The following is a 57,671-nucleotide window of genomic DNA, read 5'->3' as shown; positions in this document are numbered from 1 at the left end:
TCGGCCGTGACAGATCAGGCGTGGCCCTGGCCGGCCGGCGCGGCGACCGGTATCGGTTCGCTGCCCGGCACCGACATCGCCGAGGCCCAGCGGGTCGTCCTCGGTGAGCTTCCCGAGCTGCCGCACCTGCCCGAGCTGCCCGCACGTGGCCCCGGCGCCGACCTGATCGGCCGCAGCGCCGGGCTGCTGGTCGAGCTGCCCGTCGAGCTGTACACCGGGCGTTGGCGGGTCGCCCCCCGCCCCGGCCGCGACCTGCGCCGGGCCCGGGACCTGATGGAACGCGACCTGGACCAGCTCGCCGAGCAGGCCGAGGGGTACGCCGGCCCGATCAAGGTGCAGGCCGCCGGCCCGCTCACCCTGGCCGCCTCGCTGGAACTGCCGATCGGCGGCCGGCTGCTGCGTGACACCGGCGCGGTCCGCGACCTCACCGGCTCCCTCGCCGAAGGGCTGCGCGGGCACGTCGCGGCGGTCGCCCGACGGCTGCCCGGGGCGTCGGTGCTGCTGCAACTGGACGAGCCGTCGCTGCCGACCGTGCTGGCCGGTCGGGTGCCCACCGAGAGCGGGCTGGGCGCGTACCGGGCGGTGGAGTCAGCGAACGCGGCCGCTCTGCTGCGCACTGTCGTCGACGCGGTGGGCGTACCCACTGTGGTGCACTGCTGCGCCCCGCAGGTGCCGCTGGAGCTGATCCGTTCCACCGGCGCCGTCGCGGTCGCCCTCGACCTCGACCTGGTCACCGACCTGGACCCGCTGGGCGAGGCCATCGACGCGGGCCTCGGACTGCTGGCCGGCGCCGCACCGACCCGGCCGCCGTCGGCCGGTGGCGCACCGACGTCCGCGCAGGTCGCCGACCGGGTACGCCAGATCTGGGACCGCCTCGGCTTTCCCCGTCGGCAGCTCGCCGAGCAGGTGGTCGTCACCCCGGCGTGCGGCCTGGCCGGAGCCACCCCCCAGTACGCCCGGGCGGTGCTCGCGGCCTGCCGGGACGCCGGCCGCCGGTTCACCGAGGAGTGACGTTTTCCTGTCGTACCCCGTGGGCAGGATGACGGTCATGATTGGACAGCTACGTTCAGTGGTGATCGACTGCCCCGATCCGCGGGCGCTGGCCGCGTTCTACTCCGAGCTGCTCGGCATCGCCCTGTTCGAGGCCGAGGGCGAGCCCGATGACGAGTGGGTGGTGCTGGGCGGCCCGCCCGGGCACCAGCCCCGCCTGGCGTTCCAGCGGGCACTCAACCTGCGGCCGCCGGCCTGGCCGGACCCGGAGCGCCCCCAGCAGTTCCACCTGGATGTGACGGTGGACGACATCGAGAGCGCCGAGAAGGCGGCGCTCGCGCTCGGTGCTCGGCGGCTGCCCGGCGAGGGCGAGGGCTTCCGGGTCTACGCCGACCCGGCCGGCCACCCGTTCTGCCTCTGCTGGGACTGAACATGGCGTGGGTTGCGGCGGCCCGGCATCATGGCCGCCGTGATCCACTCCTCTCCGTCGCGCGCCTCCGGTTCGCTCTTCGGCCTCGCCTACGGCGACGCCCTGGGCAAGCCCACCGAGTTCCTGACCGTCGCCGAGATCCAACGCCGCTACGGCCCGACCGGCCCGCGTGAGCTGACCGGCGAGCCGGCGCTGGTCACCGACGACACCCAGATGGCGCTGGCGGTGGGTTGGGCGCTGCACGAGGCGCCGTCGCTCACTCCGCAGGCGGTGGAGCCGCTGCTGCGACAGCGTTTCGTGGCCTGGTCGGTCAGCCCCGACAACAACCGCGCCCCCGGGATGACCTGCCTACGCGCCTGCGCCGACCTGGGCCGAGGGCTGCCCTGGCAGGAGGCGACGATCGCCGACTCCAAGGGCTGCGGCGCCAACATGCGCGTGACGCCGGTAGGGATGCTGGACGCCGACCTCGACACACTGGCCGGACTGGCCCAGTTGCAGGCCGGCCTCACCCACGGCCACCCGACCGGGTTGGCCGCCAGCGACCTCACCGCGTACGCGGTCTTCGCCCTGCGTGGGGGCGTCACGCTCGCGGAGCTTCCCGCGACTCTCACCGAACGGGCGCGGTCCCAGCGCCGCGTCTACCACGGCGAGTGGCTGGGCGATCTCTGGCGGCGCCCCGGGGTCGACACGCCGGAGGACTTCATCGCTCGCGGCTGGGACGAGTGCCTGGCGGCGCTGCGCCGACTGACCGTCGCCCTCGCCGAGCCGGACGACGGCGGCGACCCGTGCCGGGCAACGGGGGAGGGCTGGGTGGCCGAGGAGGCACTGGCCACCGCGCTGTTCTGCGCCGTACGCCACGTTGACGACCCGGTCGCCGCGCTGGCCCGGGGCGCGACCACCGCCGGCGACTCCGATTCGATCGCCGCCCTGGCCGGCGCCTTCGTGGGCGCGGCCACCGGGATGGCGGCCTGGCCGCCCGGATGGGCCGACCGCATCGAGTACGCCGACCAACTCGCCACCCTCGGTGCGGCCTGGGACTGACCGACCGTCCCCGGGTCGGGGTGGGGTGATCGACTCGGGTTCCTTGAAGTCGGGGTGTTGCTGGCGAGCGGACACCCCGGGTTCCTGGAATCCGAGTCGATCATGGGTGCGGGGCCGGGGTGGCCTGCGGCCGGGGTGGCCGGTGGCCCGTGGCCCGGTGTCAGCTGGTGGGTAGGTGGCGCAGGCTGCGGACCTTGCGCCACAGGTCGGCGTCACAACGGCCGGCGCGGTCGGCGAAGTCGGCCGAGCCGATCCGGATCGGCTCGGTCAGGCTCAGGTAGCTGTCGTGCTCGGCGCCGGGATCCCAGTCCCGGGTGGGAATCCGGACGTGGTCGTCCCGGTCGCTCTTGTCCTGACTGGTGATCTTCAGAACATCGGCGCCCCGGGAGTCGGCACGCAGCACCAGGCAGGGCCGCACCTTCGAGCCGCTGCCGTCGACGTACGGCACGTCGGCCCACCAGATCTCGCCGGCCGCCGGAGTGCCGGCCGCCCGATCGGTGTCGCGGGAGCGCGGCGTGGTGGACGGCCGATCGGTGCCGCGTGGCCTCGGCGGCGCGGGACGACGACCACCCGTGCGGGTCGGGGCGCCGCGGCCAGGTCGGTCGGCCGAGCGTCGGCTGTTCGCCCGGTGCCGCCAACTGTTCCACGCCCAGCCGGCGGCCACCGCCAGCAGGATCGCCGCCGCCCAGAGCAACGCCCGGGTCATCGCCACCTCCGCGTCAGGGCGGCACGCCGGCCGCTTCGTTCGGCGATCCTCGCACGTCACCGCCCCTGCCGCCCGCCGACGACACCGCCGCCCGCGCCGGCCGGACCCTTCCCGCCTGCGGGCCTCCCGCCCGCGCCGGCCGGCCGGGCCCTCTCGACTGCGGGCCGACGGCCTGCGCCGCCCGTGATCCACTCCACATCGCCGAGGTGGGGGCATCAGGGCGCTCGGACACCCCCAGGTCGGCGACCTGGAGTCGATCAACGGCCGGCGAGTCCGGCGTCGATCGCCGTTCGGCGACGGGTGGGGCGTCGCCGCGCCCCGGGGGCGTGGCCGGGTTGGGCGGGGCGTCGCCGGGTTGGGCGTCGCCGGGCGGGGCGTCGCCGGGCCGCGGGGTGGTACCGGTGGCGCAGGTGGGCGTCGGATTGTCACCCCGGACCGATACCGTGCCTTAGTAGCGTGATCAGGGAGGTCGCAGGCGTGTCCGAAGGTGGCGGGGTGTCCGAGGAGCAGATCGGTCAACAGGTCAGCCCGGCTCAGGAGGCGGCGGCCGGCGCGGAGCCGACGCCGCAGGCGCGGGAGCGGCACGCCACGCTGAGCCGTGAGCTGACCGAGCATCAGTACCGCTACTACGTGCTGGACTCGCCGATCGTCACCGATGCCGAGTTCGACAAGCAGTTGCGTGAGCTGGAGGCGTTGGAGGAGGAGTTCCCGGCGCTGCGGACGCCGGATTCGCCGACCCAGCGGGTGGGCGGCACGTTCTCCACCGACTTCACGCCGGTCACGCACGCCGAGCGGATGCTCTCGCTCGACAACGCCTTCGCCGACGAGGAGTTGGCGGCCTGGGCCGAGCGGGTCGAGCGGGACGCGGGCGGGCCGGTTCCCTACCTCTGCGAGTTGAAGGTCGACGGTCTGGCGATCAACCTGACCTACGAGGCCGGTCGACTGGTCCGGGCGGCCACCCGTGGCGACGGCCGCACCGGCGAGGACGTCACCGCCAATGTGCGCAGCATTCGGGACGTGCCCAGCCAGCTCGCGCCGTCCGCCGAGTTCCCGACGGTGCCCGAGCTGCTGGAGGTCCGGGGCGAGATCTACTTCCCGGTGGCCGGGTTCGCCGACCTCAACGCGAGCCTGGTCGAGCAGGGGCGGGCGCCGTTCGCCAACCCGCGTAACGCCGCCGCCGGCAGTCTGCGGCAGAAGGACCCCCGGGTGACCGCCTCCCGACCGTTGCGTCTCGTCGTGCACGGCATCGGCGCCCGCCGAGGGTTCCAGCCCACCGCGCAGTCGGAGTCGTACGCGGCGCTGAAGGCGTGGGGGCTGCCGACGAGTGACCGGTGGCGGGTGGTCCCGGATCTGTCCGGCGTGGCGGAGTACATCGCCTACTACGCCGAGCACCGGCACGACGTCGAGCATGAGATCGACGGTGTGGTGGTCAAGGTCGACCCGGTTTCCATCCAGGGTCGCCTGGGCTCGACCAGCCGTGCACCCCGCTGGGCGATCGCCTTCAAGTACCCGCCGGAGGAGGTGACCACCAAGCTGCTCGACATCGACGTCAACGTGGGGCGCACGGGTCGGGTCACCCCGTTCGCCGTCCTCGAACCGGTGCGGGTGGCCGGTTCCACCGTCGCGCTCGCCACCCTGCACAACGCCCGCGAGGTCGAGCGCAAGGGTGTGCTGATCGGCGACACGGTGGTGCTGCGCAAGGCCGGCGACGTGATTCCCGAGGTGCTCGGCCCGGTGGTCGATCTGCGGCCCGCCGACGCCCGCCCGTTCGTCATGCCGACCACCTGCCCGGCCTGCGGCACCCCGCTCGCGCCGTCCAAGGAGGGCGACGTCGACATCCGGTGCCCGAACACCCGCAGTTGCCCGGCCCAGCTCCGCGAGCGGGTGTTCCACCTCGCCGGTCGTGGCGCGTTCGACATCGAGGTGCTGGGCTACAAGGGCGCGGCGGCGCTGCTGGACGCGGAGATCATCGCCGACGAGGGTGACCTCTTCCAGCTCGACGCCGACCAGCTGTCCCGGTCACCGTTCTTCGTCAACAAGGACGGCAGCCTCGGCAGCAACGCGGTCAAGCTGCTCGACAATCTGGCCGTCGCCCGGGAACGCGACCTGTGGCGGGTGCTGGTGGCGCTCTCCATCCGGCACGTCGGCCCCACCGCCGCCCAGGCGTTGGCCCGGCACTTCCGCTCGATGGAGGCCATCGACGCCGCCAGCGAGGAGGAGCTGTCCTCGGTCGACGGGGTCGGGCCGACCATCGCGGCCAGCATCCGGGAGTGGTTCGCCGTGGACTGGCACCGCGAGGTGGTCCGCAAGTGGGCCGAGGCGGGCGTACGGATGGCCGAGGAGGCCGTGGACGAGGGCCCGCGCCCGCTCGAAGGGTTGACGGTCGTGGTGACGGGCACCCTCGCGGGCTTCTCGCGCGACCAGGCCGCCGAGGCCGTGCAGACCAGGGGCGGCAAGGTCAGCGGGTCGGTCTCCAAGAAGACGAGCTTCGTCGTCGTGGGGGACAATCCGGGTTCCAAGGCCGACAAGGCGGCCAGCCTCAAGGTGCCGGTGCTCGACGAGGACGGGTTCCGGGTGCTGTTGGACGGCGGTCCGGACGCCGCGCGGGAGGTCGCCCGGGTGGAGGGCTGACCGCGGCGACCTGCCGACGCGGCGGCCCGTCGCGTATACCAACTTAATTACGACTACGACCGATTCGTGACTGTCATACCGGGAAACCCGGGGCCGAGGGCGTTTCATTGGTTCACGGCGTGCTCATCGGCACGTCGACAGTTCCTCGGGAGGTGTGATGGAGGTCGCCGACCCGCGCAACTCCGTCCCACCTGGGCGGGTGACGCCGTTCACCGCCTTCGTCGTCGGCATCCTGGTGGTCGCGGCGGTGACCGCCACGGGTCCACTGACGACGCTCCCCGACGAGCTGCCCCACCTACCTGTGGCGTTCTGGACGATGGCCGCCCTCGCGGTGGTCTGCGACGCGCGCCCGTTCGTCCCGCCGGGGCGACGGCAGACCTCGGCGGTCTTCCCGTCCACCTGTTTCACCTTCGCGATCCTGCTCGGTTGGGGGCTCGGCCCGGCGGTGGCGGTGCAGGCCGTGGGGGTGATCGTCTCTGGTTGGCGGATGCGCCACGCCGCGTGGCGGACCGCGTTCAACGTCGGCCAGTACGCTTGCGCCCTCGCCGCAGCGTACGGCGTCATCCACCTCGGGCCGGGCACCGTCTTCGACGGCGGTCGCCTGCACGGCACCGACGTGGCAGCCGTCGGCGGGGCGACGTTGGCCTGGTTCGTCGTGAACTACGGCCTGGTGAGCTGGGCGGTACGACTGCGCTTCGGCGGCCGCTGGTGGCCCACCGTCCGTCAGGGCGTCGGTTTCGAACTGCTCTCCACCGGCTCGCTGCTGCTGCTCGCCCCGGTGCTGGTCGCGGCCGCCCGTCTCAGCGCGGCGCTGATCCCGCTGGTCCTGGTGCCGCTCTTCGCCGTGTACCGGATGGCCCGGCTGACCGTCGAGCAGCAGCACCTCGCCGCCGCCGACCCGCTGACCGGCCTGCCCAACCGCAAGGCGTTGCTGGCCGAAGTGGCCGAGCAGGTGCACCTGCACGCCGAGCGGACCGCCCGCGGCGAGCCCGGCGGGCACCTGGCGCTGCTGCTCATCGACCTGGACCGCTTCAAGAACGTCAACGACGCGCTCGGGCACGCGGTGGGCGACCGGCTGCTGGTCGAGGTCAGCGCCCGGCTCACCGACGTGGAGCCTCGGCCGCAGATGATCGCCCGGCTGGGTGGGGACGAGTTCGCCATCGTGATGACCGGGCTGACCGACGCCAGCCAGGCGCGTGAGATGGCCGACCGGGTGGTCGGGGCGCTGGCCGAGCCGGTGCCGTTGGACGGGTTGCCGTTGGACGTCGGCGGCTCCATCGGGATCGCCCTCTTCCCGGAGCACGGCGAGGACTTCGCCACGCTGATGCGGCACGCCGACGTGGCGATGTACGACGCGAAGCACCGCAACGACACGGTCGCCGTGTACGCCCCGGAGTCGGACCACAACTCGGCCGAGCGGCTCGGTCTGCTCGCCGACCTCCGCCGGGTACTGGAATCCGGCCCGTCGGCACCCGAGCCGGGTGAGCCCGAGCGGACGGCAGACGTACCCCTCGCCGTGGAGGCCGAGGTGCGCGGCGGTGACGGTGCGGCGCTGCCCACCCCGGCGGCGGCCAAGGCCGCGCCGCATCCGGGCGGTGCGCCGGTGCTCGGCCCGGCGTCGCCGGCGGGCGTGCGCTGGTGGGGCCGCCGGCGACGGTCCGGCGCCGAGCTGCTGCACGACGACGAGCTGATCAACCGGATCGCCACCGCCGCCGACCCGATCCGGGGCCGCAACAGCCGCGCGACGATCCCCGGCACCCGTTCCGGCCCGTTCCGGGATCGGCACGCCGGTGGCCAGGGGCGGCGGTCGCCCAACGGCGGCGCGGTGCCACCGCCGGGCCGGGACCGTCGGGGGCGCGACGGCGGGTCGGCTCCCGAGGTGCAGGCGACCGAGTCGACCGGGTGGGTGCGCGACGGCGGCGAGCCGGTCGACGACGCCGGTGAGATCACCATGTACTACCAACCGCAGATCGCCATCGCGACCGGCGAGGTCGTCGGCGTCGAGGCCCTGCTGCGCTGGCGGCACCCGCGCCGGGGCATGGTCGACCCGGAGGAGCTGATCCGGGTCGCCGAGCAGAGCGCGGTGATGCGGCTGCTCACCCGGCGAGTGGTGGACGACGTGGTGGAGCAGCTCGCCAAGTGGTCGGCGGCCGGCATCGGGTTGCGTGCGGCGCTGAACGTCAGCGTGCGGGATCTGCACACCGGCGAGATCGCCGACCAGATCGCCGACCGGCTGGCCAGCTACGGGGTGCCCGCCGAGCGGCTGCAACTGGAGATCACCGAGGGTGCCCTGATGGCGGATCCGCGCCGGGTGTTGGCCACCATCTCCCGGCTGCACCGCATCGGGGTGGCCATCGCGCTGGACGACTTCGGCACCGGCTACTCGTCCCTGCAACATCTGCGCCGGCTTCCGCTGTCCGAGGTGAAGGTGGACCGGTCGTTCGTGCTCGGCATGGCCGAGGACGCCGACGACGCGGCGATCGTCCGGTCGATGATCGAGTTGGCGGGCGCGTTGGGGCTGCGGGTGGTCGCCGAGGGCGTGGAGGACGAGCGGACCTGGCGGATGTTGTACGCCGCCGGCTGCGACGCCGCCCAGGGCTGGTTCTACGCCCGGCCGATGCCCGCCGAGGAGCTGGTCACCTGGCTGGCCCGCTACCGGCCGGTCCGCCCGACGGGTGGCCCCGAGCCGGAGGCCGGCCGCCGGTCGACCCGCTGACCCACCCGAGCAGCCGGCGGAGGGGGCGGAACAATAGACTCGCTCCGGTCACCGCGCGTCACGCCGCACGCGTCGCGCGCCGGCACACCGCCCGACCAGCAGGACATCAGAAGGGGGCACGGATGGCCGCCATCTCCCGCGAGGAGGTCGCGCACCTGGCACGCCTGTCGCGGCTCGCCGTCACCGAGGAGGAGCTGGACACCTTCGCCGGCCAGCTCGACGTGATCCTCCAGGCGGTCGCCCAGGTCGGCGAGGTCGCCGCCGCGGACATCCCGCCGACCTCGCACTCGGTGCCGCTGACCAACATCTTCCGCGAGGACGTCGTCACGCCGTGCCTGACTCCGCAGGAGGCGCTGTCGGGTGCGCCGGACGTCGAGGACCAGCGGTTCCGCGTCCCGCGCATCCTGACCGAGGACGTGGCCTCATGAGCGGACGTGCACGGGCGACTGGCGTCGCGGAGCGAAGCGGAGGGACGGCATGAGCGACCTGACCAGAATGACCGCGACGGAGATCGCCGCGCTGGTCGCCGGCGGCGAGACCTCCGCCGTCGAGGTGACCCGGGCGCACCTGGACCGGATCGCCGCAGTCGACGAGCAGGTGCACGCCTTCCTGCACGTCGACACCGACGGCGCGCTCGCCGCGGCCCGCGACGTGGACGAGCGCCGCGCCGCCGGCGAGGTGCTGGGCACCCTGGCCGGAGTGCCGGTCGCGGTGAAGGACGTGCTCGCCACCCGTGGCGTGCCGACCACCGTGGGGTCGAAGATCCTGGAGGGCTGGCGCCCGCCGTACGACGCGACGATCGTCCAGCGGCTGCGCGAGGCCGGCACGGTGATGCTCGGCAAGACGAACATGGACGAGTTCGCCATGGGCTCCTCCACGGAGTACTCGGCGTACGGCCCGACGCACAACCCGTGGGACCTGAGCCGGATCCCGGGCGGCTCGGGCGGTGGCAGCGCTGCCGCGCTGGCCGCGTACGAGGCACCGCTGGCGATCGGCTCGGACACCGGCGGCTCGATCCGCCAGCCCGGCGCGGTCACCGGCACCGTCGGCGCGAAGCCCACCTACGGCGGCACCTCCCGCTACGGGCTGGTCGCGTTCTCGTCGTCGCTGGACACCCCCGGCCCGTGCGCCCGCAACGTGCTCGACGCGGCCCTGCTGCACCAGGTGATCGCCGGGCACGACCCGCGTGACTCGACCTCCATCCCGCAGCCGTTGCCGGACGTGGTGGCGGCGGCGAAGCTGGGCGCGACCGGCGACCTGACCGGTGTGCGGCTCGGCATCGTCAGCGAATTCATCGGCGAGGGCGCCGAGCCGGGCGTGATGGCGGCGTTCCGCGAGTCGGTGGACGCGCTGACCAAGATGGGCGCCGAGGTCGTCGAGGTCTCCTGCCCGACGTTCGCGTACGCGCTGCCGGCGTACTACCTGATCGCCCCGAGCGAGTGCTCCTCCAACCTGGCCCGGTTCGACGGCGTCCGGTTCGGCCTGCGGGTCGGCGACGACGGCAACCGGTCGCTGGAGGAGGTCATGTCGCTGACCCGGGAGGCCGGTTTCGGTCCCGAGGTCAAGCGCCGCATCATGGTCGGCACGTACGCGTTGTCGTCGGGCTACTACGACGCGTACTACGGGCAGGCGCAGAAGGTCCGTACGCTGATCACCAGGGACTTCACCGCCGCGTTCGAGCGGGTCGACGCGTTGATCTCGCCGACCACCCCGTTCACGGCCTTCCCGATCGGCGCCCGCACCGCCGACCCGTACCAGATGTACCTGGCCGACCTGTTCACCATCCCGACCAACCTGTACGGCGGGCCGGGCATCTCGGTGCCCTGCGGCCTCTCCGAGGGGCTGCCCGTCGGCCTGCAGGTGATGGCCCCGACGATGGCCGACGACCGGATGTACCGGGTCGCCGCCGCGCTGGAGTCCGCGGTCGGCACGTTCACCCCACCGGCACTGTGAGGCAGGAGCCCAGATGACGACGACGCTTCCCGCGTACGACGAGGTCGTCGCGCGCTACGAACCGGTGATCGGCCTGGAGACCCACGTCGAGTTGGGCACGAACACCAAGATGTGGTGCGGCTGCCCGACGGATTTTGGTGGCGAGCCGAACACCCGGGTCTGCCCGGTGTGCCTGGGTCTGCCGGGGTCGCTGCCGGTGGCCAACAAGGCGGCCATCGAGGCGATCATCCGGATCGGCCTGGCGTTGAACTGCTCGATCGCCGAGTGGTGCCGGTTCGCCCGCAAGAACTACTTCTACCCGGACATGCCGAAGAACTTCCAGATCAGCCAGTACGACGAGCCGATCTGCGTCGACGGCTACCTGGACGTCGAGGTGAACGGCGAGACGGTACGCATCGAGATCGAGCGGGTGCACCTGGAGGAGGACACCGGCAAGACGCTGCACGTCGGTGGCGCGACCGGCCGCATCCACGGTGCGACCGAGTCGCTCGTCGACTACAACCGGGCCGGCATCCCGCTGGTCGAGATCGTCACGAAGCCGGTGACGGGCACCGGTGCGCTCGCCCCCGAGGTGGCCAAGGCGTACGTCACCGAGCTGCGCGACGTGATCCGTACGCTCGGGGTGTCGGACGTGCGGATGGAGGAGGGTTCGCTGCGCTGTGACGTGAACACCTCGCTCAACCTGCCGGGCCAGGAGTGGGGCACCCGCACCGAGACCAAGAACGTGAACTCGCTGCGGTCGGTGGAGCGGGCGGTCCGTTCGGAGATGCTGCGGCAGGCGTCGGTGCTGGACGCGGGCGGCCGGATCACCCAGGAGACCCGGCACTTCCACGAGGACACCGGCGACACCACGCCGGGGCGCTCGAAGGAGACGGCCACCGACTACCGGTACTTCCCGGAGCCGGACCTGGTGCCTGTCGCACCGGACCCGGCCTGGGTCGCCGAGCTGAAGGCCGCCCTGCCGGAGCTGCCCCGGGTGCACCGGCGTCGGCTCCAGGAGCAGTGGGGCCTGTCCGACCTGGACATGCAGTCGGTGCTCAACGCCGGCGCGGTCGAGCTGATCGAGGCCACCGTGGCCGCCGGCACCACCCCGGCGGCGGCCCGCAAGTGGTGGCTGGGCGAGCTGTCCCGGCGGGCCAACGAGAGCGGCGTGGAGCTGGCCGACATCGGCGCCACCCCCGCTCAGGTCGCCGAGTTGCAGGGTCTGGTCGACGCGGGCAAGCTCAACGACAAGATGGCCCGTACGGTGCTGGAGGGCGTGGTCGACGGTGAGGGCTCGCCTACCGAGATCATGACCAGCCGTGGCCTGGAGGTCGTTTCGGACACCGGCGCGCTCACCGCCGCCGTGGACGAGGCGATCGCCGCGAACCCCGGCATCGCCGACAAGATCCGTAGCGGCAAGGTCGCGGCGGCCGGCGCCCTCGTCGGCGCGGTCATGAAGACCACCCGTGGTCAGGCCGACGCGAAGACCGTCCGTGAGTTGATCCTGGAGCGCCTCGGCGTCCAGGGCTGATCCGCAGGGACGAACACCGCTGGCGCAGTGAGCGCCGGCGGTGTTCGTCGTGCACCCCGCCACCCCTCGTGTGGGCGTCAACGGCGACGCCCGGATGGAGCCACCGTGAACCAGCACGACCTCGATGTCCTCGACGAGATCCAGCGGCGGGTGCTCTGGCTCGCCACCCGGATCGTGGACGCCGCCAACCACGACCGGGCCACCGGCGACGGGGTGAAGGTCGGCGGCCACCAGGCGTCCAGCGCGTCCCTCGTCACGGCGATGACCGCGCTGTGGTTCCAGCACCTGAACGCCGAGGACCGTGTCGCCGTCAAGCCGCACGCCTCGCCGGTGTTCCACGCGATCCAGTACCTGCTGGGCAACCTGGACCGCTCGTACCTGCCCCGGCTGCGGGCCCGGGGCGGCCTCCAGTCGTACCCGTCGCGCACCAAGGACCCCGACGAGGTGGACTTCTCCACCGGCTCGGTCGGCCTGGGCGCGGCGGCGCCGCTGTTCGCCGCCGCCACCCGCCGGTACGTCGACGCGCACTTCGGCGCCCGGCCGCACTCCCGGTTCGTGGCGCTGATCGGCGACGCCGAGCTGGACGAGGGCAACATCTGGGAGGCCGTCGCCGACCCGGCCACCACCGGGCTGGGCAACGTGATGTGGCTCGTCGACTTCAACAGGCAGTCGCTGGACCGGGTGGTGCCCGGCATCCGGATCAAGCAGTGGCGGGGTCAGTTCGAGGCGGCCGGCTGGCACGTCGTGGAGGTCAAGTACGGCCGCCGGCTCGCCGAGGCGTACGCCCGGCCGGGTGGCGGGGCGCTGCGCGACTGGATCGACGCGATGCCCAACGAGCAGTACCAGTCGCTGTTCGGGTTGACCGGCCCGGCCCTGCGCAAGCAGTTCCTGGACGGTGCGCCGGCCGAGGTGGGCGCGTTCGTGGCGGGCATCGACGACGAGGAGCTGCGCCCGCTCGTCACCGACCTGGGTGGGCACGACCTGTCCGCGATGCTCGACGCGTACGCCCAGTGCGACGCGGTCACCGACCGGCCCAGCGTCGTCTTCGCGTACACCGTGAAGGGTTGGGGGTTGCCCATCGCCGGCAATCCGCGCAACCACTCGGCGCTGCTCAGCACCGAGCAGGTCGACGCGCTGCGGGCCGCGCAGGGCCTGACCGCCGAGACCGAGTGGGACCGCCTCGACCCGGCGTCACCGGCCGGCATCCAGGCCGGCGCCCGCCGCGAGGCGCTGTCCCGCGCGCCGCGCGAGCGCGCGCTGGGGGTCACCGTTCCGGAGAGCACGGGAGTACGCGCCAACAAGCCGATCTCCACGCAGGAGGTCTTCGGTCGGGTGCTGGTGGACCTGGCGCGGGACCGGGAGGTCGGCCGCTACCTGGTGACCACCGCCCCGGACGTGGCCACCTCCACCAATCTTGCCGGGTTCATCAACAAGACCGGGGTGTTCGCCCCCACCGAGCAGCGTTCCTGGACCGAGGACCGGATGCTGCGCTGGACCGAGAGCCCGTCCGGGCAGCACATCGAGCTGGGCATCTCGGAGATGAACCTGTTCCTGCTGCTGGGTCAGCTCGGCCTGTCGTGGGACCTGTCGGGGCAGCCGCTGCTGCCGGTCGGCACCGTCTACGACCCGTTCGTGCTGCGCGGCCTGGACGCGTTCCTGTACGGCACGTACTCCGGTTCCCGGTTCGTGGTGGCCGGCACCCCGTCGGGCATCACCCTCGCCCCCGAGGGCGGCGCACACCAGTCCACCATCACCGCCTCCGTCGGCCTGGAACTGCCCGGGGTGACGTTCCTCGAACCGGCGTACGCGGGCAGCCTCGACTGGCTGCTCTGCGACGCGCTCGGGCAGATCGCCGGTGGGGTGACCCCGGCCGCGACCGCAGCGCCGACCGAGGACGGGGCGTACTACTTCCGGCTGAGCACCCGCCCACTGGACCAGGCGCCGTTCGAGGCGGCCCGGGCCCGGCTCGGCGACGCGGTGCTGCGCCGCCAGGTGGTCGCCGGGGCGTACCGGCTGGTCGACGCGCACCAGGCGTACCCGCACCTGGCCGACGCCCCGGTGGTGCAGCTGGCCGCCTCCGGCGCGGTGCTGCCGGAGGTGCTGGCCGCCGCCGCGGAGCTGGCCGAGGAGGGCGTCGCCGCGCACGTGGTCGACGTGACGAGTCTCGACCGGCTCTACCGGGCCTGGCAGCGCACCCTGCGTCAGGGCGTACGGACCGCGACCGTGCCCAGCGTGCCGGGCGCCCTGCGGTCCGCGTTCGCCGACCGGGTGCCGGTGGTGACCGTGCACGACGCGGCGTCGCACGCGATGGCCTGGCTCGGGTCGGCGCTCGGCGCCCCGGCGGTGCCGCTCGGGGTGGACGAGTTCGGCCAGTCCGGCAGTGTGGCCGACCTGTACGAGCTGCACGACCTGATGCCGGGCAGCATCGTCAACGCCGCCCTGGCCGCGCTCGCCCTCCGCTGACGCGCCCCGTCCGCCCCGGCCCGCGCTCAGCGGGTCGGGGTGGGGGTGACCGACGCGGGAGTGCCGGCGTTCGGGTCCTGCACGATGTGGCGTTCCAGGTTGACCTGGGCCTGGCCGGTGCCGCCGACGGTGATGTCGTCGTACGCCTGGAGCATCTTCTGCGGGTCGAAGTAGAGCACTGTCATGGACAGCGGGGTCGGCTTCTCACCCTCCAGCCCGCGCAGCCCGGCCCCGCCGGTCGAGCCCTCCACGAACAGGGTGGTGGGCTGCTGGCCGGGGGCCTGCGGCAGCTTGGAGACCTGCCGGGCGTGGGTGTGCCCGGCGAGCACCAGCGGGCAGGTGCCGGCGAGCGGCCCGGCGGACGCCGGGTCGTGCACCAGCGCGATGTTGACCGGCCGGGGCGAGCTGCGCACCGTCGCGGCGAGCTGCGTACCGACGCCGATCACCTGGTCGGCCACCTCCTGGGTCAGCCCGCTGCCGGCCGGTGAGGTGTTCTTGTCCGGGGTGAAGCGCGGGTCGCCGATACCGGCGATGGTCAGCCCGGCGACGGTGGTGGTGGAGTTGTTCAGCACTATCGCGTTCGGCTGGCGGGCCACCGCCGCGGCGGTCTTGCCCGAGTCGTGGTTGCCGCGGATGAACACGTACGGCTTCTTGAGCAGGCTGATCGAGCCGACGAAGGACGCCTCCGGCTCGCTGCCCCAGTCGGTGATGTCCCCGGTGTCGATGACCACGTCGATGCCGAACTGCTCCACCACCGTGCGGATCAGCTGCCAGCCGGTCGGGTTGAGGTGCATGTCGGAGACGTGCAGGACCCGGGTGGTGCCGGGCGCCGGCTCCAGCACCGGCAGCGCCGACACGGTCGTGTAGAGCTGGCTGACGTTGCCGACGATGCGTTGCAGCTGCTCGGCGTACTTGGTGTAGTCGTTGGCGATGCGGCGTGCGTCGCCGACGATGGCGGGGGCGTTGACCAGCAGGCCCTCGTAGCGCGGCTCCTCGATCGCCTGGGGGCGCAGGGTCGCCGCGGCCGTGCCGAGGCTGCCGGCGGTGACCAGCAGCGCCAATCCGCCCGCCCAGGCGGTACGCCGCACATCGCGGAAGATCAACCCGGCCAGGATGAGGGTGACCAGCACCGCCGAGGCGAGGGTCCGCAGGCCCAGCCGCATCACCCCCGAGCGGACGTCCTCCACGGCGCTCTGGCTGGCTCGGCTGATGCTCGCCGGGTCGTCGAGCAGCGCCTCGGTGCGTCCCTGGTCCAGCGCGCCCAGCCGCACGGTGAGGTGGGTCGGCCCGCTGTGGCTGTCCAGCAGCAGGGCGCCGAGCGGTGGCACGTCGATCGTCGTCCCGCCCTCGCTGGCCGGGGAGAGGGTGAGGTTGGCCCGGAACGGGCCGATGTCGGTGTTCACCCGCCCACCGGCCAGCACCCCGAGCACGGCGCCGGCCAGGGCCACCACGAGCACCGCGAGGATCACACCCGTGCGCCGCACCGGCCCGCCGGGCCTACCGATCCGCCGGCGCGACGGGCGCGACGGCTCGCCACCGGTCACCGGGTCACCCCGGCCCTCGGCGTCGTCGTGCTGCTCGTCGCGTTGCCCGTCCATGCTGAGATTCTGACCTGCCCGTCGGAAGATCTTGGCAAACCCGCGCGGAAGGTGACGCAGGTCAGCTGCGACCGCCGTCGCCGCCGGCGAAGACCACCCGCAGGAGGCGGTCGTCGTCGGCCGCCGGGTCACCCCGCCCGTCGTGGTTGGAGGTGCTCACCCAGAGCGAACCGTCCGGCGCGGCGGCCACCGCGCGCAGCCGACCGTACCGGTTGGTGAGCAGCTCGCTGGGCTGCCCGAGCAGCGTGCCGGTGTCGGTCAGCTCCATCACCCAGAGTCGCTTGCCGCGCAGGCAGCCGGTGACCAGCAGCCGGTCCGTCGCCGCGAGCCCGGAGCAGGACGCGTCGGCCGTCGCCCACTGCGTGATCGGGTCGGTGAACCGCTTGTCGCCGGCCCGCCCCTCGACGTCCGGCCACCCGTAGTTGCCGCCCTTGGTGATCTGGTTGATCTCGTCCCAGGTGTTCTGGCCGAACTCCACGGCGTACATCCGCTTGGCGTCGTCCCAGGCGAAGCCCTGCACGTTGCGGTGACCCAGCGACCAGACCGGGGAGCCGGGGTACGGGTTGCCCGGCGCGGGCTTGCCGTCGGCGGTGATCCGCAGGATCTTGCCGCCGAGGCTCTTCGTGTCCTGTGCGTTGGGGCGCTCGCCCGCGTCACCCGTGCTGACGTAGAGCTGCCCGTCCGGGCCGAAGCCCAACCCGCCACCGTTGTGCACGTTCGCCTTCGGGATGCCGGTGAGGATCGCTGTGGGTTGGCCGCCGAGTTGCAGGCGGGCGACCCGGTTGTCCTGCTCGGCGGTGTAGTAGACGAAGACCGTCCGGTCCCGGGCGTAGCCGGGGGAGACGGCGATGCCGAGCAGGCCACCCTCGCCCGCCGCCGCCACGTCGCTGATCGTCTGCACGACCCGCACCCGCAGCCCGTCCGGGCCGGACTCGGGACCGACCTGGAGGATCCGGCCGCTGTCCCGTTCGGTGACCAGCGCGCCGCCGTCGGGCAGGAACGCGATGGCCCACGGCACCCGCAGCCCCTTGGCCAGGACGGTTGTCACCGCCTGCTGGCCCGCGCCGCCGGCGCTCGCCGGCGCCGACGGGGTCGGCAGGTTGGGCGGCTCGCCCGCCGGGTCGGGCTCCGGCTCGCCGAAGCTGCAACCCGTGGCGAGCAGCAGCGCCGCGCAGGACGCCGCGAGGACCACCCGGAGGCGGCGGACGCGAGAATACGGGAGACGGGCTCTCACCCGGCCCAGGGTAGCCCGCCGGACGGCCCGGCCGGGCCCGACGGATGGGCCCCGGCTCGTGCCGCGACCGCTCAGCGGGCCCGCACGGCCAGCAGCGCCGTGTCGTCCTCGCGGTGCTGGATCGAGGCGAGGAGCAGGTCACACAGGTCGTCGAGGGGGACGGTGTCGGTGCCGGTCAACCGGTGCACCAGCTCGGCGAGCCCGTCGTCGATGGACCGGTCCCGACGCTCGATCAGCCCGTCGGTGTAGAGCAGCAGCGTGTCGCCGGTGGCCAGGCTTGTCGAGTGGCTGGTCCGCGGCGTCGGCCGGGCCAGGCCCAGCAACGGCTCCGGCGTCGCTTCGAGGACCTCCACCGCACCGCCGGCCCGCACCACCAGGGCCGGCGGGTGCCCGGCGTTGCACCAGGTCACCGCACGGACGCCGGAGCGCGGGTCACAGATGCGCACCAGCGTCGCGGTGGCCGCGATGGGCAGCCGCAGCCCCCGGATGGCGCTGTCCAGGTGGCTCATCAACGCCCCGACCGCGTCCGGCCGGCCGAACGCGTTGCCACGCACCAGGTTGCGCAGCTGGCCCATGGTCGCCGCCGCCTCGATGTCGTGCCCCGCCACGTCCCCGATCGCCGCGATCAGGTCACCGTCGGGTTGCACGAAGGCGTCGTACCAGTCGCCGCCCACCTCCACCCGGTCGGCCGCCGGCTGGTAGCGGGCCGCCAGCTCCAACTCCGTCACGACCGGCAGCCGCGGCAGCATGCTGTGTTGCAGCACCTCGGCGACGTGCCGCTGCTCGCCGTACATCGAGCTGTTGCCGACGGACTGCCCGGCCCGGCGGCCGATGTCCACGGCGGTGAGCAGGTCGCGGTCGTCGAACTGCTGACGGTCGGCGGCGTTGACCAGCGTGATCGCGCCCAGCACGGTGCCTCCGACGGCGCGCACCGGCACGCTGAGGTAGGAGGCGATGCCCAGCCGCTCGGCGATCGCCGACATCTCCGGATCGGTGGTGCCCCGCGCCACGTCGTCCAGCGACGCCACGCCGCCGAGCCGCGGCTGGCCGGTGCGCAGCACCGCCCGGATGATGGAATCCTGGCTCAGCCCCGTACGCAGCAGTTCGGCGAAGCGGTCGACGTCCGGCGCCCGGGCCGGATCACGGTGCACCGCGACCACCTCCCGGGGCTGTCCCGATGGCCCGACCAGCGTGAGCAGGCACCAGTCGGCGAGCAGCGGCACCATGGTGGCGGCGAGCCGGCGCAGCAACGTGCCCACGTCCAGCGTGCCGGCGAGCGTCTCGCTCACACCGGCCAGCAGCTCCAGCCGCTGGTGTGCCCGGACGACCCGCCGACGCGCCTCCTGCGCGCCGTCCAGCGCGATCCGCAGTCGCAGCTCCGACGAGCAGGCGGCGGCGAGGTCGGCGAGCGTCCGCAGCTGCCCGGCGGTCCACGCCCGGGGCTTGTTGTCGATGGCGCACAGCGAGCCGAGCACCCGGCCGGAGAGGTCGGTCAACGGCATCCCGGCGTACGCGACGACGCCGAGGTCGTCGATGGCCAGGTTGTCGCGTACGCGGGGGTAGAGCCGGGCGTCCGGCAACACCATCGGCACCTCGATGTCCACCACGTGCTGGCAGAACGAGTGGCTCAACGGGGTCTGCCGCCGCTGCGACCACGGCTCGGGCAGACCCACCGCGCCCGGGAAGAACTGTTGGTCGGCGGAGACCAGGGAGACCAGCGCGACCGGGACCTCCAGCAGGTCACTGACCAGTCGGGCGAACCTGTCGAACGCCTCGTCAGGTGCGGCCTCCAGACCGGTGTCGGCCAGCGCGCGCAGCCGCGCCGCGTCGCCGAGCGCCGGGGGTGGGGCGGTCGAACGTCGCGCGCTGGCGGGGGAGCCGTCGGTCATCGAGCACCTGTCTGCCGGGGCGGAGGCCGACCGGCCCTCCGATCCTTGGTTATACCTCGTCAGGGCCGGGACCGAACATCGGTGTGCCGAGTCTCGCCCGCGTCGACGCCGCGCGCCATCCCCCGGGACGCCGGATCACCGCCGTGCCCGCACCGGCCGTCGCGCCGGAGGCTATCGTCGGCGGACGTGAAGGTATGGATCCCGCATCAGGCCGGCCTGAACCTCGTCGGCGAGCTGCCCCCGGACGTGACTGTGGAGGTCGCCGAACACGCCGACCGGTTGCCGTCCGACCCGGCCGACGTCCGTTTCTGGGTGCCGCCGTTCCTGAGCGGGTCGGACGCGACCGCGCTGCTGCACGAACTCCCCGATCTGGAGGCGGTGCAGCTGCTCTCCGCCGGGGCGGACGCCTGGGTCGGCCGGATGCCCGAGGGGGTCACCCTCTGCGACGCCCGAGGGGTGCACGACCCGTCCACGGCCGAGTGGGTGGTCACCGCGATCCTCGCCCAGCTGCGGGCCTTCGGAGCCTTCGCCCGCGCGCAGGCGCAGCGGCGGTGGGCGTACGACGGCAACGCGCCGACCGACGAGCTGACCGGCAAGCGGGTGCTGATCATCGGGGCCGGCTCGATCGGCACGGCGGTGCGGGACCGGCTGGCGCCGTTCGAGGTGAGCTTCACCCTGGTCGCCCGGACGGCCCGGCCCGAGCAGGGCGTGCACGCCGTCGCGGAGCTGCCCCGGCTGCTGCCCGACGCCGACGTGGTGGTCGTGCTGGTGCCGCTCACCGACCAGACCCGTGGCCTGATCGACGAGGACTTCCTGGCGGCGATGCCGGACGGGGCGCTGCTCGTCAACGCGGCGCGCGGCCCGGTGGCCCGTACCGAGGCGCTCGTCGCCGAACTGGCCACCGGTCGGATCTCGGCCGCGCTGGACGTCACCGACCCGGAGCCGCTTCCCGCCGACTCCCCGCTGTGGACGATGCCGAACGTGCTGCTCACCCCGCACGTGGCGGGCTCGGTGCGCGGGCTGCTGCCGCGCGCGTACCGGCTGGTCGGCGACCAGGTACGGCGGTTCGCCGCCGGTCAGCCGCTGATCAACACGGTGGTCGACGGCTACTGATCGGGCCGCGCGGCAGGGGTCGGGCTCACGGGCCGGGTGTTTCAGCGGTCCCGTCCGGCAGCGTCTGGCCGGTGGCCGAGACCAGTCGGGGCAGGTCGGTGCCGCGGACTGCCGGTAGGAGGACCTGCTGGCCGTCGTCGAGGCGGGCGACGGCACGCCCGCGCGCGTCGGTGGCCAGCTCGACGACCCGGTCCCAGCCGATCCGACGTTGCCCGAACAGCGCCCGCAGGCGCAGTTCCCGGGCGTCGGCGTCGGTGCCGGCCCGCCAGGCCCACACGCCGACGGCGAGGGGGACGAGCAGCACCGGCAGCAGGTACGCCCGGGCGTTGGCCAGCGGCAGGGCGCCGACGAAGGCGATGACGGCGGCGGCCAGGACGGCTTGGTTGTAGCGGAAGCGGACCGTGTCGGGCGTACTCACCCCGCGATGATCCCACCCCTGGTCGGCGCGGGTCGCGGCGGGCGGCGCCACGGGGCCCGGAAGCCGTACAGTGACACAGGTCACTGCTTCGCGCCGGTGATCGACGCGTAACCAATCTGGTCGCCGGTCGTTTCCCACTGTTGGGCAGCGGACCCGCAACGTCCGCCGCCTCGCACCGCCGCACCGCCCCGTGCCCCCTCACGAAGGCGACCGCCGTGCTCCTCGCGTACCCGTTCCGTGTTCTCGTCCCCCGCCGGGCGGCCCCGGAGGTCGCCGTGTCCACGGCCGTGGCGCTGCTCGTCCTCGCCGGGGCCGCCGATCTGGTCCCGACCCCGGTGGTGATCGCGCTGTCCGGCGGCGCGGGCGCCACGCTCGCCGGCGTACGACTCTCCCGGCTCGCCGGCCACCGATCCGGCGACCCGCCGTCCACCGACCCCTCGTGGCGGACGGCAGCTGTGCTGCTCGACGCGGCGGTGGTGGCGGCCGGCTGCGTGGCCGCCGCGTTGCCGCTGGTCGACGCCGGGCACCGCGCTGCCGCGCTGCTCGGATCGCTGACCGTGGCGGTCCTGTCCGTGGCCGGGCTGCGTCGGCTCCCCGTCCGGCCGCCGCGCACGGCGCGGCTGCGAGGGCTGGTCGAGGCGACCGGCCCGACTGTCGGTCTGACCCTCGCCGGCTGGTTGCTGCTGCCCCCCGACACTCTGCCGGCGCCGGCCCGACTGGTGGCGGCGCTGGCGCTCGGAGTGCTGGGCATGGCCGCGCTTCACACGTTCACCGGGTCTTCTCGGCGCTCGGGCGACGCGATCTGCCGGGGCGGCGTCCTGCTCACCCTGGTCGGGCTGGCGCTGCTGACGGTCCTGCCACCCGCGCCGACGGGCCGGGCGGCGCTGCTCGCGGTGCCGCCGCTGGTGCTCGGGATGCTGCTGACCGCGCTGGGCGCGAGGTCCGCGGTGGCGACGGCCAGCGCGCAGCCGGTGACCGGGCCGCTCGCCGTGACCTGGCCACGGGTGGTGCTCCCGGCGTCGGTGCTGCTGCTCGCGGCGGGGCTGCACCTGGGATCCGGCCGCACTCCGGACCGGACGAGTGTGCTGCTCGCCCTGGCGGCGGTCCCACCACTGGTCCTGCGTGAGCTGCTGCGCGCCGGCGACGCGGGCGCCGGAGGGCGGCCCGCCGCACACCGCCGACGCCCCGATCGCACGGTCCGACAGCATCGGGCGGCGCAACCGCCCTGGCCGGGTACGACCGAGGGCGCGTCCACGCACGACCTGAGCCCCGACGCCACGCCGTGGTCGTCCGAGCCGGGCGCGACCGCCGGCGTCGACGGCGCCTGGCTTTCCGACGGTGGTGCCGCCGCGATGAACGGTGGTGCCGCCGCGACGAGCGGCGTCGACGAGGCGTGGCCCGACGTGGGTGTCGCCTGGTCGACGTTCGACCACCGGTCCGGTTCGGCCGGGGACCGGGCGGCGCTGCTGGACGCCCTCGCCGCCATCGGCGACGTGCCCGCGCCGACCGGCGCGCTGCTGCTGGTGGAGCTGCACGGCGTGGACGGGCTCGGCCTGGTCGCGCGGGAGGACGTGCTGGCCGAGGCGGTCCGGCGGGCTCGCGCGGTCGTCGGGCCCGACGACCTGGTGACCGGCTGCACCGGCACCGGCTTCGCGGTGGTCACCCCCGCCGGGCCGGTGCTGGCGTACGCGCTGGGCACCCGGCTGCTGACCGCGCTGACTCCGCCCTACCAACCGGCCGGGTCGGTGCTGCGCGTGCAGGCGAGCATCGGGCTGGCCGAGGTCGGTGGGGCGGGGCCTGCCGACGTGCTCCGTCAGGCCGAGCTGGCCCGGCGGCGTGCGGTGCAGCTCGGCCGGGACCGGGTCGAGTGGTACGACGCGTTCCTGGAGGAGCAGTTGGTGCGCCGGCTCGACCTGGAACGTGAGCTGCCCGGCGCGGTGGCGCGGGGGGAGCTGGACCTGGTCTACCAGCCGGTGCTCGACCTGACCGACCGGCAGCCGGTGGGCGCCGAGGCGCTTCTGCGCTGGCGCAGCCCGGTGCTGGGCACGGTGCTTCCGGCCGAGTTGCTGCCGGTCGCCGAGGATCTGGATCTGGTCGGTGAGTTCGAATGGTGGGTGCTGGACCGGGCCTGCCGACAGTTGGCCGACTGGTCGGCGGGCCCCCGTGAGCTGTGGATGGCGATCAACGTGACCACCCGGGAGTTGACCATTCCCGACTTCGTGCAGCGCACCGCCGCGGTGCTGGCCGCGTACGGGGTGTCGCCGGAGCGGTTGGTGGTGGAGGTGGCCGAGCCGCAGATCGGCGCCGACCTGTCGACAGTGGTGGCCCGGCTGGCGGGGCTCCGGTCGCTGGGTGTCCGCACCGCGCTCGACGACTTCCGGGCCGAGCACGCGTCACTGGCCCAGCTGCGCCGCCTGCCGATCGACCTGCTGAAGGTGGGCCCCGAGCTGGTGGGGGCACAGCCGGCGGGCCAGCCGCCGTTGATCGACGTGGTGGTCAGCGTGGGCGAGCGGTTGGGTGTGGAGATCGTCGCCGAGGAGTTGGAGTCACCGGCCCAGGTCGAGGGGGCGCGTCGGGCCGGCTGCCGCTACGGGCAGGGCTTCGCGCTGGCCCGTCCGGCCACCGCCGAGCGGGTCGAGGCGTACTTCGAGGAGTTCCCCTCGGCGTCCCGCTGAGGCACTGAACCGGTTCACTTGTCGCGCGGCGGTGCGGTGCTGCCGCGCGGGGTCAGCTGCGGACTCTCGTCCTGCACGCGCGTCGCCGGCTGCCCCCCGATGACGGCCAGCAGGTGGCGGGCGGCGTGCGCGCCGTACGCCGGGATGTCGCGGCCCAGCGCCGTCAGGGGCGGGTGCACCAGCCGGCACAGGGGCGAGTCGTCCCACGCCACGATGGACAGGTCGTCCGGCACGGTGAGGCCCATCTCCTGGGCGACCGAGAGCCCGGCGACGGCCATCACGTCGTTGTCGTAGATGACCGCCGTGGGCCGCGCGGCGGAGCTGAGCAGTCGGCGGGTGACCCGGCCACCCTCCTCACCTGTGTAGTCGGAGAAGACGGTGACCGCCTCGGTCAGGCCGAGGCGCTGGCACACCGCCGCGAAGGCGTCGGTACGGATCTCGGTGTGGCGCAGGTCGGGCAGGCCGCCGACCCGGGCGATGCGGCGGTGCCCGAGCGCCACCAGGTACTCCACCGCCTCGGTCAGCGCGACCGCGTCGTCGGACCAGAGGCTGGCCAGCTCGCCGGTGCCGCCGGGCCCGCCGATCACCACGGCCGGCAGTTGGAGCTGTTGCAGGGCGGCGATGCGGCGGTCGTCGGTGCGCAGGTCGCAGACGAGCACCCCGTCCACCCGGCGCTCGCCCCACCAGCGCCGGTACACCGCGATCTCGGCGTCGTGGTCGGCCACCACCTGGAGGGTCAGCGCGTACGAGCGGGCCGAGAGTTCGGCCTCCACACCACTGATCAGCGCCATGAAGAACGGCTCGACGCCCAGCGTCCGGGCGGGCCGGCACAGGGCCAGGCCGACGGCGCCGGCGGTGGCGGCGGAGAGCGCCCGCGCGGCGCTGCTCGGGCTGAACCCGATCTCGGTAGCGATGGCGAGAATGCGTGCCCGGGTGGCCGCCGAGACTCCGGGCTGCCCGTTCAGCGCGTACGACACGGCACCCTTGGACACGCCCGCGCGACGGGCGACGTCGGCGATTGTCGGCCGCTTCACCGGCGTGCTCCTCTACCGCTCGGGGCTCGTCAACCGGTCTTTGACAGCCCGGAAGTCGAATCGTACGGTGGCTGAGCTTATCCGGTTCAGTCCACGTTCTCTCGACCACGAAGGTCACGAAGGTGCGGTGAAGTCTTGAGTCGACAGGCACTCCACGACGGCTGGACCCTGCGGGCGGCACCCGGAGCGCAGGTGCCGGCGGAGATCGCCGGTCGGTCCGTGCCGGCGACCGTCCCCGGGTGCGTGCACACCGACCTGCTCGACGCCGGGCTGATCGCCGATCCGTACCTCGACGACAACGAGCTGTCCCTGGCCTGGATCGGGCGTACCGACTGGCACTACCGAACGACCTTCGGGGCTCCGGCCGGCGACCACGACCGGGTCGACCTGGTCTGCGCCGGCCTGGACACCGTCGCCACCATCAGCGTCAACGGGGTCGAGGTCGGCCGTACCGAGAACATGCACCGCGGTTACCGGTTCGACGTCTCCTCGCTGCTGCGCGACGGCGACAACGACCTGGCCGTCGCGTTCGGATCGGCCTACCGCTACGCCGAGGCGCAGCGCGACCGCCTCGGCGACCGCCCCAACGCGTATCCGGAGCCCTTCCAGTTCGTCCGCAAGATGGCCTGCAACTTCGGCTGGGACTGGGGGCCGACGCTGGTGACCGCCGGCATCTGGCAGGACATCGCCCTGCACGCCTGGTCAACGGCCCGGCTGGCAGGCGTCCGCCCGCTGGTCACCCTCGGCGGCGGCGACGGCCGGGTCGACGTGCACGTCGAGGTCGAGCGGGTCGCGGACGTCCCGCTGACCGTCCGCGCCACAGTCGCCGACGCCCATGCCGAGGTGGTCGTTCCGGCCGGGCAGCGCACGGCCGTGCTGACCCTCACCGTCCGCGAGCCCGCGCTGTGGTGGCCACGAGGGTACGGCGAACAGAGCCGTCACCTGCTGGAGGTGACCCTGCACGCGCCGGACGGGGACACCCTGGACGGCTGGTCGCGGCGGATCGGCTTCCGCTCGGTGCGGCTGGACACCACCCCCGACGAACACGGCACCCCGTTCGTGCTGTCGGTCAACGACGTTCCGGTCTTCGTCCGGGGAGTCAACTGGATCCCCGACGACGCGTTCCCCACCCGGATCACGCGCGATCGGCTGGCCGGGCGGTTCGACCAGGCGATCGGGGCCAACGTCAACCTGCTGCGCGTCTGGGGCGGCGGCCGGTACGAGTCGGAGGACTTCTACGAGCTCGCCGACGAACGCGGTCTGCTCGTCCAGCAGGACTTCCTCTTCGCCTGCGCCGCGTACCCCGAGGAGGAGCCGTTCGCCAGCGAGGTCGCCGCCGAGGCCGCCGAGCAGGTGACCCGGCTGACGCCGCACCCGTCGCTGGTCCTGTGGACCGGCAACAACGAGAACATCTGGGGCTGGCACGACTGGGACTGGCAGGAACCCCTCGCCGGCCGCACCTGGGGCCGGGGCTACTACCTCGACGTCCTGCCCCGCATCGTCGGCGAACTGGACCCGACCCGCCCGTACTGGCCGGGCAGCCCCTGGTCGGGCACCGACGCCGTCCACCCCAACGACCCGGCGCACGGCACCACCCACATCTGGGACGTGTGGAACACCGACGACTACACGAAATACCGGGAGTACGTCCCGCGCTTCGTCGCCGAGTTCGGCTACCAGGCCCCACCGGCGTACGCGACGCTGCGCCGGTCGATCTCCGACGAGCCGCTCGCGCATGACTCACCCGGGATGGCGCACCACCAGAAGGCCGCCAACGGCGACGCCAAGCTCCAGCGGGGCCTGGACGCGCACCTGCCCGCCCCGGCCGACTTCGACGACTGGCACTACCTGACGCAGCTCAACCAGGCGCGGGCCATCCAGCTCGGGGTGGAGCACTTCCGCTCCCACCGCGACGTCTGCGCCGGCACGATCGTCTGGCAGCTCAACGACTGCTGGCCGGTCACCTCCTGGTCGGCCGTCGACGGCGACGGTCGCCGCAAACCCCTGTGGTACGCGCTGCGCCACGCGTACGCCGACCGGCTGTTGACAGTGCAGCCCCGCGACGGTGGGCTGGCCCTGGTGGCGGTGAACGAGACAGCCGAGGCATGGACCGCGCCGGCCACGGTCACCCGCACCACCCTCGCCGGGGAGCCGAGGGCGAAGACCTCGGTCGACCTCGACGTCCCGGCGTACTCCTCGGTGGTGCTGTCGCTGCCGGCGGAGCTGGCGCGGCCGGACGAGAGCCGCCGTGAGCTGCTGGTCGCGGAGGCTGGCGACGCCGTGGAGCGGGCGCTGTGGTTCTTCGCCGAGGACCGGGACGTCGAATGGCCGGCGGCGGCGTGGGACGCGACCGTCGAGCCGGTCGAGGGCGGTCAGCGGGTCCGGGTGACGGCGCGCACGGTGCTGCGCGACCTGACCCTCTTCCCGGATCGGCTGGATGCCTTAGCCACAGTGGACAGCGCCCTGGTCACCCTGCTGCCCGGCGAGTCGACGACGTTCACGGTGAGCGCGGGCGCGTCACTGGACGGGGCGGCCCTGACCCGTCGGCCGGTGCTGCGCTGCGTGAACGACATCGAGCGGAGCTAGGAGACCGTTACCGGCCGACCGGCCCGGAGGCTGGTGCGGTGGTAAGCGTCATACCTGTGAGTCATATCTATGACTCACAGGTATGACGCTCGTCGGCGCGTGTGCCGTCCGGCCACCGCCTTGGCCGCTAGTTGAAGATTTCTTCAAGTGATAAAGTCTTCGTGTCGACCGGGGAGGGGTGTTCATGTCGGTGCCGCTGTACCAGGCGAAGGCCGAGCTCTTTCGCACCCTCGGGCATCCGGTGCGCATCCGGGTGCTGGAGCTGCTCCAGGACGGCCCGAAACCGGTCCGCGACCTGCTCGCCATGATCGAGGTCGAGGCATCGAATCTCTCCCAGCAGCTCGCCGTGCTGCGGCGGGCCGGAATGGTCACCTCACACCGCGACGGCCCTCTCGTCATGTACGAGCTCAGCACCCCCGACGTCGCCGACCTGCTGGCCGCCGGTCGACGCATCCTCGGCTCGGTCCTGACCGACCGGGACTCCCTCCTCGACGAGTTGCGCGCCACGAGCGGCGACCGGTGAGCGTCGCCATCCGGGCGACCCGTGAGCGGATCCTCGGGCTGCTGCCCGGCCGGGCCGACTGGGCGGCCGTCCACCGTTCACCGCGCCGCGACCTGCTGGCCGGGCTCACCGTGGCGGTGGTGGCGCTGCCACTGGCGTTGGCGTTCGGCGTCACCTCGGGGCTCGGCGCCCAGGCCGGTCTGATCACCGCCGTGATCGCCGGCGCGGTGGCCGCCGTCTTCGGCGGCTCCAACCTCCAGGTCTCCGGGCCGACCGGGGCGATGACCGTGGTGCTGGTGCCGGTGGTGCAGCAGTTCGGAGCCACCGGCGTGCTCATGGTCGGGGCGATGGCCGGCCTGGTGCTGATCGCGCTCGCCGTGGCCCGCCTGGGCCGGTACGTCCGCTACCTGCCCACCCCGGTGCTGGAGGGCTTCACCGCCGGCATCGCCGTGGTCATCGCCCTGCAACAGGTGCCCGCCGCGCTCGGCGTCACCGACGCGCACGGGGAGAAGGTCTGGGCCGTCGCCGCCGACGCGGTAGCCCGTTTCGTCGTACACCCGCGGCCGGCGGCGCTCGCGGTGGCCCTCGCCGTCGCGGCGCTGATGCTGCTGGGCGCCCGGTGGCGGCCCGGCCTGCCATTCTCCCTGCTCGGCGTGGCGGCCGCCACCGTCCTCGTCGAGGTCGCGCCGCTCGACCTGGTCCGGATCGGTGCGCTGCCGCAGGGCCTACCAGCGCCCTCACTCGGCTTCCTCGACCTCGGCGCGCTCGGCGTGCTGCTGCCCAGCGCGCTCGCCGTCGCCGCGCTCGCCGCCCTGGAGAGCCTGCTCTCCGCCACCGTCGCCGACGGCATGACCGTCGGCGAGCGGCACGACCCGGACCGGGAACTCTTCGGTCAGGGGCTGGCCAACCTCGCCGCCCCGCTCTTCGGCGGCATTCCGGCGACCGCCGCCATCGCCCGTACGGCGGTCAACGTCCGCGCCGGGGCGGCCTCGAAGCTGGCGGCCCTCACCCACGCCGTCGCCCTCGCCGCCATCGTGCTGGCCGCCGCGCCGTTGGTCGGCCGGATCCCGCTCGCCGCCCTGGCCGGGGTCCTGCTGGCCACCACGGTCCGCATGGTGGAGGCTGGTTCGTTGTGGGCGCTGGCCCGCGCCACCCGGGGCGACGCGATAGTGCTGGTACTCACCTTCGCCGTCACGGTGATCTGGGACCTCGTCACCGCCGTGGCGGTCGGCGTCGGCGTCGCCGTGGTGCTGGCCCTGCGCGCGGTAGCCCGCAGCGCCCGGCTGGAACAGGTGCCCCTCGACCCCGGTGAACACAGCGACGAGGAGTACGCGCTGCTCACCGAACACATCGTCGCGTACCGGCTGGACGGGCCGCTCTTCTTCGCCGCGGCCCACACCTTCCTGCTCGAACTCTCCGAGGTCGCCGACGTTCGCGTGGTCATCCTCCGGATGTCCCGCGTGACCACCATGGACGCCACCGGCGCGCACGTCCTCGGTGACGCGATCCGGCGGCTGCGCGGACGCGGCATCGCCGTCCTGCTCTCCGGCATCACACCCGCCCACGACCAGGTGCTCACCACCCTGGGGGTGGCTGACGAGCTGCGCCGCGAAGGGCTGGTCTTCACCGACACGCCGGCCGCGATCCGGCACGCCCGTGCGGCCGCGCTCTCCGTGGCGGGCGACCCGGCTGGCCGGGGGTAACTCGCACGAAGTGCGCCACCGGGCGGCCGTGTGATGATCTGGGCATGGTCAGCCGTTCGGAAACAGGACCCGCCGCAGGGAGTCTCACCCAACTCGCAGATCAGCTCCGGCGATTCGCCGAGGAGCGCGAGTGGCAGCAGTTCCACACGCCGAAGAACCTGGCGATGGCGCTGTCCGGCGAGGTCGGCGAAACCTCGATGTGCTGATCTGCGACGAGGCCCACCGCATCCGTAACAGGTCAAGCCGCCGCGGCGGGTTCACCGGGAGGTCCCGCAGGTCCACGAACTGATCGCGGTCGCCAAAGTTCCGGTGTTCCTGCTCGATGACGATCAGGTGGTTCGCCCAAACGAGGTGGGAAGCGTACGGATGATCCGCGAGGCGGCGGACAGCTTGTATCTCGAGGTGGACTACATCCATCTCGGCGCGCAGTTTCGTTGCGGCGGCAGCCCTCGGTACGAGCGTTGGGTGAGGCACCTTTTGGGGCTGGCCGACGGTTCCCCCTACCGGTGGCCGGCCGACGACGACTACCGCGTGGCGCTTGCCCCCTCACCGCAGGAGATGGAGGCTCTGCTACGGCCACGCAACGAAGCCGGCCAGTCGGCCCGGATCTCGGCCGGCTTCTGCTGGCCCTGGAACGAACTACCCCGCGGAGGCCGGCTTGTTCCGGATGTGTCCATAAACGGCTGGCGGAGGCCGTGGAACGCTGCCGGCGACCATCCACCGAGGGGCATCCCGTCTGGCTCCTACTGGGCTACCGATCCACGGGGCTTCGACCAGATCGGCTGCCTCTACACAGCCCAGGGCTTCGAATACGACTGGTCCGGTGTGATTTTGGGCCCGGACCTGGTGTTTCGTGACGGGCAGCTCCGCAGTGCGCCGACGAAATCCCATGACAGCGCGATATTCAAGAACGGGCGGGTCTCGCAGGGCGCTGACCGGCTGATCCGCAACGCCTACAAGGTCCTGCTGACGCGGGGCATGCGAGGGACGTTGATCCATTCGGTGGACCCGGAGACGCAGGATTTCCTTGCGGGCCTGGTGCCTCCACCGCGTAGGGCAAGGCCGCAGATCGCACCGGGCGTGGTAGGAGTCGCCCAAAACGACCCTCCGACCGCCGTTAAGCCTGATCGACCGGCGCACGCCCCGGCGACCGCAGGTGGTGAAGCCAACGGGCGCTGACCGCCGTTGTCGGACTCCGGACTTTGTTCGGCCTCGGCGCGAAGCCGTCCTGGGAAACGGATGTGCAGGTCGACGGCGGTTGTATCGGCCAATGGATCGGATGGACGGGAAGGCCGACCAATTCTGTCACCCTACGGAGGCTGGGCAGTGTCCGAAAGTGATGGGGAAGTACCTCTCATGACTACGTGGGTACACGATCCACAGGTACCTGTCGGCACCGAGAGCAACTTGCGGCGACACGTTCCCGGCCGACCAGCGTTGTGCGGTGAGGCCCCTTCGAATAGGCCATCTGGGGGTTCATGCTGCCTGGTACACCTCGTCGAGGTGCCACTCCAGGAACTCGCGATGCGGACGGTCACGAGTGGCGGCCGGGACGGTGATCGACGTGCCGGCTCGGGCGTAGAACTGTTCGCCGTTACCGAACTCGGCCCGCAGGCGCGGACTGACCATCAGCCGATGCTTGGGGTCGATGCCGAGATAGCCGTGGTCGAAGAGGGTGTGCACGTCGGACCGGAGCAGCATCCCGTTGTCCAGCCTGTGCTCACCTCCGGCAGGGAGAGGTTTGATGTGCGCCGCCTGAAGCACCGGCTGAATCCGGTCACCGGTGATAGCGCACCGCCGGCCGTAGGCGTCGAGCACCACGGCCTTGAACGATTGTTGCCCCAACCGGTTCGGCGTCAGGCGAGGGTCCCCGAATACCGGGCCGGGTCTGTGCCATGGCTCGCTGAAATCGACCTCAATGGGGGCGCTGAGCAGCCTGCTTATCAGCACCTCGAAGTAACCGGAGGGCGTCTCGTTCGCGAGGACGTATCCCTTGCCCTGAACGATGTTCGAGGCGAAGTCTGGCGGCGGTCCGGTGGGTTCGTCGGCGGGGAAGAAGACGGTGTCGCGGATCAGAACGCAACCGATCAGCGGATCCTCGGAGGCCGGGATGGGCCCCGACCGATATTTCCCAATGATCCGCCGCATCCCGGCGAGGTCCGAGACTCCGTTGCCTTCCTGGAACAGGTCCCAAGCCTCCGACACGCGCAACTGCGCAAAGCCACTGAAGAAGCCACCGCCCACCACGCGGTTGTGCGGGTGGTGGGTCTTGAAGAAGAAGGGCTCGCCGGGTGACAGGGCGCGGAAGGCCCGAGAGCCCGCGGGACGCCAGAAGTTGACCTCGGCGAGGTGCGGACGAGCCGCCAGAAACCGGAACCAGTCCCCATCGGTGACTCCGACATAGGCTCTCACGGGCCCATTCTGTCGCTCGGCAGCCATTCCGTCAGCCCTGGTCGATCAGCGCCGCCATGCCGAACCTGCTCAACGGGCACTTCGGCGTGGGAGCGAGTGCATGGCCGACCTTGTCGAATGGCTGGCTGGCAGTCAACGGAGCGCGGCGATGATCTGCCCGATGGAGGTGGACGGGTTGCCCTCCGGGGGCGGGTCGAGTCGATCAGCGCGCCGGCAGGCGTCCTCAATCCGGTCGCGGAAGTTACCGAAGTCGAGCCTGGTCTTGTCCCAGGAGGGGATGTGCTCCCGCAGCAGGTCGCGGGCTCGCTTGGCGTTCTCCACGAATCCTGATGGGGCCGCTTGGCTCGGCGGATCAAACTGAAGGCGTGCAGCGACCTACCTGGGGAGGCAAGGTGACTCAGCGCTCGCAGCACCAGCGGGGCCGGTGCCCTGTCTGTAAACGCGTGGTAGCCCTCACCGCTGACGGGAGAGTTGCGCGGCACAACGGCACCATTCGTGCCTACACCCCGCCCGAGGAGTGCCCCGGGAGTGAACAGCGAGCGGAAGCCGCAGGGCCATGAGCAAAAGCGCGGCCCTGCACGGATCCAAGTCAAACTGGACAGGTGCCACGCAGGTGCCAAATGCAGCCCCACGGTGCCAGGATCCTTCGGGACGGGACAGCTTCGATGGCGGCGCGAAGAGGCGCCCTGACCTCGCCAACGCTCATCGTGGTGGTCGATGCTCAGCCAAGGATGCTGATGTAGCGGCGTGCCGCCTCCGAGCTGCCTTGCACCAGGGCCATGGCTTCGGCAAGGCGCTGCTTGCTCTGCTCGCCTCGGGCGATAGCTTCGGCGATCGTCGGATGCCCGGTGCCAGCGGAGATTGCTCGCAGTCGGGCCAGCATCTGTTCAGTGTTCTCGGCGGCGGCCCGGATCTGGGTGATCGTGATGTTGCCCTGCTCGGCAGCCTGCATCAGCGCCGCCTTGACTTCCTCGATGCTGGCCATGTCGCCCTCCGTCTGACGATCGCGCAACGAGTTCACGTTTGCGTGGTCGGACGGACACTATAGGAGATGAAGGCGGCTCGCCGCCCTGCTGATCACAGGTATTCGGCTGCCGTGCGTTCCACGTCGGCGATGAACTCTTCGAGCTGCGTCTCGGTGGGATCGCGGTCCTGAAGCAGCTTGCCAAGGAACACGATCTGCATCTGAAGGGCGATCTCGGGGTTGAGATTGTCGATCAGCCCGACCTCTCCGAGGGCCGCACGGACCAGGCCTTCCATCTCCAGGGTGGGCAGCGACTCCGCGCCTGGGAACTGCCTCTGCGTCTCGGCGACGAAGCTTGCCACGTCGGTAGGGGAGTGAGCGGCGGCGAAGCGATCGTTGACCGCGATGGCGAACGCAGCGCCGATCACCTGGTTCCCGCCGCGCCATCCGGAGGTCTCCAACCCATCCAGGAGTTGGTCCACCGTTCCCCAGTCACGCCGTGCCATCGCGCGGATCAGGTCGCTGAACTCGGTCCGTACGCTCACGATCTCGTAACCTCGCTATTCCCTTGCGGATCGACTGGACGGAGCGGTGGACGGCGACGCTCGCTACCAGCGCCACCACGACAAGGTGCCCTGCCGCATCCGGTGCTTCGTTGAGGAGACGTTGCCCGACTGTAGGGCCGGCCGCCGGGGTTGTGGTGCCCGGTTGTTGAGCCCCTGACGGGCCTTGCGGGCCTCGGACGATCGTGAACGCTTCCCTGGCCGCTGCCACCGACTTCTGGGTGTTGTCCTGGACGTCCTCCACCTTCCTGGTCATCGTACTCAGGAAGGAGGCGACGTTCTTCCGTGCGGATTCGCGCTCCACCGTCTCGGCGAGTAGATCTTTGCCGGACGGGGTGGCCGAGTCGGTCGGCTGTTGAGTCGGGGCGGAGCCGGGGGCGACCACGTTGGAGTAGGTGCCGATGCGGTCGGCCGCCTCGGTGATCAGGCGGGCGAGTTTGCCGGCCTTCTCACCGGCAGTTCTGCTTTCGGTTACGGCGCCGGTGAGATCGGGATGACTGCTGCCTTGCGCTGCCTGGGCGTAGTACGACTTGGCTTCTTCTGCGTCAGCCTGGGCGCGTTGTGCGACAACCGCGGCGCTGTGCAGGGTGTCGATGGCTTTGCGCAACTGGGCAACGACATCGCCGAGGCTTCCGCTCATCCGAGGATGGCGAGGTAGGCGGCAGCATGATTCTTGGCCGCAGTGATTCGGCGAAGCACCAACTCGACTTCGTCCGCGGCCTCGCGGAGCGCCCTGCGGGACTCCTGCGCCTCGTCACGTTCACTGCCGTGCAGGGCGGCGATTGCAAGCGCGGACGCATCGGCGAGCCTGACGTTGGCCTTCTCGATGCTTATCCGGGCCTCGTCGAGCGCTTGATCGCCCATCCGGATCGTCACCTTGACATCGCCGATGGTCACTGCCGCACGTTAGCCGAACCCGGTCGTCGAGCGCAGCCCCGCCGACGGGCGGGTGTCCCAGGCGCCCCGAGACACCCGCCGAAGCATCAGCGGGAGGTGCGGGTGGTGCTCAGGAAGTTGGCCCAGGCGATAGGGGTGAAGGTGAGAGCCGGGCCGAGCGGGTCCTTGCTGTCGCGTACGGCGACGACGCCGGGCAGATTGTCGGCAACCTCGACACACTCTCCGCCGTTGCCCGCGCTGCGGGTGCTCTTGCGCCAGGATGCGCCCGTCAGGTCAACCATGGTGGATCTCCCCGATGATCTTGTTGATGAGTTGGAACGATTGTCCCTCATCGAGGGCGAGTGACAGCAGGCTCGACCAGACCTTTTCGTAAGCCGCGAACTCGTTGGGGCGGTCGAGGTAGAGAGCGCCGGTGATCGCCTCGCTGTAGACCAACGGCGGCTCAGGCGTGCTTCGGTTGCCGAGTGGAAATTCAAGAAGCACGAACTCGCCGGCAACGGTCCCGTGGTGAGGCCCTGCGATCAGGGGTAACACGCGAATCGAGATGTTTGGCAGGCGGGTCAGCCCTAGCAGGTTGTGGAGTTGATCCGCCATGGTCTCGGGGTCGCTTACCGGCCGGAGGAGCACCGACTCGCAGAGCACCACCTGCACCTGCGGGGCCTTTGGCAGGCGGCGGGTCAGCAGCGACTGCCGTTGCAGGCGAAGCTCCACCGCACGCTCCCGGTCGTCGTCGCTCATGTCGGGCTGGTCGATGCGGTAGATGCCTCGGGCGTAGTCGCGGCTCTGCAAAATGCCGGGCACGAGGCTGTTCTTGTAGAACCGCAGTCTCGATGCCGCGGATTCGAGGCCGACGTACAGCTCGAACCATTCGGGGACGGCGTCGCCGTACGCGTGCCACCACCCCTTGGCCTTGGTCTCGCCCGCCAACGAGGTCAGCGCCCGGGTCAGTTCGCCCGTCGCCCCGTACAGCTCGCACATCGCTCGGACGTCGACGCCGCGCACCGAGCCGAGCCCGCTCTCGATCCGCCACACCTTCTGCCGGCTGCACTCCAACGCCTCGGCGACCGCGTCGAGGGTCGCCCCAGCCTCGGTGCGCAGGTCACGTAACGCCCTGCCGAGCTGCCGTCGGGGCACCGTCGAGCCCATGTCGTCGGCCACGCGGCCTTCCTTCCTGTTGAGTCTTGCAACATCCCGACGGCCGTTCTGCAACAGGGGAATGTTGCCCACAAATACTGGAACAGTGTGCGTCGACATTCATTGTGATAGTGCCCCTGACCTTACAAGATGGGTCCGACAAAGGCGATGACCGCGCAATTCCCGTCACCTGTCAATTGCCGATCGAATCCGTCAGTGAGGAAAAGGCATGCGCGCGATTCTTCGAGCCGAGCCGACGGCCGTCCAATGAGCGCCCGTTGGGTGGCGCATCTGCCGTTCACCGCCGCCGCCGACCTGCCGGCCGCCCAACACTTCGCCGGCACCCTGGCCCGATCCCTGAGCTTCCTGTCCGAAGTGGACGTGGGTGAGACGGCCGTGTCCGCCGAGGACGCTCAGGGCGTACGCCATCGGGTCTTCTGCGACCTGCCGCTCGACGGCGGCCGGCGGTGTGTGCGCCGCGTCGAGCACGACGGCGACTGCGCTCCCTGGCGGTGCCGGTGACCGCCGCGCCCGTCGTCGTCTGCCCGGACTGCGACGGGATGACCTTCACGCTGGAACCGTGCCGGTGCACCACCTACGGCAACCGGTTCATCGCCGATGCCGACGCGCTCGGGCCGCGCCGGGAGGCGTACCGGAGTTGCGAGCAGTGTCGCGGCGCGGGCAGCATCGCGTACCCCTGTTATCGCTGCGGCCGGCGCGGCCGGCGGCGGGCGCAGCTCGTGGTCACCGTCGCCAACCTGGACACCGGCGCGGTCGCGTCCCACCAGGTCGTGCCCGGCGGCCTCGACCCCCACCGCGACCCGGCGGGTGCGTGGGTGATCGACCTTGCCGCCCGCCTGGCTCGGCTCTGCGCGCTGGCTGACCTGCTGCTGCTCGACCTGGTCGTCGAGGCCCGCCGGCAGGGCCCGGGGTTCGGGTGGGCCATCCGGTACGAGGTGCCCGGCTCCTCGGTGCCGCCCGGCACGCCCGCCTGGCACCGGGATCTGCCGGAGGCGCTGACCCGCACCGACGTGGCCGACGCGCTCACCGGTCTCGCCGAGCGCGGCTTGACCGCCCCCGCCCGGCTGTTGCGTCCCGACTCGCCCCGGCCACCCGCCACCCCGGCCGTGGACGTCGACCAGCTCGAACGCCGCATCCTCGCCGACTGCGTCGATCCGGCCCACGGCGACGAGCTGCCCGACGCGCAGGCCCTGTGGCGCGACGGCCGCTGGTGGCACACGACCCTGCGTGCCGGTGAACCGGTGGAGATCCTCGCGGAGCAGCTCACCGGTCAGGTGGTCCGGCGGGTTCGGGTGCCATTGAGTCGCGGCTTCGAGCCACCCGATGCGTCCTGGTGGGGCGAACCCGTCGACTGGCGGCCCTGCCCGGACTGCCGGCCCGAAAGCCGGCTGCGTGCCTGCGACTGCCGGCTCGGCGGACGGCCCGCCGACCTGGACTGCCCGCACTGCTGTGGTGCCGGTCTACGCCCGTCGGCGCTGCGCTGCTTTACCTGCGGCGACACCCACCGCCTGCACCGAGCTGGGCTGGTCACCGTCACCGACCTGCGGCACCGGGTGGTGCACCTGGCCTGGCAGGCCGGTACGCCCGAGGTCGCGCCGCTGGTCGCCACACAGCCCAACGGTCGGCCCGTCGTGCAGCTCCCCGACCGCTACCGGCTCGGTTCCTGGGCCGCCGTACTCGGCGCGCGACCCGAGGACCTGCGCGACGCAGACGGCGGGCACGACCTCGACCGGGCCCTGCGCGACGGGTACGTAGCCCTGCCCTGGGCCGGCTCCGACCCGGTGGGGGAGCACGTGCGCGCTGCCGGGCGGGGCGCGGCCGCCGGCCGGCTGATCGTGGTGGCGGCACCTCCCGACGCGCCGCCGTTGGCCGAGCTGCTGCGGCTCGCACTCGGTCTCGACCTGGCGCTCGTGGTGGCCGTGTGCGACCTGCGGCACAATGCCGGCGATCCGCTGCTGGCTGACGGCCTGCGCTGGTCCGTTGAGGTGAAGCCATGCGACGCAGCCGTGAGCCCCGACGACCTGCCCTACCGGCCGAGCCTGGCCGCCGCCCTCACCTGGTGCCGGGAGTGCCTGACCGACGCCGTCGCCGGTGCCGCCCCGACCGACCCGGCAACACCGATCCCGGTGCCATGGTCGGGGCCGCGCGACCTCGCCGCCGACCCGGAGCCGGATCTGTTGCGGCTCGCCTCCCGGCATGCCGGGCAGGCGGTCACCGTGCGCTTCACCCGCGCCGGCTGCGCCGTGCACCGACACGACGACGACGGCGTACGCCTCCTCGCCGAAGCCCCCGACCTGCGCGACCTCCGGTTGACCTGAGGCATGTCCGGCAGCGTTGACCGACACGAGATCGCCGATGTCGCGGTATCCGGGGCGATGGGATACCCCGATATCGCTGATCTCGTGTTGATCATGCGTGCGGTCGCGGCCTGTTGTCTACTCCGGGACGCGGCGGTAGGCGCCGTCGCTGGCCGAGGTGGCCATCGAGGCGTACGCGCGCAGCGCCGCCGACACCGGCCGCTGCCGGTCCACGGGGGTGTACGGCTTGTCGCGCTTCTCCTCGGCCACCCGTCGCGCCTCCAGCTCGTCGGCGGGCACGTTCAGCTCGATGGACCGGCCCGGGATGTCGATGACGATCTCGTCGCCCTCGCGGACCAGGGCGATCAGCCCGCCGGAGGCGGCCTCGGGGGAGGCGTGCCCGATGGAGAGGCCGGACGTGCCGCCGGAGAAGCGGCCGTCGGTGAGCAGCGCGCAGGAGCGGCCCAGCCCGCGACCCTTGAGGAACGAGGTGGGGTAGAGCATCTCCTGCATGCCGGGGCCACCCTTGGGGCCCTCGTAGCGGATCACCACGACGTCGCCGGCGACGACCTCCTTGGCGAGGATCGCGGTCACCGCGTCGTCCTGCGACTCGTAGACCTTCGCCGGGCCGCGGAAGGTCAGACAGTCGTCCGGCACGCCTGCGGTCTTCACGACGCAGCCCTCCGGGGCCAGGTTGCCGTGCAGGATGGCGAGGCCGCCGTCCGCGGAGTACGCGTGCTCGCGGTCGCGGATGCAGCCCTCGGCCGCGTCGGTGTCGAGCGTCGACCAGCGGTTGGTGGTGGAGAAGGGCTCGACGGTGCGGACCCCTCCCGGTGCCGCGTGGAACAGCTCGACAGCCGTCGGCGTCGGCGAGCCGCCGCGCACGTCCCAGTCGGAGAGCCACTGCGCCAGCGACGGGGAGTGCACGGCGTGCACGTTCCGGTTGAGCTGCCCGGCCCGGTCCAGCTCGCCGAGGATCGCCGGGATGCCACCGGCCCGGTGCACGTCCTCCATGTGGTACTTCGGGGAGTTCGGGGCGACCTTGGCCAGGCACGGGACCCGCCGGGAGATGGCGTCGATGTCGGCGACGCCGAAGTCCAGCTCCGCCTCGCGGGCGGCGGCCAGCAGGTGCAGCACGGTGTTGGTGGAGCCGCCCATCGCCACGTCCAGGGCGACCGCGTTCTCGAAGGCGGCCTTGGAGGCGACCGTGCGGGGGAGCACCGAGTCGTCGTCGCCGTCGTACCACCGCTTGGCGATGTCCACGACGGTGCGGCCGGCCTCGACGAAGAGCGACCGGCGCGCGGCGTGGGTGGCAAGCGTCGAACCGTTGCCGGGCAGGGCGAGCCCGATCGCCTCGGTGAGGCAGTTCATCGAGTTGGCGGTGAACATCCCGGAGCAGGAGCCGCAGGTGGGGCAGGCGGAGCGTTCGATCTCGCCGAGCTGGTCGTCGGTGACCGCCTCGTTCGACGACGCGATCATCGCGTCGATCAGGTCGATCTTGCTGTGCACGACGCCCTCGATCGCCGTCGTCTTACCGGCCTCCATCGGGCCGCCGGAGACGAAGACGGTCGGGATGTTGAGGCGCAGCGCGGCCAGCAGCATGCCCGGGGTGATCTTGTCGCAGTTCGAGATGCAGACCAGGGCGTCCGCGCAGTGCGCGTTGACCATGTACTCCACCGCGTCGGCGATCAACTCCCGGCTGGGCAGGGAGTAGAGCATGCCGCCGTGGCCCATCGCGATGCCGTCGTCGACAGCGATCGTGTTGAACTCCCGCCCGACGCCGCCGGCCTCGGCCACCGCGTCGGCGACCAGACCGCCCATGTCCTTCAGGTGGACGTGACCCGGCACGAACTGGGTGAAACTGTTCGCGATGGCGACGATCGGCTTTCCGAAATCGTCGTCGGTCATCCCGGTGGCCCGCCAGAGGGCCCGGGCGCCGGCCATCGTCCGACCGTGTGTGGAAGTCCTCGATCGCAGCTCAGGCATGCGTACCAGCATGACACCGCCGCCGCGTCAGGCATCGGGTGTATCCGCCGTGTCCCAACAGATGCACATCCGGTCTCCCACGGCGTGCGCTCATCCGGCACTCTTGATGGCGTGCATCTCCCCCCGGGCATGGTCGCCGTCGCGGCGTTGAGCGGTCTGGTCGCAGCCGCGGCCACCGTGCTGCTGACCATTGTCGCGCGGAGGCGCAGCGGGCCGCGCCGGCCGGCGCACCTGCTGCTCGCGGCCGCCGCCGGGACGTCCCTGGCCAGTCTGTTGGTCGGTCTGGTGGCCGTGCTCTCCACCAACGAGCACTGGGCCCACGAGCAGAGTCAGCGCACCGGCTGGGCCACCGTGGCGGCGATCGGCACGGCGGTGAGCGGGCTGGCCTTCGCGGCCGGGCTGCTCCGGCTGCCGGGGGTCGCCGCCACCGCCGCGGGGACCGCCCGGCTCGCCCTGGACGGTCTGACCATGGCGGCGGCGCTGTGGTTCGTCGGCTGGGTGCTCTTCTCCGAGCCGACCCGGCTGCTCGGCGCCGCCACGCCGATGGCCTGCCCGGCGATCCTGGTGGCGACGGTGAGCGCTGCGCTCGGCGCCGGCCTCGCCGTGATCGTCGTCTTCCGGGCGGCCGCCCCGCGTCAGCGGCTGGCCGTGCTCACGGCCGGGATCAGCGCGGTGAGCTGCGGCGGGCTGGGCCTCAGCGCCGGGCTCTGCCAGGCGGGGCCGACCATGGCACTCGCCGGTGCCGCGGTGCTGGCGGCCGGCCTGCTGACCGTCGCGCTCGCCGTTCACCAGGCCGACCGGCCCGGGCACGTCGAGCTGGACCTGATCGGTCGCGACGGCGAGTACGCCATCGCCCCGATGCTGGCCATGGCGGCCTCGGCGATGTACCACCTCCTGCAGGACGGGCGGTTCACGGCGCCCGCCATCGTCGCCGGCAGCGTCGAGGGCTTCGCCCTGGTGGCCCGGCAGTACCTCACCCTCAAGGACGTCCGGGACTACGCCGGCCGGCTGGCCGAGCGGGAGGCGCACTTCCGCGAGCTGGCGCACACCGACCCGCTGACGTCGCTGGCCAACCGGCGGGGGCTGCTGCGCGCGCTGCACGACGGCGCGGCGGCGGGCACCCCGTGCGTGCTGCTCGGTCTGGATCTGGACGGCTTCAAGAACGTCAACGACATGCGCGGCCACGACGTGGGCGACGCCGTGTTGGCCGAGGTGGGCCGCCGGCTGCGCGGCAACCTGCGCCCGGGTGACGTGGCGGCCCGGCTCGGCGGCGACGAGTTCGCCGTGCTCATGCCGGCCCCGCCCACCGAGGCGGACCGGGTGGCCGAGCGGCTGCTCGGCGTGCTCAACCGGCCGTACGACCAGCCGGAAGGCCCGGTCTTTCTGTCCGTGAGCATCGGCGTGGCCGGGTGGGCCGGCGAACCCGACGTGGAGCTGCTGCTGCGCCACGCCGACCTGGCGCTGCGCTACGCCAAGCAGCGCGGCAAGAACCGGATCGAGCGTTACGACGCCGCGTACGACCAGTTGCTGCGCCGCCGCACCACGCTGGAGCACGAGCTGCGGGGCGCGATCGAGCGCGACGAGCTGCGGTTGGCCTTCCAGCCGGTGGCGTCGCTGCCGTCGGTGCGGCCGGTCGGCGCCGAGGCGCTGCTGCGCTGGCACCACCCCGAGCTGGGCAACATCCGCCCGGACGAGTTCATCCCGCTCGCCGAGGAGTGCGGGATGATCGCCACGCTCGGCGCCTGGGTGCTGCACCAGGCCTGCTACCAGCTCTCCCGTTGGCTGAGCGACGGGCACGACGTCTGGGTCTCGGTGAACGTCTCGCCGCGCGAGCTGCACGCCCCGGAGTACGTGGTCCAGGTCGCCGAGGCCCTGCGCGCCCACCATGTGCCGCCGCAGCGGCTGGTGCTGGAGGTCACCGAGCACGCGGTCGCCACCGACCTGGACGAGCTGATCCGGCGACTGACCGCGCTGCGGCTGACCGGCGTACGGATCGCGCTGGACGACTTCGGCGCCGGCTACTCGTCCCTGGGGCAGCTGCGCCGGCTGCCGATCGACATCCTGAAGATCGACCACAGCCTGGTGGCCGAGCACGAGCCGGTCCGCCCGGTGGGCCAGGACGGGCCGGCGTTCGCGCCCATGGTCGACATCGTGATGCGGCTGGGCCACCAGTTGGGCCTGGAGGTCATCGCCGAGGGGGTCACCACGCCTACCGAGCTGGCCGCGGTGGTCGCCGCGGGCTGCCGGTTCGGGCAGGGCGCGCTGTTCGGCTGGGGAGTGCCGGCCGAGCACCTGGAGGCGATGCTGGAGGCGGCCACCTCGCCGGGTGCGCGGCCCGCTCCGCTGCCCGCTCCGCGCCGGGTTTCCAGCGGGTCCGGCCAGGTCATGCCGTCTGGTGACGGCGCGGCGTCGGCCGACTCGCCGCCCTCCGTTAACCAACATGTGGGATCAGTTGACTCATCGCGTGAGATGCGTCAGGCTTAGCCGCATGTCGTCGTACCGGTCGCTGCGAGTACTTACCTGAGCGCACTCTCCCTCATCGAGAGTGCGCTGGCCCCGTGCATCTGCACGAGGGCCGTTTTTATTGCCGTCGGAACCTGTCGCGACGGGCCCATGCCCGCCTCGCATCGCTGAACAAGCCCCAGCCACTCCAGCCGAAGGCCAGAACCGCCATGACGAGACCCACGCCCGAGACCCTCGCCCACACCGCCCGGCGGGCCCGCGCGACCGCCGACCCGGCCGGCACCGTCGACCCCGCCGCCGCGCGCGCCGCGGCCACCCCGGCTGTCCCGGCCGTACGGACAGCCGCGCCGGCCCAGGTCTCCGGCGCCGGCTCGCTGGTGCGGTCCCTGGAGGCGCTCGGCGTCGACGTCGTCTTCGGCATCCCGGGCGGCGCGATCCTGCCGGCGTACGACCCGCTCTACGACTCCACCGTCCGGCACATCCTGGTCCGCCACGAGCAGGGCGCCGGGCACGCGGCGACCGGGTACGCGCAGGCCACCGGCAAGGTCGGCGTCTGCATGGCGACCTCCGGTCCGGGCGCGACCAACCTGGTCACGCCGATCGCCGACGCGTACATGGACTCGGTGGCGATGGTGGCGATCACCGGTCAGGTGGCCCGCCCGTCGATCGGCACCGACGCCTTCCAGGAGGCGGACATCCAGGGCATCACGCTGCCGATCACGAAGCACAACTTCCTCGTGCAGACCGCCGAGGAGATCCCGCAGGTGCTGGCCGAGGCGTTCCACCTGGCCAGCACGGGCCGGCCCGGCCCGGTGCTTGTCGACATCCCCAAGGACGTGCTCCAGGCGTCGACCACCTTCTCCTGGCCGCCCACCCTGGACCTGCCCGGCTACCGGCCCACGCTGCACCCGCACGGCAAGCAGATCCGGGAGGCGGCGCGGCTGATGGCCGCGGCCCGGCGGCCGGTGCTCTACGTCGGCGGCGGGGTGCTCAAGGCCGGTGCCACCGACGGGCTGCGCCGGCTGGCCGAGCTGACCGGAATCCCGGTCGTCACCACGCTGATGGCGCTCGGCGCGTTCCCCGACTCGCATCAGCAGCACCTGGGCATGCCCGGCATGCACGGCACGGTCGCCGCGGTCTACGGCCTGCAGAAGGCGGATCTGATCGTCGCGCTGGGCGCACGCTTCGACGACCGGGTCACCGGCAAGCTGGACTCGTTCGCCCCGGACGCGGCAGTCGTGCACGCGGACATCGACCCCGCCGAGATCGGCAAGAACCGGCACGTGGACGTGCCGATCGTCGGTGACGCCAAGCACGTCATCGACGAGCTGATCGCCGCCGTCACCGCCGAGCGGTCGGCGGGGCACACGGCCGACCTCGGTGACTGGTGGACGCAGCTGGACGACCTGCGCAACCGTTACCCGCTGGGCTACGACGAGCCGGTCGACGGGACCCTGTCCCCGCAGTACGTGATCAAGCGGCTGGGCGAGATCGTCGGCCCGGACGCGATCTTCGTGGCCGGGGTGGGCCAGCACCAGATGTGGGCGTCGCAGTTCATCTCCTACGAGAAGCCGTACACCTGGTTGAATTCCGGCGGCCTCGGCACGATGGGCTACGCGGTTCCGGCGGCGATGGGCGCCAAGGTCGGCAAGCCGAACACGGTGGTCTGGGCGGTGGACGGGGACGGCTGCTTCCAGATGACCAACCAGGAGTTGGCCACCTGTGCGTTGGAGGGCATCCCGGTCAAGATCGCCGTCATCAACAACGGCAATCTCGGCATGGTCCGCCAGTGGCAGACGCTCTTCTACAACGAGCGCTACTCCAACACCGAGCTCGGCACCCACAAGCACCGCATCCCGGACTTCGTCAAGCTCGCCGAGGCCCTGGGCTGCGTCGGGCTGCGGTGCGAGAGCGCGGCTGACGTGGACAAGACCATCGCCGCCGCGATGGAGATCAACGATGCGCCAGTGGTGATCGACTTCGTGGTCGGCAAGGACGCGATGGTCTGGCCGATGGTCGCCGCCGGCACCAGCAACGACGAGATCATGTTCGCCCGTGGCGTCCGCCCGGTCTTCGACGAGGATGACATCTGACCATGAGTGAGCGAAGCGAACGAATCATCAAGCTCAGTGCTGCGCATGGCCATGCCATGACCGAGCGAAGCGAGGCCATGGCATGACGATGCACACGCTGTCCGTGCTGGTGGAGAACAAGCCCGGCGTACTCGCCCGGGTCTCCGGCCTGTTCTCCCGGCGCGGGTTCAACATCGACAGCCTCGCCGTCGGCGAGACCGAGAACCCCGACGTCTCCCGGATCACCATCGTGGTCAACGCGGAGTCGTCCCCGTTGGAGCAGGTCACCAAGCAGCTGAACAAGCTGGTCAACGTGCTCAAGATCGTTGAGTTGGATCCGCAGGTCTCGGTTGCCCGCGAACTGCTGCTGGTGAAGGTCCGTGCCGACCGGTCCGCGCGGTCGCAGGTGCTGGAGACCGTCAACCTGTTCCGCGCCCGGGTGGTCGACGTCGCACCGGACACCCTGACCATCGAGGCAACCGGCACACCGGACAAGCTCGACGCGCTGCTGCGCGACCTCGAGTCCTTCGGCATCAAGGAAATGGTCCAGTCCGGGCTGGTGGCCATCGGGCGCGGCTCGCGTTCGATCACCGCCGGCCCCGCGCTGCGCGCCGCCTGACCCATCCGCACAGACCACGACGGGCACTCAGGCCGTCGTACGAAAGGGAAGTTCTCATGAGCGTTGAGGTGTACTACGACGACGATGCCGACCTCGGCCTGATCCAGGCCAAGAAGGTCGCGGTGATCGGCTACGGCAGCCAGGGGCACGCCCACGCGCTGTCGCTGCGCGACTCCGGCGTCGACGTGGTGATCGGTCTGCCGGAGGGCTCGAAGAGCCGTCCGAAGGCCGAGGAGCAGGGCCTGCGGGTGCTCACGCCGGCAGAGGCCTCGGCCGAGGCGGACGTGATCATGGTGCTCGCGCCGGACACCGCCCAGCGCAAGATCTACGCCGAGTCGATCGAGCCGCACCTGGCTCCGGGCAAGGCGATCTTCTTCGGCCACGGCTTCAACATCCGGTATGGCCTGATCAAGCCGCCGGCCGAGGTGGACGTGGCGATGGTCGCGCCCAAGGGCCCCGGCCACCTGGTCCGCCGCCAGTACAGCGACGGCAAGGGCGTGCCCTGTCTCGTCGCCGTCGAGCAGGACGCCAGCGGCAACGCGCTCGCGCTCGCCCTCGCGTACGCCAAGGGGATCGGCGGTACCCGGGCCGGCGCGATCAGGACCACCTTCACCGAGGAGACCGAGACCGACCTCTTCGGCGAGCAGGCGGTGCTCTGCGGCGGTGCCTCGGCGCTGGTGCAGACCGGTTTCGAGGTGCTCACCGAGGCGGGCTACGCCCCGGAGGTCGCGTACTTCGAGTGCCTGCACGAGCTGAAGCTGATCGTCGACCTCATGTACGAGGGCGGCATCGCGAAGATGCGTTACAGCATCTCCGACACCGCCGAGTACGGCGACCTGTCCCGGGGCTCGCGCATCATCGACTCCCGGGTCAAGGACGAGATGCGCAAGATCCTGGGTGAGATCCAGTCCGGCGAGTTCGCTCGCGAGTGGGTCGCCGAGGACGAGGCCGGCCGGCCGAACTTCACCAAGTGGCAGGCCGAGGGTGCGGCGCACCCGATCGAGGAGACCGGCCGGAAGCTGCGCGGCATGATGAGCTGGGTCGACCGCCCGATCACCGAGACCGCCTGACACGTTCCACACCAGCACGGTCCACCGGCGGCCGGCGGTCCAGCGCTCTCCCCGGCGCGGGTCGTCGGCCGTTGGCCGTAGCACCTAGCGCCAGCGGCTTTCCATCGCCTCGGCCTCAGCGGCTGTCCAGGCGGCCTGTTCGTGCTGGCCGAGGCCCTCGAAGACGCTGGCCTGGGTGCGCAGCGCAACGACGACCCGGTGGTGGAGAAGGCGGTATCGATTGGGATCGTGTTCGGCCAGCCAACGGTAGTGCCCGACCGCCTCCTTGACCGCCGCCACGGCCGCCTCCGGCTCGCCGAGCCCTGCGTGGCACTTCGCCAGCACGAACAACAGTCCGCCGAGGATCGGCCGGGCCCGCAGTGGCCGCAAACGGGTCACGAAGGTCAGCTCCTCGCGGACGTCCGCCGCCAGCGCCAGGGTTTCGGCCCACCGTCCCTGGGCGGCGAGGGAATCAGCCAGCCCTCCCACCGCCTCGAAGTGGGCCTGCCAGTAGTTCCGTCTTGTCCAGCCGGAGAGCCGCCGAAAGATTTCGACCGCCCCCTCTCGGGCGATCAATGCCTCAGCTGGCGAGTCGAGCACGGCCCGGCAGTATGCGACCACGGTGAGGGACCGAGCCAGAGCAACCTGCTCATGGATGTTGAGCGGCGCGCAGCGTAACCACGTCTCCCGGGCCCGTTCGGCGAGCGACAACGCGTCCCGGGGTTCGTCGTGGCAGAGTTGGGCGGCCACCATCAGCTGCGCCGCCGCTAGGACGACGAGGCCGTCCCGGTTGGTCGCGTTCTCGACGTACCCGATCGCCTCCCGGCCCTGCGCGATTGCGGATCCGACGGTGCGATCGTCGGGAACCGAACCCTGCGCGACGAGCGCCCGCGCGAGCCCCACCTCGTGCCGGCCCGGCCGGTCCTGGACCAGCCGCCGGTAGAGCGCGACCGCCTCGTCCGCGGCGGCGGTGCGCCGGGGCACGAAGCTGCGTCGAATTTTCACCTGGTGGGACCGGGTGACCAACGCCTCGGCCAGCCTCGGACCGAACCGCGCGAGATCGACGCGGGTCAGCTGTCGGAGCAGCGTGATGCGCACGGCGAGCGACAAGGGCGGCTCCTCCCGCAGGGCTGTGCCTCCGGTTGTAGCGGGCGCGGGCAACCGTGTCGGTCCGGTGAACGGGTGATGTCCATCGCTCGGCCGCGCGTGTGAGGGCACTCACCCCGAAGACCGGAACACGCCGGCCAGCGTGGCCCCTACGATCGCGGGTAGGTGCGCTGAGCCGGCACCTGACGGCCACGGCACGGATCAGCGCGGGGCGCAGTGCGGCGCCCCGCCGCCCGGGCCGATCGCAAACACGACCTCTACGAGGACCGATGAATCCTGTCGTACTGATCGCCGAAGAACTCGCCCCCGCCGCCATCGAGGTGCTCGCTCACGACTTCGACGTCCGTCACGTCGACGGCACCGACCGTCCGGCCCTGCTCTCGGCGCTCTCCGAGGCCGACGCCGTCATCGTGCGCAGCGCGACCCAGATCGACGCCGAGGCGGTCGCCGCCGCGCCGCGACTCAAGGTGGTCGCCCGGGCCGGCGTCGGGCTGGACAACGTCGAGGTGCCGGCCGCCACCGCACGGGGCGTCATGGTCGTCAACGCGCCCACCTCCAACATCGTCTCCGCCGCCGAGCAGGCCGTCGCACTGCTGCTCGCCGTGGCCCGCAACACCGCGAGCGCCAGCTCAGCGCTCAAGGCGGGGGAGTGGAAGCGGTCGAAGTACACAGGTGTCGAGGTGCAGGGCAAGACCGTCGGCGTGGTCGGGCTCGGTCGTATCGGGGTGCTCTTCGCGCAGCGTATCGCCGCCTTCGGCACCCGGCTGATCGCGTACGACCCGTACATCCAGCCGGCCCGTGCGGCGCAGCTCGGCGTCCGCCTCGTCGGGTTGGACGAGCTGCTTCGCGAGAGCGACTTCATCTCCATCCACCTGCCGAAGACCCCCGAGACGGTGGGCCTGATCGGTGAGAAGGAGCTGGCGATCGTCAAGCCCGGCGTCCGCATCGTGAACGCCGCCCGCGGTGGCCTGGTGGACGAGCAGGCGCTCGCCAACGCCATCGCCGAGGGTCGGGTCGCCGGCGCCGGCGTCGACGTGTACTCCAAGGAGCCGTGCACCTCCTCGCCGCTGTTCGCCTTCGACAACGTGGTGGCCACCCCGCACCTGGGCGCCTCGACGCACGAGGCGCAGGACAAGGCGGGCCTCGCGGTGGCCAAGAGCGTGAAGCTGGCGCTGCAGGGCGAGTTCGTCCCCGACGCGGTGAACGTCCAGGCCGGCGGCGTGGTCGCCGAGGACGTCCGCCCGCTGCTCCCGCTGGCCGAGAAGCTGGGCCGCGCGTTCACCGCCGTCGCCGGTGGGGTCGCCGCAAGCGTCGCCGTGGAGGTGCGCGGCGAGATCGTGGGCCACGACGTGTCGGTGCTCAAGCTCGCCGCGACGAAGGGCCTGTTCAGCTCCGTCGTCGAGGAGCAGGTCACCTACGTCAACGCCCCGCACCTGGCCGCCGAGCGCGGCGTCGAGGTCACGCTGGAGAGCCTGGCCGAGACGGCCGACCAGCCCACCCTCGTGACGGTGCGCGGCGCTCTGCCGGACGGCCGGACGGTCAGCGTCTCCGGCACGGTCACCCACTCCGGCGCCCGCGACGTCCCCCGGCTGACCGAGGTGGACGGTTTCGACGTGGAGATCGCCGCGGAGGGCATCCTGCTCTTCCTGCGCTACGCCGACCGGCCGGGCGTCGTCGGCACCGTCGGCACCCTGCTCGGCGAGTCGGGCATCAACATCGCCGCGATGCAGGTGGCCCGGCGTGAGGCGGGCGGCGAGACCCTGATGACGCTCACCGTCGACCAGGCGCTCGGCGCGGACCTGCTCACCTCGGCGGCCGACTCGATCGGCGCGACCGCCGCCAGCGCGGCGGACCTGCGCGACGAGTAGTCGGCGGTCACGCCACCGGCCGCGCACGATCGGCCGCGACGGCACAGACGGCAGCACCACGGGGGGGCCCGGCGACGCGCCGGGCCCCTCTGTCGTACCCCCGGGTGCGGGGGATGCCCAGCCCTCGGGGTGTCACGCGGCCGGGATGCCCGGCCCACCCCGCCTCGGGTCAGTGGGGCAGCCGGGCCGGGGGCGGGTAGACCGAGCCGTCCTGCGGGTCGAAGAGCATCAACCCGTGCTCCCCGGCCAGTCGCTCGATGTCCAGCAGCACCTGGTCCGCGCAGGTCGGGTGCAGGTTCAGCTCGACGTGGTCGTGGGCGGCGTGCAGCGGCGCCACGGCCCACGGGCTGTCCGGGCCGGGGTGTCGGTCCGGATAGGACGCCGTGATCGCCCGGTAGAAGCCGACAACGCGCGGGTCCGGGTAACGGTCCACGTGCCGCCCCTGCCGGCAACCGTCGACAGCTGCCCGCACGTCCTCGGGCGTCGCCCCGTCCTCCAGGGCCCACACACTCAGATCGAAACTCACGGCGGACAGCGTGCCATCCGTCGTTCACCATGTCGAAACTGCCTCGCCGCAGGCCAATCGCCGACCCGCCACGCACCGGTCGGGAGAGTCCGCTGTGGAGACTCTTGCGTCGAGTTGCGTCGATTCGCTAGCGTACGACTGCGGTTACTGGCCGCAGGTCGCGGCGCCGGCCCGTCTTCGGGTGGCGCGGCCGACGTCCGGCCCGACCGGTCCGCACCCCTCGATTGTGCGAGCCACGCGCACTCGTCGCTGACCGGCCCCCACAGCCGTTGCCGAGGCCGTGGGGGCCGATCGCAGCGGCCCGACCGGCCGACCGCGCGGGCGGCCGAGGTGCGAATCGGGCCGGGGTTCAGCGCCGGTGGGCGAAGAGCGCGCGATAGTCGGAGCCGCCCCGGAACCACGCCAGGCCGGTGGGCCCGGCGGCGTACAGCGCGGTGGCGTACGCGTCGGCGACCGTCAGGTCCGGGCCGACGACAGTCGCGGCGACGAGCTGGTTGGCCGGCTCGCCGGTGTGCGGGTCGACCACGTGCCCCTGGCGCCCGGTCACTCCCGAGGTGCCGACGGCCCCGGCGGTCATCTCCAGCACCAGCGGTGCGCGCTCGGGTGCCGTCGGGTGGTGCACCGCCACCCGCCACGGTCCGCCGTGCGGCGCCCGGCCGCGGACCACCAGGTCGGCGCCGGTGAGTACTGCGTAGTCGTGGATGCCCGCGGCGCGCAGCCGGGCGGCGGCACGTTCCACTGCCCAGCCGCCCAGCAGGCCGCCCGGGTCGAAGCCGCCGGGCACCGCCCAGGCGTCGAACCAGCCGTCGGTGGCGGCCCGCATGGCCGTGCAGCGGTCCACCAGGTCGGCCAGCGGCGGGTACGACTCCGGGGTGATCTCCCCCCGCCGCAGCATGGAGACCAGGCTCTCCGGGCGGTTCGGGCCGTAGGTCAGGTCGATGGCGCGCAACTCCGCGACGCTGTCCCGCAGCGCCTCGCCGACGCCTCGACGGCCGAGCCGGGCGGGAGCGTTGAGCAGCAGGGTGTATTCGGCGGTGGCGGTGCGTACGGTGTGCTGCACGGCGATCCGGCCATCGGTGGCGGCGGTCGGGTCGATCCGGTGTCGGCGACTGCCGAGTCGCAGGTCCGGCCGGCGATTCCGGAACGTCGAAGGATCCGGCCAGCGGGTCCGCGGCTGCTCGTCGATGCGCATGGCGCCTGCCCCCTCCCAGTTGACGTCGCGTCGTCACGACCACCGTTCGCGGGCCCCCTGACCCGCTGCCCCCACCGTAGGCAGCGCAGATGATCGCCCCATGAGTCCCAGCTGAGAGGGTGCTGTGTATCCGCCGGTCCCAGATATTGGAAGGATCGTACCGGGTTGCGGGACACCGACGTACCGTTGCCGGGACAGGGCAGTCGAGCGTGGGGAGTACGGGCGTGGCGCGGATCGCGGTGGTGGCCGGGGACGGCATCGGGCCCGAGGTGGTCGCGCAGGCTCGGAAGGTCCTCGACGCGGTGCTCCCCGGCGTGCAGGCCACCGAGTACGACCTCGGCGCCGCCCGCTGGCATCGTACCGGTGAGGTGCTGCCCGACTCGGTGCTGACCGAGCTGGCCGGGCACGACGCGATCCTGCTCGGCGCGGTGGGTGACCCCACGGTTCCGCCTGGTGTCCTGGAACGCGGCCTGCTGCTCAAGCTCCGGTTCGCCTTCGACCAGTACGTCAACCTGCGCCCGTCGCGGCTCTGGCCCGGCGTCGCCGGGCCGCTGGGCAACGTGAAGCCCGGCGAGGTCGACCTGGTGGTGGTGCGCGAGGGCACCGAGGGGCTCTACGCCGGCGCCGGCGGCACCCTGCACCGCGACACGCCCGCCGAGGTCGCCACCGAGGAGAGCCTCAACACCCGACACGGCGTGGAGCGGGTCATCCGGGACGCGTTCGCCCGTGCCGACCGCCGGGAGCGGCGCAAGGTCACCCTGGTGCACAAGACCAACGTGCTGACCCACGCCGGGTCGCTGTGGGCGCGGGCCTTCGAGGCGGTCGCCGCCGAGCACCCGGACGTCACGACGGAGTACCAGCACGTCGACGCGGCCGCGATGTTCCTGGTGACCCAGCCGCAGCGCTACGACGTGGTGGTCACCGACAACCTGTTCGGCGACATCCTCACCGACATCGCCGCCGCGGTCACCGGCGGGATCGGGCTGGCCGCCAGCGGGTGCATCAACCCCGAGGGCGCGTACCCCTCGATGTTCGAGCCGGTGCACGGCTCCGCGCCGGACATCGCCGGGCAGGGCGTCGCCGACCCGGTGGCCGCGGTGCTGTCGGTCGCGTTGCTGCTGGAGCAGCTCGGGCACGCCGAGGCGGCGACGCGGGTCAACGCGGCGGTCGCCGCCGAGCTGGCCGGCCGCACCCCGGGGGCGGCACTGCGCACCGCCGAGGTCGGCGACCGGCTCGCCACCCACGCCGTAGCCTGACCGCCGCGACCCGCCAGGGTCAGCGGCGGCATCCGCCTGTCCGGGCAGTCCACCCGGTCCCGAGCGGCCCTACCTTCTGAACGACCGTTCGGGGTAAGTTTCTGGCACAACCATGTCGGTGTGCGATCCCGCATGCCGTTGTTCCCCAGGGAGGTCAGCGCTATGAGCGGTGGTGACAAGCTCGACTTCGAGATCCGTCCGAATCCCGCGCCGGTATCCGCCGCCGACCGGGCCGCCCTGCTGGCCAACCCGGGGTTCGGCCGCGTCTTCACCGACCACATGGTCACCGTGCGGTACGCCGACGGCAAGGGCTGGTACGACGCCCGGGTGGAGGCGCGTGGCCCGATCCCGATGGACCCGGCCAGCGCGGTGCTGCACTACGCGCAGGAGATCTTCGAGGGGTTGAAGGCGTACCGGACCGCCGACGGCGGCGTGACGATGTTCCGGCCGGACGCCAACGCGGCCCGGTTCGTCGAGTCGGCGCAGCGGATGGCGATGCCGGAGCTGCCGCCCGAGGTGTTCGTCGACTCGCTGCACAAGCTGATCGAGATCGACCGGGAGTGGATCCCCACCGGCGAGGACGGCAGCCTCTACCTGCGGCCGTTCATGTTCGCCAGCGAGGTCTTCCTCGGCGTCCGCCCGGCCAACGAATACCTGTACATGGTGATCGCCTCGCCGGTGGGGGCGTACTTCACCGGTGGCGTCAAGCCGGTCACGGTCTGGGTCTCCCCGGATTACACCCGCGCGGCGCCCGGAGGCACTGGCGCGGCCAAGTGTGGCGGCAACTACGCCACGTCGCTGGCGGCCCAGGCGGAGGCCATCGAGGCCGGCTGCGATCAGGTGGTCTTCCTCGACGCGGTGGAGCGCCGTTTCGTCGAGGAACTGGGCGGCATGAACGTCTTCTTCGTCTACGACGACGACTCGGTGGTCACCCCGCCGCTGAACGGCACGATCCTTCCCGGCATCACCCGGGAGGCGATCATGACGCTGGCCGGCAAGGCCGGGCACTCTGTCGAGGAGCGGCCGGTCTCGTTCGCCGACTGGCAGGCCGACGCGGCCAGCGGCCGGCTGCGCGAGGTCTTCGCCTGCGGCACCGCCGCGGTGATCACCCCGATCGGTCAGGTGAAGTTCCCCGACGGTGAATTCCTGATCGGTGGCGGCGAGCCCGGCCGGGTCAGCATGTCGCTGCGGCAGCAGCTGGTCGACATCCAGCGCGGCAAGGCCGCCGACCCGCACGGCTGGGTGCGCAAGGTCCTCTGACGACCGGCGCTGACCGGCCCGTGCGAACGGGCCGGTCAGCGCGGCGGGTCAGATCTCGTCGAGCAGGTGGTCGCGCAGGGCCGCGAGCTGCTCGTCGGTCACCCCGGCGTGGCGCAGGTACGCCTCGATCGAGCCGTGGCCCGCGCGCAGCTCGTCCAGGAACATCTGCATGGCCTCGGCGGGCGAGGCCAGGAACGGCGCGGGCACCGCCGCCGCGTTCGGCATGGTCTCGGCCAACCAGGCGCTGAACCGGGCCGAAGCCTCCGTGCTCAGCGCGTAGTCGGCGGTGATGTCGGCGTCGACGACGCCCAGGACGGCGAGGGTGAGGGCGCAGACGATGCCGGTGCGGTCCTTGCCGGCCACGCAGTGCACCACGACCGGGGCGTTCGCGGAATCGGCGATCAGTCCGATCGCCTCGGCCAGCCCCGCGGTGCCGGTCTGGGCCAGGTCGGCGTACCGGTCGGCGAGGTAGCGGGCCAGGTCGGTGCCCTTCTCGTGCGGCGTACCCGACCAGTCCTCGTGCTCCGGGTGGATGTTGCGGTAGGTCAGCCCCTGGTACGCGGGCACCCGACCGTCGCGCTCCACCTCGGTGGGGCGGCGCAGGTCGATGACGGTGCGGATGCCGATCGCGGCGAACGCGTCCCGGTCCTGCTCGTCGAGGCGGTGCAGGGAGTCGGAGCGGTAGAGGCGGCCTCGGCGCACGGTGCGGCCGTCGTGGCTGAGGTAGCCGCCGACGTCGCGGAAGTTGAAGGTGGCGGGCAGCGGGATGTGTCGTTTGTCCTCGGTGGCGTCCACGTTCACACGGTAACGGCCGGTGGGCTCGCGTCCCACCGGCCGTTGAGCCCGATCGTTCAGCGTGCGGTGCCCGGCGGGAGAGCGCCGTACGTCTCGTCGTAGTAACCGCCCAGCTGGTCCCGGTACGTCGGGTCGCTGTGGCTGGTCTCGTCGTACTCCGGGGCGGCCTTGATCTGGTCCCGGGTGCGATCCACGGAGACGGTGCGCTGGTCGTGGTCGACCTGGTTGACGGTGCCGGCGGGCAGCATCACCTTCTTGCCGAAGATCCACGGCCCGGTGTCCACGACCAGGTAGCTGCCGCCGACCTCGTGACTGGCGCTGTCGATCTTGCCGACTCCGCCGTCGGTGGCCTCGACCTTGTAGCCGACCAGGTCGGCGTCGGCCACTCCGGCCGCGTCCCGGTAGCGCCAGGGGTCGAAGGTGCCGGTCGGTGCGCCGCCCGCGACGGCGCCCTGGTCACCGCCGTGCAGCGGGTCGGGCCCGGCGTGGGCGGCGTGCGGGTCGATCCTGTCCATGCCGTTAACTCCTGACTGTCGCCGATCGTCTCGGCGTCGCTGGGTGCGTCCCCGCAGGAGCTACCCGGCGGCGGGGTCCCGGAAACGGCGACCGGCAGGCGTGCGGGGTGTCAGGCCAGAGCTGCCCGGGTGTCGTCTTCCGGCGGGTCAGGCGTGGCGACACCGGCCGTGCCGTCCCGAGATGTGGATAGTTTCTCCCACGAACGGGGGCGAGTGGCAGAGTAGCGAGCGTGACCAGCACCGCCCTGATTATTGCGACCTAGCGCGCCGGCTCTCCCTCCGCCGAGCGCGCAGACCTCCCGCATCCGCGGGGGGTCTTTTTGTTGCTCCGAGAAAGGATCCTGATGACGTTCCAGGTCTTCGACACGACATTGCGCGACGGCGCCCAGCGCGAGGGGCTCACCTACTCGGTGGTCGACAAGCTGGCGGTGGCCCGACTGCTCGACGAGTTCGGTGTCGGCTTCATCGAGGGCGGCTGGCCGGGCGCGGTGCCCAAGGACACCGAGTTCTTCCGCCGGGCCCGCACCGAACTGGACCTGCGGCACGCCGCCCTGGTCGCGTTCGGCGCCACCCGCAAGGCCGGTGTGGCGGTCGCCGACGACCCCCAGGTGCGCGCCCTGCTGGACGCGCAGACCCCGGCCGTCGCGCTGGTCGCCAAGGCCGACATCCGCCACGTCGAGCGTGCGCTGCGCACCACCGGCGCGGAGAACCTGGCGATGATCCACGACACCGTCAGCCACCTTGTCCGCGAGGGCCGCCGGGTGTTCGTCGACGGCGAGCACTTCTTCGACGGCTACCGCCACGACCCGGCGTACGGCGCGTCAGTGGTGCAGACCGCGCTCGCCGCGGGCGCCGAGCGGATGGTCCTCTGCGACACCAACGGCGGCATGCTGCCGTCCCAGGTGACCGCCGCGATCGTCGACCTGACCAACCGGCTCGGCGTCGACCCGGCGCTGTTCGGCATCCACGCGCAGAATGACACCGCCTGCGCCGTGGCCAACACGATCGCGGCCGTCGAGGCCGGCGTCCGTCACGTGCAGGGCACCGCCAACGGGTACGGCGAGCGCCCCGGCAACGCCGACATCTTCGCTGTCGTCGCCAACCTCCAGCTCAAGCTCGGCATGCCCGTCCTACCGGAGGGCTGCCTGGCGCAGATGGTGCGGGTCTCGCACGCCATCGCCGAGATCGCCAACATCGCCCCCGACACCCACCAGGCGTACGCCGGGGCCGCCGCCTTCGCCCACAAGGCCGGGCTGCACGCGAGCGCGATCAAGGTCGACCCGTTGCTCTACAACCACGTGGACCCGTCGGTGGTGGGCAACGACATGCGGATCCTGGTGACCGAGATGGCCGGTCGGGCCAGCGTCGAGCTCAAGAGCCGTGAGCTCGGCCTGGACCTGACCGACCGTCCGGAGGCGCTGACCCGGGTCACCAAGCGGGTCAAGGAGTTGGAGGCCGACGGTTGGTCCTTCGAGGCGGCGGACGCCTCCTTCGAGCTGCTGGTCCGCTCCGAGCTGCCCGAGGGCGGCCCGGCCCGGCCGTTCACCCTGGAGTCGTACCGGGTGTTGGTCGAGCACCGCGAGGACGGCGCGGTCGTCTCCGAGGCGACCGTGAAGATCCGGGTACGCGGCGAGCGGGTGATCGCCACCGCGGAGGGCAACGGCCCGGTCAACGCCCTCGACGAGGCGCTGCGGGTGGGCCTGGCGCGGCACTATCCGCGGCTGCGCGAGTTCGAGCTGGCCGACTACAAGGTGCGCATCCTGGAGGGCAGCCACGGTACCGGCGCCGTCACCCGGGTGCTCCTGGAGACGGCCGACGACACCGGCCGCGACTGGACGACTGTGGGCGTGCACCCCAACGTGGTCGAGGCCAGCTGGCACGCCCTGGTCGACGCCCTCACCTACGGCCTCGCCCCCGCCTCCGCCAAGGCCCCAACCTCCTGACCTCCGCGATCTTGCACTTTGTGTCGCCGTTCTGCGGCTTGTGCCCCGAATGTCGGGGCAGAAAGTGCAAGATCGCGGGGGTTCAGGCCGCGGGCAGGCGGAGGGTGGCCAGGACGGGGCGGTGGTCGCTGCCGCCCAGGCCGAACACTTCCACCTTGTTGGCGGCGATGCGGCGGTCGACGAGCACGTGGTCGATCGTGACCGGGGGGATGAGGTCGCCGTCGTACGGCCCCCACGTGCCGGTCAGGCCCGTGCCGGTGGCGTCCGCGGCGTCGACGTAGCCGGTGCGCAGCAGCGCGCGCAGCGGCCCGTGGTCCAGTGTGGAGTTGAAGTCTCCGGCGAGGATCCGCAGGCCACCACCGGGGGTGGCCGGTGGTTGGGCGATCAGGTCGGCACGCCAGGCGCCGACCTGGTCCAGCGCGGACGGCGCCGCGGGGTGGGCCGACTCGACCCGGACCGGGGGCCCACCGGGGACGGCGAGCGTCCCGTACGCCTGGGTGAATCCCCAGCCACCGCGGTTGTTGCGGATGCCGACGTCGCTGATCGGCCACCGCGAGTAGAGCGCGGAACCGGGCGTGCCCACCTGCGCGTTGAGCTGCCGGTACGGCAGCAGCCGGTCGAGGCCGACGCGGTCCAGGCCGGCCTGCGCCTCAGGTGTGAACTCCTGCACGGTGAGCACGTCGACCCGGTGCTGCCGGACCAGCTCGACGAGTGCCCCCGGGTCGGCGGCCCCGACGAGCAGGTTGGCCGTGAGCAGCCGGATCGTCGGGCCGGTCGCCGCCGGCTGTGGGGCGGCCAGCGCCCGGGGGGCTACCACGCCGACAAGTGCCACCGCGGCCAGGGCCGCGACCGCCGCCGGCCACCAGCGCCGCAGGGCGACGGTGAGGCCGAGGGCCAGCACGCTGAACGCGGCGACGTACGGGGTGAAGGCGAGCGCCTGCACCAGTGGCCCCCGGTCCAGCCCCGCCAGTCGTACGGCGGCCCAGGCGGCAGTGGGCCCGACCGCCACCCAGCAGAGCGCCGTGCCGATCGACGCCCGGCGGCGGGTCGGCGTGAGCGCAGTGTCGACGATCATGGCGGTCAGCGTAGCGGTGGCGGGTCCCCGCCATTTGTGTGAATGGTTGACACGTTCATCTTTCACAATTATCTGACGGCTGCACGACAGGCCGATAATGCGAGATCAACTATTGACCTCCCGCTTTTTGCGGTGCTACGTTCCATCTGGTTAAACGACGCAACGCTGAGTAGTAACAGCAGCTCAGGCCGGATGCGGATCAACGAGAAATCAGCTTTCCCGACTGCGGGCGAGCGAGCTTCAACCGCTTCTCGTGTCGTCGTCGATCCCATTATTGGCAGTCATCCGTCCCGCCCCGCGGGTCGGCCGAATTCGCACGGTCACACAAGGGGGACCTGTCATGAGAACATTCTTCCGACGTAAGGCGGCGGCGGTCACGCTCGCTGTCCTGGCGCTCACCCTGGCTGGTGGGGGGATCGCCGTCGCCCAGCCGTCGGCGAAGACGCCGCAGGCGTCCGTCCA

Annotated in this window: 47 protein-coding genes and 1 pseudogene (1 of these 48 cut by a window edge); 27 read left to right on the top strand and 21 right to left on the bottom strand. The window is 72.1% G+C overall.

The window, feature by feature from the left end; all coding sequences use genetic code 11:
• Window positions 1-6: 6 nt before the first annotated feature.
• The 3 genes from AB0B39_RS00780 to AB0B39_RS00770 are packed head-to-tail and all read left to right on the top strand — an operon-like array spanning window position 7 to window position 2,461.
• A complete protein-coding gene (locus AB0B39_RS00780; protein ID WP_357573153.1) occupies window positions 7-1,011 on the top strand; it encodes a methionine synthase in 1,005 nt (334 codons plus the stop codon).
• 37 nt (window positions 1,012-1,048) lie between these two features.
• Window positions 1,049-1,420 (top strand): VOC family protein, encoded by a 372-nt coding sequence (locus tag AB0B39_RS00775; protein ID WP_357573152.1) that lies wholly within the window; start codon window positions 1,049-1,051, stop codon window positions 1,418-1,420.
• A 30-nt stretch (window positions 1,421-1,450) separates the two neighbouring features.
• Window positions 1,451-2,461, top strand: a complete 1,011-nt coding sequence (locus tag AB0B39_RS00770; RefSeq protein ID WP_357573757.1) for an ADP-ribosylglycohydrolase family protein — start codon at window positions 1,451-1,453, stop codon at window positions 2,459-2,461.
• Window positions 2,462-2,621: 160 nt separating this feature from the next.
• On the opposite strand, the gene AB0B39_RS00765 is transcribed toward AB0B39_RS00770, so the two are convergent.
• Window positions 2,622-3,167: a type II toxin-antitoxin system PemK/MazF family toxin gene (locus tag AB0B39_RS00765; RefSeq protein ID WP_357573151.1), complete on the bottom strand. Its 546-nt coding sequence runs from the start codon at window positions 3,165-3,167 to the stop codon at window positions 2,622-2,624.
• A 495-nt stretch (window positions 3,168-3,662) separates the two neighbouring features.
• Here AB0B39_RS00765 and ligA point away from each other — a divergent pair, with 495 nt between their 5' ends.
• The 6 genes from ligA to AB0B39_RS00735 all read left to right on the top strand — a co-directional run bounded on the left by ligA (window position 3,663) and on the right by AB0B39_RS00735 (window position 14,443).
• Window positions 3,663-5,798, top strand: a complete 2,136-nt coding sequence (gene ligA, locus AB0B39_RS00760) for an NAD-dependent DNA ligase LigA (protein WP_357573150.1) — start codon at window positions 3,663-3,665, stop codon at window positions 5,796-5,798.
• Between the two features lie 157 nt (window positions 5,799-5,955).
• Window positions 5,956-8,514 (top strand): EAL domain-containing protein, encoded by a 2,559-nt coding sequence (locus AB0B39_RS00755; RefSeq protein WP_357573149.1) that lies wholly within the window; start codon window positions 5,956-5,958, stop codon window positions 8,512-8,514.
• A gap of 122 nt (window positions 8,515-8,636) precedes the next feature.
• Window positions 8,637-8,942, top strand: coding sequence for an Asp-tRNA(Asn)/Glu-tRNA(Gln) amidotransferase subunit GatC (gene gatC / locus AB0B39_RS00750; RefSeq protein ID WP_210906830.1), 306 nt, complete (start codon window positions 8,637-8,639; stop codon window positions 8,940-8,942).
• A gap of 49 nt (window positions 8,943-8,991) precedes the next feature.
• Window positions 8,992-10,467: an Asp-tRNA(Asn)/Glu-tRNA(Gln) amidotransferase subunit GatA gene (gatA, locus tag AB0B39_RS00745; protein ID WP_357573148.1), complete on the top strand. Its 1,476-nt coding sequence runs from the start codon at window positions 8,992-8,994 to the stop codon at window positions 10,465-10,467.
• 13 nt (window positions 10,468-10,480) lie between these two features.
• On the top strand, window positions 10,481-11,980 hold the full coding sequence (gene gatB, locus AB0B39_RS00740; protein ID WP_234581317.1) for an Asp-tRNA(Asn)/Glu-tRNA(Gln) amidotransferase subunit GatB: 1,500 nt from the start codon (window positions 10,481-10,483) through the stop codon (window positions 11,978-11,980).
• A gap of 105 nt (window positions 11,981-12,085) precedes the next feature.
• Window positions 12,086-14,443 carry a pyruvate dehydrogenase gene (locus tag AB0B39_RS00735; protein WP_357573147.1) on the top strand — a complete coding sequence of 786 codons (2,358 nt, stop codon included), beginning with the start codon at window positions 12,086-12,088 and terminating at the stop codon, window positions 14,441-14,443.
• A 26-nt stretch (window positions 14,444-14,469) separates the two neighbouring features.
• Here AB0B39_RS00735 and AB0B39_RS00730 read toward each other — a convergent pair whose 3' ends face one another.
• The 3 genes from AB0B39_RS00730 to AB0B39_RS00720 all read right to left on the bottom strand — a co-directional run bounded on the left by AB0B39_RS00730 (window position 14,470) and on the right by AB0B39_RS00720 (window position 19,164).
• Window positions 14,470-16,041 (bottom strand): metallophosphoesterase, encoded by a 1,572-nt coding sequence (locus tag AB0B39_RS00730; RefSeq protein WP_234581315.1) that lies wholly within the window; start codon window positions 16,039-16,041, stop codon window positions 14,470-14,472.
• Between the two features lie 61 nt (window positions 16,042-16,102).
• Window positions 16,103-17,275, bottom strand: coding sequence for a PQQ-dependent sugar dehydrogenase (locus AB0B39_RS00725; protein WP_357494166.1), 1,173 nt, complete (start codon window positions 17,273-17,275; stop codon window positions 16,103-16,105).
• A 71-nt stretch (window positions 17,276-17,346) separates the two neighbouring features.
• Window positions 17,347-19,164 carry a SpoIIE family protein phosphatase gene (locus AB0B39_RS00720; protein ID WP_357494168.1) on the bottom strand — a complete coding sequence of 606 codons (1,818 nt, stop codon included), beginning with the start codon at window positions 19,162-19,164 and terminating at the stop codon, window positions 17,347-17,349.
• Window positions 19,165-19,350: 186 nt separating this feature from the next.
• Here AB0B39_RS00720 and AB0B39_RS00715 point away from each other — a divergent pair, with 186 nt between their 5' ends.
• Window positions 19,351-20,277 carry a 2-hydroxyacid dehydrogenase gene (locus tag AB0B39_RS00715; RefSeq protein ID WP_357494170.1) on the top strand — a complete coding sequence of 309 codons (927 nt, stop codon included), beginning with the start codon at window positions 19,351-19,353 and terminating at the stop codon, window positions 20,275-20,277.
• Between the two features lie 25 nt (window positions 20,278-20,302).
• Here the strand turns inward: AB0B39_RS00715 and AB0B39_RS00710 are convergent, their stop codons facing one another.
• Window positions 20,303-20,695, bottom strand: a complete 393-nt coding sequence (locus tag AB0B39_RS00710; RefSeq protein ID WP_357494172.1) for a PH domain-containing protein — start codon at window positions 20,693-20,695, stop codon at window positions 20,303-20,305.
• Between the two features lie 215 nt (window positions 20,696-20,910).
• Between AB0B39_RS00710 and AB0B39_RS00705 the strand changes: the two genes are divergently transcribed.
• Window positions 20,911-23,370: a GGDEF domain-containing phosphodiesterase gene (locus tag AB0B39_RS00705; protein WP_357494174.1), complete on the top strand. Its 2,460-nt coding sequence runs from the start codon at window positions 20,911-20,913 to the stop codon at window positions 23,368-23,370.
• A gap of 14 nt (window positions 23,371-23,384) precedes the next feature.
• Here AB0B39_RS00705 and AB0B39_RS00700 read toward each other — a convergent pair whose 3' ends face one another.
• Window positions 23,385-24,404, bottom strand: coding sequence for a LacI family DNA-binding transcriptional regulator (locus tag AB0B39_RS00700; protein WP_234581306.1), 1,020 nt, complete (start codon window positions 24,402-24,404; stop codon window positions 23,385-23,387).
• Between the two features lie 135 nt (window positions 24,405-24,539).
• On the opposite strand from AB0B39_RS00700, the gene AB0B39_RS00695 reads away from it, so the two are divergent.
• From AB0B39_RS00695 to AB0B39_RS00675, 5 genes and pseudogenes are all read left to right on the top strand, one after another.
• Complete coding sequence (locus AB0B39_RS00695; protein ID WP_357573146.1) at window positions 24,540-26,990, top strand: glycoside hydrolase family 2 protein; 2,451 nt, start codon at window positions 24,540-24,542, stop codon at window positions 26,988-26,990.
• Window positions 26,991-27,174: 184 nt separating this feature from the next.
• Complete coding sequence (locus AB0B39_RS00690) at window positions 27,175-27,513, top strand: metalloregulator ArsR/SmtB family transcription factor (RefSeq protein ID WP_357494178.1); 339 nt, start codon at window positions 27,175-27,177, stop codon at window positions 27,511-27,513.
• Window positions 27,510-29,195: a SulP family inorganic anion transporter gene (locus AB0B39_RS00685; protein WP_357573145.1), complete on the top strand. Its 1,686-nt coding sequence runs from the start codon at window positions 27,510-27,512 to the stop codon at window positions 29,193-29,195. Before AB0B39_RS00690 ends, AB0B39_RS00685 begins: the two co-directional genes overlap by 4 nt.
• 44 nt (window positions 29,196-29,239) lie before the next feature.
• Window positions 29,240-29,386 (top strand): annotated as a pseudogene (locus tag AB0B39_RS00680) (nucleotide pyrophosphohydrolase); the annotation flags it as partial.
• A gap of 118 nt (window positions 29,387-29,504) precedes the next feature.
• A complete protein-coding gene (locus AB0B39_RS00675; protein WP_357573144.1) occupies window positions 29,505-30,374 on the top strand; it encodes a DNA/RNA helicase domain-containing protein in 870 nt (289 codons plus the stop codon).
• Between the two features lie 297 nt (window positions 30,375-30,671).
• Here AB0B39_RS00675 and AB0B39_RS00670 read toward each other — a convergent pair whose 3' ends face one another.
• The 8 genes from AB0B39_RS00670 to AB0B39_RS00635 all read right to left on the bottom strand — a co-directional run bounded on the left by AB0B39_RS00670 (window position 30,672) and on the right by AB0B39_RS00635 (window position 35,189).
• Window positions 30,672-31,607 carry an HNH endonuclease gene (locus AB0B39_RS00670; RefSeq protein ID WP_357573143.1) on the bottom strand — a complete coding sequence of 312 codons (936 nt, stop codon included), beginning with the start codon at window positions 31,605-31,607 and terminating at the stop codon, window positions 30,672-30,674.
• 132 nt (window positions 31,608-31,739) lie between these two features.
• Window positions 31,740-31,928, bottom strand: coding sequence for a hypothetical protein (locus AB0B39_RS00665; RefSeq protein ID WP_357573142.1), 189 nt, complete (start codon window positions 31,926-31,928; stop codon window positions 31,740-31,742).
• A 400-nt stretch (window positions 31,929-32,328) separates the two neighbouring features.
• Window positions 32,329-32,592 carry a hypothetical protein gene (locus AB0B39_RS00660; RefSeq protein WP_357573141.1) on the bottom strand — a complete coding sequence of 88 codons (264 nt, stop codon included), beginning with the start codon at window positions 32,590-32,592 and terminating at the stop codon, window positions 32,329-32,331.
• Between the two features lie 92 nt (window positions 32,593-32,684).
• Window positions 32,685-33,116, bottom strand: coding sequence for a hypothetical protein (locus AB0B39_RS00655; protein WP_357573140.1), 432 nt, complete (start codon window positions 33,114-33,116; stop codon window positions 32,685-32,687).
• Window positions 33,064-33,774 carry a hypothetical protein gene (locus tag AB0B39_RS00650; protein WP_357573139.1) on the bottom strand — a complete coding sequence of 237 codons (711 nt, stop codon included), beginning with the start codon at window positions 33,772-33,774 and terminating at the stop codon, window positions 33,064-33,066. The genes AB0B39_RS00655 and AB0B39_RS00650 overlap by 53 nt, the downstream gene beginning before the upstream one ends.
• A complete protein-coding gene (locus AB0B39_RS00645) occupies window positions 33,771-34,031 on the bottom strand; it encodes a hypothetical protein (protein WP_357573138.1) in 261 nt (86 codons plus the stop codon). The genes AB0B39_RS00650 and AB0B39_RS00645 overlap by 4 nt, the downstream gene beginning before the upstream one ends.
• Window positions 34,032-34,117: 86 nt before the next feature.
• Window positions 34,118-34,312, bottom strand: coding sequence for a DUF397 domain-containing protein (locus AB0B39_RS00640; RefSeq protein ID WP_357573137.1), 195 nt, complete (start codon window positions 34,310-34,312; stop codon window positions 34,118-34,120).
• Window positions 34,305-35,189: a helix-turn-helix transcriptional regulator gene (locus AB0B39_RS00635; protein ID WP_357573136.1), complete on the bottom strand. Its 885-nt coding sequence runs from the start codon at window positions 35,187-35,189 to the stop codon at window positions 34,305-34,307. The genes AB0B39_RS00640 and AB0B39_RS00635 overlap by 8 nt, the downstream gene beginning before the upstream one ends.
• 243 nt (window positions 35,190-35,432) lie before the next feature.
• Here AB0B39_RS00635 and AB0B39_RS00630 point away from each other — a divergent pair, with 243 nt between their 5' ends.
• Together AB0B39_RS00630 and AB0B39_RS00625 are read left to right on the top strand one after the other, a co-directional pair.
• Window positions 35,433-35,687, top strand: coding sequence for a hypothetical protein (locus AB0B39_RS00630; protein WP_357573135.1), 255 nt, complete (start codon window positions 35,433-35,435; stop codon window positions 35,685-35,687).
• The gene (locus tag AB0B39_RS00625; RefSeq protein WP_357573134.1) at window positions 35,684-37,504 is read left to right on the top strand and encodes a hypothetical protein; all 1,821 of its coding nucleotides are present in this window, start codon (window positions 35,684-35,686) and stop codon (window positions 37,502-37,504) included. Before AB0B39_RS00630 ends, AB0B39_RS00625 begins: the two co-directional genes overlap by 4 nt.
• A 117-nt stretch (window positions 37,505-37,621) precedes the next feature.
• Here AB0B39_RS00625 and ilvD read toward each other — a convergent pair whose 3' ends face one another.
• Window positions 37,622-39,469, bottom strand: coding sequence for a dihydroxy-acid dehydratase (ilvD, locus tag AB0B39_RS00620; protein ID WP_234581299.1), 1,848 nt, complete (start codon window positions 39,467-39,469; stop codon window positions 37,622-37,624).
• Window positions 39,470-39,580: 111 nt separating this feature from the next.
• Here ilvD and AB0B39_RS00615 point away from each other — a divergent pair, with 111 nt between their 5' ends.
• The 4 genes from AB0B39_RS00615 (at window position 39,581) to ilvC (ending at window position 45,693) form a co-directional block, all read left to right on the top strand.
• Entirely contained in the window at window positions 39,581-41,953 is a 2,373-nt protein-coding gene (locus AB0B39_RS00615) for an EAL domain-containing protein (RefSeq protein ID WP_357573133.1), read from the top strand.
• 188 nt (window positions 41,954-42,141) lie between these two features.
• Complete coding sequence (locus tag AB0B39_RS00610) at window positions 42,142-44,025, top strand: acetolactate synthase large subunit (RefSeq protein ID WP_357573132.1); 1,884 nt, start codon at window positions 42,142-42,144, stop codon at window positions 44,023-44,025.
• Window positions 44,026-44,107: 82 nt separating this feature from the next.
• Window positions 44,108-44,623: an acetolactate synthase small subunit gene (gene ilvN / locus AB0B39_RS00605; protein WP_124815780.1), complete on the top strand. Its 516-nt coding sequence runs from the start codon at window positions 44,108-44,110 to the stop codon at window positions 44,621-44,623.
• Window positions 44,624-44,679: 56 nt separating this feature from the next.
• Complete coding sequence (gene ilvC / locus AB0B39_RS00600; protein WP_234581295.1) at window positions 44,680-45,693, top strand: ketol-acid reductoisomerase; 1,014 nt, start codon at window positions 44,680-44,682, stop codon at window positions 45,691-45,693.
• Window positions 45,694-45,777: 84 nt separating this feature from the next.
• Here the strand turns inward: ilvC and AB0B39_RS00595 are convergent, their stop codons facing one another.
• Window positions 45,778-46,782 carry a hypothetical protein gene (locus tag AB0B39_RS00595; protein WP_357573131.1) on the bottom strand — a complete coding sequence of 335 codons (1,005 nt, stop codon included), beginning with the start codon at window positions 46,780-46,782 and terminating at the stop codon, window positions 45,778-45,780.
• Between the two features lie 266 nt (window positions 46,783-47,048).
• Between AB0B39_RS00595 and serA the strand changes: the two genes are divergently transcribed.
• On the top strand, window positions 47,049-48,647 hold the full coding sequence (gene serA / locus AB0B39_RS00590; RefSeq protein WP_357494189.1) for a phosphoglycerate dehydrogenase: 1,599 nt from the start codon (window positions 47,049-47,051) through the stop codon (window positions 48,645-48,647).
• A gap of 169 nt (window positions 48,648-48,816) precedes the next feature.
• Here the strand turns inward: serA and AB0B39_RS00585 are convergent, their stop codons facing one another.
• Together AB0B39_RS00585 and AB0B39_RS00580 are read right to left on the bottom strand one after the other, a co-directional pair.
• Complete coding sequence (locus AB0B39_RS00585) at window positions 48,817-49,173, bottom strand: hypothetical protein (RefSeq protein WP_234581292.1); 357 nt, start codon at window positions 49,171-49,173, stop codon at window positions 48,817-48,819.
• Window positions 49,174-49,522: 349 nt separating this feature from the next.
• Window positions 49,523-50,365 (bottom strand): FAD:protein FMN transferase, encoded by an 843-nt coding sequence (locus AB0B39_RS00580; protein ID WP_357494191.1) that lies wholly within the window; start codon window positions 50,363-50,365, stop codon window positions 49,523-49,525.
• 224 nt (window positions 50,366-50,589) lie between these two features.
• On the opposite strand from AB0B39_RS00580, the gene AB0B39_RS00575 reads away from it, so the two are divergent.
• Window positions 50,590-51,621 (top strand): 3-isopropylmalate dehydrogenase, encoded by a 1,032-nt coding sequence (locus tag AB0B39_RS00575; protein ID WP_234581289.1) that lies wholly within the window; start codon window positions 50,590-50,592, stop codon window positions 51,619-51,621.
• 162 nt (window positions 51,622-51,783) lie between these two features.
• Entirely contained in the window at window positions 51,784-52,881 is a 1,098-nt protein-coding gene (locus tag AB0B39_RS00570; protein WP_357494193.1) for a branched-chain amino acid aminotransferase, read from the top strand.
• Window positions 52,882-52,929: 48 nt separating this feature from the next.
• Here AB0B39_RS00570 and AB0B39_RS00565 read toward each other — a convergent pair whose 3' ends face one another.
• Both AB0B39_RS00565 and AB0B39_RS00560 read right to left on the bottom strand, forming a co-directional pair.
• On the bottom strand, window positions 52,930-53,676 hold the full coding sequence (locus tag AB0B39_RS00565) for a tyrosine-protein phosphatase (RefSeq protein WP_357573130.1): 747 nt from the start codon (window positions 53,674-53,676) through the stop codon (window positions 52,930-52,932).
• A gap of 56 nt (window positions 53,677-53,732) precedes the next feature.
• Window positions 53,733-54,191, bottom strand: coding sequence for a PRC-barrel domain containing protein (locus tag AB0B39_RS00560; RefSeq protein WP_234581286.1), 459 nt, complete (start codon window positions 54,189-54,191; stop codon window positions 53,733-53,735).
• Window positions 54,192-54,535: 344 nt separating this feature from the next.
• On the opposite strand from AB0B39_RS00560, the gene cimA reads away from it, so the two are divergent.
• A complete protein-coding gene (gene cimA / locus AB0B39_RS00555) occupies window positions 54,536-56,134 on the top strand; it encodes a citramalate synthase (protein ID WP_357573129.1) in 1,599 nt (532 codons plus the stop codon).
• A gap of 82 nt (window positions 56,135-56,216) precedes the next feature.
• Here cimA and AB0B39_RS00550 read toward each other — a convergent pair whose 3' ends face one another.
• Window positions 56,217-57,209 (bottom strand): endonuclease/exonuclease/phosphatase family protein, encoded by a 993-nt coding sequence (locus AB0B39_RS00550; RefSeq protein ID WP_357573128.1) that lies wholly within the window; start codon window positions 57,207-57,209, stop codon window positions 56,217-56,219.
• Between the two features lie 340 nt (window positions 57,210-57,549).
• Here AB0B39_RS00550 and AB0B39_RS00545 point away from each other — a divergent pair, with 340 nt between their 5' ends.
• On the top strand, window positions 57,550-57,671 hold the 5' end (the start) of the coding sequence (locus AB0B39_RS00545; RefSeq protein ID WP_357573127.1) for a hypothetical protein. Its footprint extends 382 nt past the window's final position; only the first 122 of its 504 coding nucleotides appear in the window; it begins with the start codon at window positions 57,550-57,552; the stop codon falls past the right edge of the window.

Source organism: Micromonospora sp. NPDC049114 (assembly GCF_040648635.1).
Lineage (GTDB): Bacteria > Actinomycetota > Actinomycetes > Mycobacteriales > Micromonosporaceae > Micromonospora.
The sequence above is the reverse complement of the archived record's forward strand: the minus strand, read 5'-3'. Positions and strand labels throughout refer to the sequence as shown.

Excerpts from the sequence above, each read along its gene's own strand:
- AB0B39_RS00775 (WP_357573152.1), top strand. The coding sequence starts at position 1,049 with ATGATTGGACAGCTACGTTCAGTGGTGATCGACTGCCCCGATCCGCGG.
- AB0B39_RS00770 (WP_357573757.1), top strand. The coding sequence starts at position 1,451 with ATGGCCGCCGTGATCCACTCCTCTCCGTCGCGCGCCTCCGGTTCGCTC.
- AB0B39_RS00765 (WP_357573151.1), bottom strand. The coding sequence starts at position 3,167 with ATGACCCGGGCGTTGCTCTGGGCGGCGGCGATCCTGCTGGCGGTGGCC.
- AB0B39_RS00755 (WP_357573149.1), top strand. The coding sequence starts at position 5,956 with ATGGAGGTCGCCGACCCGCGCAACTCCGTCCCACCTGGGCGGGTGACG.
- gatC (WP_210906830.1), top strand. The coding sequence starts at position 8,637 with ATGGCCGCCATCTCCCGCGAGGAGGTCGCGCACCTGGCACGCCTGTCG.
- gatA (WP_357573148.1), top strand. The coding sequence starts at position 8,992 with ATGAGCGACCTGACCAGAATGACCGCGACGGAGATCGCCGCGCTGGTC.
- gatB (WP_234581317.1), top strand. The coding sequence starts at position 10,481 with ATGACGACGACGCTTCCCGCGTACGACGAGGTCGTCGCGCGCTACGAA.
- AB0B39_RS00730 (WP_234581315.1), bottom strand. The coding sequence starts at position 16,041 with ATGGACGGGCAACGCGACGAGCAGCACGACGACGCCGAGGGCCGGGGT.
- AB0B39_RS00720 (WP_357494168.1), bottom strand. The coding sequence starts at position 19,164 with ATGACCGACGGCTCCCCCGCCAGCGCGCGACGTTCGACCGCCCCACCC.
- AB0B39_RS00690 (WP_357494178.1), top strand. The coding sequence starts at position 27,175 with ATGTCGGTGCCGCTGTACCAGGCGAAGGCCGAGCTCTTTCGCACCCTC.
- AB0B39_RS00660 (WP_357573141.1), bottom strand. The coding sequence starts at position 32,592 with ATGGCCAGCATCGAGGAAGTCAAGGCGGCGCTGATGCAGGCTGCCGAG.
- AB0B39_RS00650 (WP_357573139.1), bottom strand. The coding sequence starts at position 33,774 with ATGAGCGGAAGCCTCGGCGATGTCGTTGCCCAGTTGCGCAAAGCCATC.
- AB0B39_RS00640 (WP_357573137.1), bottom strand. The coding sequence starts at position 34,312 with ATGGTTGACCTGACGGGCGCATCCTGGCGCAAGAGCACCCGCAGCGCG.
- AB0B39_RS00630 (WP_357573135.1), top strand. The coding sequence starts at position 35,433 with ATGAGCGCCCGTTGGGTGGCGCATCTGCCGTTCACCGCCGCCGCCGAC.
- ilvD (WP_234581299.1), bottom strand. The coding sequence starts at position 39,469 with ATGCCTGAGCTGCGATCGAGGACTTCCACACACGGTCGGACGATGGCC.
- AB0B39_RS00610 (WP_357573132.1), top strand. The coding sequence starts at position 42,142 with ATGACGAGACCCACGCCCGAGACCCTCGCCCACACCGCCCGGCGGGCC.
- ilvN (WP_124815780.1), top strand. The coding sequence starts at position 44,108 with ATGACGATGCACACGCTGTCCGTGCTGGTGGAGAACAAGCCCGGCGTA.
- ilvC (WP_234581295.1), top strand. The coding sequence starts at position 44,680 with ATGAGCGTTGAGGTGTACTACGACGACGATGCCGACCTCGGCCTGATC.
- serA (WP_357494189.1), top strand. The coding sequence starts at position 47,049 with ATGAATCCTGTCGTACTGATCGCCGAAGAACTCGCCCCCGCCGCCATC.
- AB0B39_RS00580 (WP_357494191.1), bottom strand. The coding sequence starts at position 50,365 with ATGCGCATCGACGAGCAGCCGCGGACCCGCTGGCCGGATCCTTCGACG.
- AB0B39_RS00570 (WP_357494193.1), top strand. The coding sequence starts at position 51,784 with ATGAGCGGTGGTGACAAGCTCGACTTCGAGATCCGTCCGAATCCCGCG.
- AB0B39_RS00560 (WP_234581286.1), bottom strand. The coding sequence starts at position 54,191 with ATGGACAGGATCGACCCGCACGCCGCCCACGCCGGGCCCGACCCGCTG.
- cimA (WP_357573129.1), top strand. The coding sequence starts at position 54,536 with ATGACGTTCCAGGTCTTCGACACGACATTGCGCGACGGCGCCCAGCGC.
- AB0B39_RS00550 (WP_357573128.1), bottom strand. The coding sequence starts at position 57,209 with ATGATCGTCGACACTGCGCTCACGCCGACCCGCCGCCGGGCGTCGATC.